General features: G+C 35.6%; 49 protein-coding genes and 1 tRNA gene (2 of these 50 running past the window's edge). 26 read left to right on the forward strand and 24 right to left on the reverse strand.

Annotated elements, in window-relative coordinates; all coding sequences use genetic code 11:
• A protein-coding gene (locus tag AC52CF_RS11040; RefSeq protein ID WP_375180829.1) for an outer membrane beta-barrel protein crosses the window boundary here: on the forward strand, positions 1 to 851 show its 3' portion. The gene continues 1,333 nt to the left of window position 1, outside the view; only the last 851 of its 2,184 coding nucleotides appear in the window; the start codon falls outside the window, past its left edge; its stop codon occupies positions 849 to 851.
• A gap of 1,199 nt (positions 852 to 2,050) precedes the next feature.
• Here AC52CF_RS11040 and AC52CF_RS11045 read toward each other — a convergent pair.
• Positions 2,051 to 3,280 carry a PQQ-dependent sugar dehydrogenase gene (locus AC52CF_RS11045; RefSeq protein WP_214589558.1) on the reverse strand — a complete coding sequence of 410 codons (1,230 nt, stop codon included), beginning with the start codon at positions 3,278 to 3,280 and terminating at the stop codon, positions 2,051 to 2,053.
• A 211-nt stretch (positions 3,281 to 3,491) separates the two neighbouring features.
• On the opposite strand from AC52CF_RS11045, the gene AC52CF_RS11050 reads away from it, so the two are divergent.
• Positions 3,492 to 3,794: a hypothetical protein gene (locus AC52CF_RS11050; RefSeq protein WP_214589557.1), complete on the forward strand. Its 303-nt coding sequence runs from the start codon at positions 3,492 to 3,494 to the stop codon at positions 3,792 to 3,794.
• Between the two features lie 73 nt (positions 3,795 to 3,867).
• On the opposite strand, the gene AC52CF_RS11055 is transcribed toward AC52CF_RS11050, so the two are convergent.
• The 6 genes from AC52CF_RS11055 to AC52CF_RS11080 are packed head-to-tail and all read right to left on the reverse strand — an operon-like array spanning position 3,868 to position 11,150.
• The gene (locus AC52CF_RS11055) at positions 3,868 to 4,230 is read right to left on the reverse strand and encodes a response regulator (protein WP_214589556.1); all 363 of its coding nucleotides are present in this window, start codon (positions 4,228 to 4,230) and stop codon (positions 3,868 to 3,870) included.
• A gap of 33 nt (positions 4,231 to 4,263) precedes the next feature.
• The gene (locus AC52CF_RS11060) at positions 4,264 to 4,836 is read right to left on the reverse strand and encodes a chemotaxis protein CheB (protein WP_496517010.1); all 573 of its coding nucleotides are present in this window, start codon (positions 4,834 to 4,836) and stop codon (positions 4,264 to 4,266) included.
• A gap of 11 nt (positions 4,837 to 4,847) precedes the next feature.
• The gene (locus tag AC52CF_RS11065; RefSeq protein ID WP_214589554.1) at positions 4,848 to 5,678 is read right to left on the reverse strand and encodes a CheR family methyltransferase; all 831 of its coding nucleotides are present in this window, start codon (positions 5,676 to 5,678) and stop codon (positions 4,848 to 4,850) included.
• The gene (locus AC52CF_RS11070) at positions 5,679 to 6,044 is read right to left on the reverse strand and encodes a response regulator (protein WP_214589553.1); all 366 of its coding nucleotides are present in this window, start codon (positions 6,042 to 6,044) and stop codon (positions 5,679 to 5,681) included.
• A gap of 15 nt (positions 6,045 to 6,059) precedes the next feature.
• A complete protein-coding gene (locus tag AC52CF_RS11075) occupies positions 6,060 to 9,671 on the reverse strand; it encodes a response regulator (protein ID WP_214589552.1) in 3,612 nt (1,203 codons plus the stop codon).
• A gap of 6 nt (positions 9,672 to 9,677) precedes the next feature.
• Positions 9,678 to 11,150, reverse strand: coding sequence for a hybrid sensor histidine kinase/response regulator (locus AC52CF_RS11080; protein ID WP_214589551.1), 1,473 nt, complete (start codon positions 11,148 to 11,150; stop codon positions 9,678 to 9,680).
• Positions 11,151 to 11,721: 571 nt separating this feature from the next.
• On the opposite strand from AC52CF_RS11080, the gene AC52CF_RS11085 reads away from it, so the two are divergent.
• Positions 11,722 to 12,153, forward strand: a complete 432-nt coding sequence (locus AC52CF_RS11085) for a hypothetical protein (RefSeq protein ID WP_214589550.1) — start codon at positions 11,722 to 11,724, stop codon at positions 12,151 to 12,153.
• Between the two features lie 90 nt (positions 12,154 to 12,243).
• On the opposite strand, the gene AC52CF_RS11090 is transcribed toward AC52CF_RS11085, so the two are convergent.
• The gene (locus AC52CF_RS11090; RefSeq protein WP_214589549.1) at positions 12,244 to 13,116 is read right to left on the reverse strand and encodes an AraC family transcriptional regulator; all 873 of its coding nucleotides are present in this window, start codon (positions 13,114 to 13,116) and stop codon (positions 12,244 to 12,246) included.
• 159 nt (positions 13,117 to 13,275) lie between these two features.
• Between AC52CF_RS11090 and AC52CF_RS11095 the strand changes: the two genes are divergently transcribed.
• On the forward strand, positions 13,276 to 13,872 hold the full coding sequence (locus AC52CF_RS11095; RefSeq protein WP_214589548.1) for a hypothetical protein: 597 nt from the start codon (positions 13,276 to 13,278) through the stop codon (positions 13,870 to 13,872).
• 242 nt (positions 13,873 to 14,114) lie between these two features.
• Positions 14,115 to 14,199 (forward strand) — tRNA-Ser (locus AC52CF_RS11100).
• 58 nt (positions 14,200 to 14,257) lie between these two features.
• Here the strand turns inward: AC52CF_RS11100 and AC52CF_RS11105 are convergent.
• Positions 14,258 to 14,914: a DUF6766 family protein gene (locus AC52CF_RS11105; RefSeq protein ID WP_496517011.1), complete on the reverse strand. Its 657-nt coding sequence runs from the start codon at positions 14,912 to 14,914 to the stop codon at positions 14,258 to 14,260.
• Between the two features lie 11 nt (positions 14,915 to 14,925).
• Positions 14,926 to 16,449, reverse strand: a complete 1,524-nt coding sequence (locus tag AC52CF_RS11110) for an FAD-dependent oxidoreductase (RefSeq protein ID WP_214589546.1) — start codon at positions 16,447 to 16,449, stop codon at positions 14,926 to 14,928.
• Positions 16,450 to 17,140: 691 nt separating this feature from the next.
• Here AC52CF_RS11110 and AC52CF_RS11115 point away from each other — a divergent pair.
• Both AC52CF_RS11115 and AC52CF_RS11120 read left to right on the forward strand, forming a co-directional pair.
• The gene (locus AC52CF_RS11115) at positions 17,141 to 17,785 is read left to right on the forward strand and encodes an IS110 family transposase (RefSeq protein ID WP_496517012.1); all 645 of its coding nucleotides are present in this window, start codon (positions 17,141 to 17,143) and stop codon (positions 17,783 to 17,785) included.
• Positions 17,786 to 17,808: 23 nt separating this feature from the next.
• A complete protein-coding gene (locus AC52CF_RS11120; RefSeq protein WP_375181501.1) occupies positions 17,809 to 18,168 on the forward strand; it encodes a transposase in 360 nt (119 codons plus the stop codon).
• A gap of 119 nt (positions 18,169 to 18,287) precedes the next feature.
• Here AC52CF_RS11120 and AC52CF_RS11125 read toward each other — a convergent pair whose 3' ends face one another.
• Positions 18,288 to 19,286 carry an SDR family oxidoreductase gene (locus tag AC52CF_RS11125; RefSeq protein ID WP_214589543.1) on the reverse strand — a complete coding sequence of 333 codons (999 nt, stop codon included), beginning with the start codon at positions 19,284 to 19,286 and terminating at the stop codon, positions 18,288 to 18,290.
• A gap of 389 nt (positions 19,287 to 19,675) precedes the next feature.
• A complete protein-coding gene (locus AC52CF_RS11130; RefSeq protein WP_214589542.1) occupies positions 19,676 to 19,891 on the reverse strand; it encodes a hypothetical protein in 216 nt (71 codons plus the stop codon).
• A gap of 624 nt (positions 19,892 to 20,515) precedes the next feature.
• Between AC52CF_RS11130 and AC52CF_RS11135 the strand changes: the two genes are divergently transcribed.
• The 15 genes from AC52CF_RS11135 (at position 20,516) to AC52CF_RS11205 (ending at position 40,218) form a co-directional block, all read left to right on the forward strand.
• Entirely contained in the window at positions 20,516 to 21,871 is a 1,356-nt protein-coding gene (locus AC52CF_RS11135) for a sigma-54-dependent transcriptional regulator (protein WP_214589541.1), read from the forward strand.
• On the forward strand, positions 21,872 to 23,011 hold the full coding sequence (locus AC52CF_RS11140) for an FIST signal transduction protein (RefSeq protein WP_214589540.1): 1,140 nt from the start codon (positions 21,872 to 21,874) through the stop codon (positions 23,009 to 23,011). It abuts the gene before it with no gap.
• Positions 23,012 to 23,013: 2 nt separating this feature from the next.
• Positions 23,014 to 25,272, forward strand: coding sequence for a response regulator (locus AC52CF_RS11145; RefSeq protein ID WP_290261590.1), 2,259 nt, complete (start codon positions 23,014 to 23,016; stop codon positions 25,270 to 25,272).
• Positions 25,273 to 25,391: 119 nt separating this feature from the next.
• Positions 25,392 to 25,832: a response regulator gene (locus tag AC52CF_RS11150; protein WP_214589538.1), complete on the forward strand. Its 441-nt coding sequence runs from the start codon at positions 25,392 to 25,394 to the stop codon at positions 25,830 to 25,832.
• A 5-nt stretch (positions 25,833 to 25,837) separates the two neighbouring features.
• Positions 25,838 to 26,569 carry a polysaccharide biosynthesis/export family protein gene (locus tag AC52CF_RS11155; RefSeq protein WP_214589537.1) on the forward strand — a complete coding sequence of 244 codons (732 nt, stop codon included), beginning with the start codon at positions 25,838 to 25,840 and terminating at the stop codon, positions 26,567 to 26,569.
• A gap of 11 nt (positions 26,570 to 26,580) precedes the next feature.
• Entirely contained in the window at positions 26,581 to 28,728 is a 2,148-nt protein-coding gene (locus AC52CF_RS11160) for a GumC family protein (protein ID WP_496517013.1), read from the forward strand.
• A complete protein-coding gene (locus AC52CF_RS11165) occupies positions 28,725 to 29,951 on the forward strand; it encodes a lipopolysaccharide biosynthesis protein (protein ID WP_496517014.1) in 1,227 nt (408 codons plus the stop codon). Before AC52CF_RS11160 ends, AC52CF_RS11165 begins: the two co-directional genes overlap by 4 nt.
• On the forward strand, positions 29,942 to 31,057 hold the full coding sequence (locus AC52CF_RS11170) for a glycosyltransferase family 4 protein (RefSeq protein ID WP_290261581.1): 1,116 nt from the start codon (positions 29,942 to 29,944) through the stop codon (positions 31,055 to 31,057). Before AC52CF_RS11165 ends, AC52CF_RS11170 begins: the two co-directional genes overlap by 10 nt.
• 2 nt (positions 31,058 to 31,059) lie before the next feature.
• A complete protein-coding gene (locus AC52CF_RS11175) occupies positions 31,060 to 32,352 on the forward strand; it encodes an O-antigen ligase family protein (protein ID WP_214589533.1) in 1,293 nt (430 codons plus the stop codon).
• 133 nt (positions 32,353 to 32,485) lie between these two features.
• The gene (locus AC52CF_RS11180; RefSeq protein WP_496517015.1) at positions 32,486 to 34,795 is read left to right on the forward strand and encodes a nucleoside/nucleotide kinase family protein; all 2,310 of its coding nucleotides are present in this window, start codon (positions 32,486 to 32,488) and stop codon (positions 34,793 to 34,795) included.
• On the forward strand, positions 34,792 to 35,532 hold the full coding sequence (locus tag AC52CF_RS11185; protein WP_214589531.1) for an acyltransferase: 741 nt from the start codon (positions 34,792 to 34,794) through the stop codon (positions 35,530 to 35,532). The genes AC52CF_RS11180 and AC52CF_RS11185 overlap by 4 nt, the downstream gene beginning before the upstream one ends.
• Positions 35,480 to 36,712 (forward strand): glycosyltransferase family 4 protein, encoded by a 1,233-nt coding sequence (locus AC52CF_RS11190; RefSeq protein ID WP_214589530.1) that lies wholly within the window; start codon positions 35,480 to 35,482, stop codon positions 36,710 to 36,712. The genes AC52CF_RS11185 and AC52CF_RS11190 overlap by 53 nt, the downstream gene beginning before the upstream one ends.
• 2 nt (positions 36,713 to 36,714) lie before the next feature.
• Positions 36,715 to 37,791, forward strand: coding sequence for a glycosyltransferase family 4 protein (locus AC52CF_RS11195; RefSeq protein ID WP_214589529.1), 1,077 nt, complete (start codon positions 36,715 to 36,717; stop codon positions 37,789 to 37,791).
• Between the two features lie 127 nt (positions 37,792 to 37,918).
• On the forward strand, positions 37,919 to 39,130 hold the full coding sequence (locus AC52CF_RS11200; protein WP_250902137.1) for a DUF1972 domain-containing protein: 1,212 nt from the start codon (positions 37,919 to 37,921) through the stop codon (positions 39,128 to 39,130).
• A gap of 20 nt (positions 39,131 to 39,150) precedes the next feature.
• Complete coding sequence (locus AC52CF_RS11205; protein ID WP_214589528.1) at positions 39,151 to 40,218, forward strand: glycosyltransferase family 4 protein; 1,068 nt, start codon at positions 39,151 to 39,153, stop codon at positions 40,216 to 40,218.
• Between the two features lie 133 nt (positions 40,219 to 40,351).
• Here the strand turns inward: AC52CF_RS11205 and AC52CF_RS11210 are convergent, their stop codons facing one another.
• The 10 genes from AC52CF_RS11210 to AC52CF_RS11255 all read right to left on the reverse strand — a co-directional run bounded on the left by AC52CF_RS11210 (position 40,352) and on the right by AC52CF_RS11255 (position 52,364).
• Entirely contained in the window at positions 40,352 to 40,762 is a 411-nt protein-coding gene (locus AC52CF_RS11210; protein ID WP_496517016.1) for a 5-fold beta-flower protein, read from the reverse strand.
• Between the two features lie 101 nt (positions 40,763 to 40,863).
• Positions 40,864 to 41,424, reverse strand: a complete 561-nt coding sequence (locus AC52CF_RS11215; protein ID WP_214589526.1) for an alpha-ketoglutarate-dependent dioxygenase AlkB — start codon at positions 41,422 to 41,424, stop codon at positions 40,864 to 40,866.
• The gene (locus AC52CF_RS11220) at positions 41,414 to 41,875 is read right to left on the reverse strand and encodes a hypothetical protein (RefSeq protein WP_214589525.1); all 462 of its coding nucleotides are present in this window, start codon (positions 41,873 to 41,875) and stop codon (positions 41,414 to 41,416) included. Before AC52CF_RS11220 ends, AC52CF_RS11215 begins: the two co-directional genes overlap by 11 nt.
• 192 nt (positions 41,876 to 42,067) lie before the next feature.
• On the reverse strand, positions 42,068 to 42,766 hold the full coding sequence (locus AC52CF_RS11225; RefSeq protein WP_214589524.1) for a hypothetical protein: 699 nt from the start codon (positions 42,764 to 42,766) through the stop codon (positions 42,068 to 42,070).
• Between the two features lie 111 nt (positions 42,767 to 42,877).
• Positions 42,878 to 43,987 carry a hypothetical protein gene (locus AC52CF_RS11230; protein ID WP_214589523.1) on the reverse strand — a complete coding sequence of 370 codons (1,110 nt, stop codon included), beginning with the start codon at positions 43,985 to 43,987 and terminating at the stop codon, positions 42,878 to 42,880.
• A gap of 155 nt (positions 43,988 to 44,142) precedes the next feature.
• Positions 44,143 to 44,373, reverse strand: coding sequence for a hypothetical protein (locus AC52CF_RS11235; protein ID WP_214589522.1), 231 nt, complete (start codon positions 44,371 to 44,373; stop codon positions 44,143 to 44,145).
• Positions 44,374 to 44,434: 61 nt separating this feature from the next.
• On the reverse strand, positions 44,435 to 45,073 hold the full coding sequence (locus AC52CF_RS11240) for a hypothetical protein (RefSeq protein WP_375182075.1): 639 nt from the start codon (positions 45,071 to 45,073) through the stop codon (positions 44,435 to 44,437).
• A gap of 45 nt (positions 45,074 to 45,118) precedes the next feature.
• Complete coding sequence (locus AC52CF_RS11245; protein WP_496517017.1) at positions 45,119 to 45,733, reverse strand: immunity protein Tsi6 family protein; 615 nt, start codon at positions 45,731 to 45,733, stop codon at positions 45,119 to 45,121.
• Positions 45,734 to 45,744: 11 nt separating this feature from the next.
• Positions 45,745 to 46,314, reverse strand: a complete 570-nt coding sequence (locus AC52CF_RS11250) for a pentapeptide repeat-containing protein (protein WP_375182074.1) — start codon at positions 46,312 to 46,314, stop codon at positions 45,745 to 45,747.
• A 113-nt stretch (positions 46,315 to 46,427) separates the two neighbouring features.
• The gene (locus AC52CF_RS11255) at positions 46,428 to 52,364 is read right to left on the reverse strand and encodes an alpha-2-macroglobulin family protein (RefSeq protein WP_496517018.1); all 5,937 of its coding nucleotides are present in this window, start codon (positions 52,362 to 52,364) and stop codon (positions 46,428 to 46,430) included.
• Positions 52,365 to 52,382: 18 nt separating this feature from the next.
• Here AC52CF_RS11255 and AC52CF_RS11260 point away from each other — a divergent pair, with 18 nt between their 5' ends.
• The 4 genes from AC52CF_RS11260 to AC52CF_RS11275 are packed head-to-tail and all read left to right on the forward strand — an operon-like array spanning position 52,383 to position 55,171.
• Positions 52,383 to 53,138: a UbiA prenyltransferase family protein gene (locus tag AC52CF_RS11260; protein ID WP_496517019.1), complete on the forward strand. Its 756-nt coding sequence runs from the start codon at positions 52,383 to 52,385 to the stop codon at positions 53,136 to 53,138.
• Between the two features lie 3 nt (positions 53,139 to 53,141).
• Positions 53,142 to 54,221 (forward strand): DNA replication/repair protein RecF, encoded by a 1,080-nt coding sequence (recF, locus tag AC52CF_RS11265; protein WP_496517020.1) that lies wholly within the window; start codon positions 53,142 to 53,144, stop codon positions 54,219 to 54,221.
• A 3-nt stretch (positions 54,222 to 54,224) separates the two neighbouring features.
• Positions 54,225 to 54,878 (forward strand): hypothetical protein, encoded by a 654-nt coding sequence (locus AC52CF_RS11270; RefSeq protein WP_496517021.1) that lies wholly within the window; start codon positions 54,225 to 54,227, stop codon positions 54,876 to 54,878.
• Complete coding sequence (locus tag AC52CF_RS11275; RefSeq protein WP_108411556.1) at positions 54,878 to 55,171, forward strand: hypothetical protein; 294 nt, start codon at positions 54,878 to 54,880, stop codon at positions 55,169 to 55,171. Before AC52CF_RS11270 ends, AC52CF_RS11275 begins: the two co-directional genes overlap by 1 nt.
• Positions 55,172 to 55,175: 4 nt before the next feature.
• Here AC52CF_RS11275 and AC52CF_RS11280 read toward each other — a convergent pair whose 3' ends face one another.
• Both AC52CF_RS11280 and mtgA read right to left on the reverse strand, forming a co-directional pair.
• On the reverse strand, positions 55,176 to 57,206 hold the full coding sequence (locus tag AC52CF_RS11280; RefSeq protein WP_375191209.1) for a transporter-like protein: 2,031 nt from the start codon (positions 57,204 to 57,206) through the stop codon (positions 55,176 to 55,178).
• Between the two features lie 13 nt (positions 57,207 to 57,219).
• Positions 57,220 to 57,671 carry the 3' portion of a monofunctional biosynthetic peptidoglycan transglycosylase gene (mtgA, locus tag AC52CF_RS11285; RefSeq protein WP_336689356.1) on the reverse strand. The gene runs 193 nt beyond the window's last position, so 452 of the gene's 645 nt are visible here — the last part of the coding sequence; the start codon falls outside the window, past its right edge; it ends in the stop codon at positions 57,220 to 57,222.

The following is a 57,671-nucleotide window of genomic DNA, read 5'->3' on the forward strand; positions in this document are numbered from 1 at the left end:
TGCCCAATATTTTATTGAAATATTCTTTTTCAGACAATTATGATTTAAGTTTAACGTATAACAAAAATATATGGCGACCGTGGTATGCGGAGTTCAATCCGTTCATGATCCCGAACAGCGACGGATTCTACAGCCGTGGAAGCATCGATCTGGAACCCAACCCAAGCGACAGGGTTTATATGAAGTTGGGCATTCATAAAAAATACTTTATCTCTGCGAGATATATGTTTACCGATCAGGATTACTGGACCAATTATGTAACGGGAACGATTAATGATATCAACGGAAATCCTCAGAATATCACCATTACCCAGCCCTCTAACTTTTTCGGGAAAGTGCATAAATATTATGTTTTTGCCAATACGAACCAGACCTTTTTCAAAAATAAATTTACGGTGAATCTTGGTTTAGGATGGTATTATATTGACAACAGCGATTTTAACAAGAAAAACGGTTTGGAAAATGCCAATAACTACATCAGCTATCTGAGTGCTTCTACCAACCTTACGTATACGAATCTGTTTAATAAAAACATCAATCTGAGCGCATGGGTAGAAGTTTCTAACCAGAACAACGGAAATTCTACGACGAACAGAGCGAATGTCTTTCATAATATTTCTGCCACAAAGATATTCCCGAAAACCCAGATGGAAGTCAGCCTTCAGCTCATGAATATTTTCCAGAGGCCAAATTACGATGCCACCACTTTTGTGCAGGGAGGAACTTTCCGAAATGCTTCAAAATGGGACTGGTACGGAGCATCTATTTCATTTGTAAAACGTTTCGGAAACCAGAAAGTAAAAGAAAATACCAAAACCGATGTTGAGAAAAACGGCGGCGGCGGAAAATAATTTTAATGTTAAATTTTAGTACGGATGATGGATAAATTTCCATTGTCCGTTTTTTTTATACATTTTCAATTTATCTTAATTTTATGTTCTATGTTGGTCTTTTTAAAAACGCTAAGTTCGCTGAGGCTGTTTTGAAATTTATGTGAATATTTTTCGAGCGCAAGGGCGTGAAACTCAGCTAATGATAATGATGATTTTTAAATCTCTGAAATTTTTATTTCACTTTAAGTTTTGGCTAAAGCCCATTGCTATTGATAATTTGTATTGATTTTGAATTGAACTCACGTTAATTTTCATCATCACACTTAACGTTCTTTTGAAAACGCTAAGTTTGCTGAGGTTTTCTTTAAAATTTATGTGAATATTTTTCGAGCGCAACGGCGTGAAACTCAGCTAATGATAATCATGGTTTTATATCTCTGAAATTTTTATTTCACTTTAAGTTTTGGCTAAAGCCATTTTATTTCGCAAAACTATTTAAATGGACTAAAGTCCATTCCTATTGATAATTTGTATTTATTTTGAATCGAACTCACGTTAATTTTCATTATCACACTTAATGTTCTTTTCTGAAAACGCTAAGTTCGCTGAGTTTTGCTTTGAAATTTATGAGAATATTTTTCGAGCGCAAAAGGCGTGAAACTCAGCTAATGATAATCATGGTTTTTAAATCGCTGAAATTTTTTTTCACTTTAAGTTTTGGCTAAAGCCAATTTATTTCTTAGAAAGATTAAAATGGGCTAAAGCCCATTCCTATTGATAATTTGTATTGGTTTTGAATTGAACTCACGTTAATTTTAGTCATCACACTTAACGTTTTTTTTTAAAAACGCTAAGTTCGCTGAGGCTGCTTTAAAATTTGTGTGAATATTTTTTCGAGCGCAACGGCGTAAACTCAGCTAATGATAATCATGATTTATAAGTCTCTGAAATTTTAATTTCACTTTAAGTTTTGGCTAAAGCCAATTTATTTCTTAGAAAGATTAAAATGGGCTAAAGCCCATTCCTACTGATAATTTGTATTGTTCTTGAATTAAATTCATGTTAATTTTAATCATCGTATTTAAAAAGTTTTGGACAAGATCAGTTTGTTAAAGTCTTTTACATTATCTTTTTTTAGTCTGAAAATGTAGTCTTTAAAAAAAGCCGGAAAAAGATATTTCATCTTTTTCCGGCGCTGATTCTTAAAATCTTTGAAATTACTGTTTACGGATTCGATAGAGTCTGCCTCCGTCCGTCACCGCATATAAATTACTATCTGTTCCCTGTGTAATATCTCTGAAACGCTGGTTTTCGTTTGAAAGAAGCCTTTCTTCGCCTATTACTTTGTTGTTTTCCATAACCAGTCTCGCAATGTGCATTCCGCTTAAGGAAGCTACGAAAAGATTATTCTGCCATTCCGGAATGGTGTTTCCTTTATAAAAAGTGATTCCGCTTGGCGAAATTACAGGATCCCAGTAATAAACAGGCTGTTCCATTCCTGCCTGCTGCTGAATTCCGGCTCCGATGGTGGCTCCGCTGTATTCAATTCCATAAGTAATGGTTGGCCAGCCATAATTTTTACCAGCTAAAACCCTATTGATTTCATCTCCACCTCTCGGTCCATGTTCACTCTGCCATAATTCTCCCGTTACAGGATGGATGGCAATTCCCTGCGGATTTCTGTGCCCGATGCTGTATAATTCCGGCAAAGCTCCGGATTGCGAAAATGAAGGATTTCCGGGAGCGGGTTGTCCGCTGGTTGTAATTCTCAGGATCTTGCCTAAAGCTGCGGTTACAGACTGTGCAAGAGGTCTTGTAGAAAGATCGGAACGTTCTCCCGTACTCACAAAGAGATTTCCTGTGTTATCAAAAGCAATTCTTCCTCCGTAATGAAGATTTCCCACATTGGCAGAAGGATTTGCCCTATAGATCACCACAGGATTTTCAATCATAGTTTCTGAGCTGAAGAGTCTTCCTTTGGCTACTGAGGTTATATTTCCGCCTGAAACATTTTCAGAGAAAACCCAGTATACCATTCTGTTGGAAGTAAACTGCGGATCTACACAAACGCCAAGCAGACCACCCTGCCCTCCGGAATTCACGGAAGGAAGTCCTGTTATAGCACTGCTTACAGTTCCGCTACTGCTTATAATCCTCATGGTTCCTGCTTTCTCGGTTACGAGAAGTCTTCCATCCGGCAGAGATGTAATTCCCCACGGCGAAGCTAATGATGAGGTAACAACTTCACTTACATAAGGTGTGGAAGTTTTTGCGCCATTCGCTCTGGTCTGTCCTGCAAAAGCCGGCTGATAATTGGTATTTGCCGAATTGGTCTCAACAGGAGGAAGTGATAGTCCGTTATTTCCGCCGCTGTCATCGATAGTGTCTGAACAGTTTGCCAGTAATAAAGACACGGCAATTAATCCATAATAGCTTGTTATTTTCATATTTCGAGATTTTGGTGTACTGAAGAATTTTATTTTCAAAAACAAATTACCTGCCGTAAATCCTATCGTCGTGGAATTCCCGCAAAATATTCAATCGGTTACACTGATAATAGAATTTCTTTAAAATTTCAATAATTGATTAAGAAAATTTTAAGACTTAAAATGAAAGTATGGCATGAATATTATTATAATTAATATAAACACGTTGAAGATGGAAAACCTGTTAGCCAATAAAGATTTAATAAACAACTATTTAAAGTTAGTCATAAAACTGCAATTCAATACAGAAATTGATTTAAAAGGAGAATATACATTTACCGAAAATCTGGTTTCCAAAAAACCTATTATAGCAACTACTTTCTCTGAAAGAGTTTTGTCCAGCCCCGATATAAAAACGGTTTTGACATCTGTAATTACAGAAATTAATATCGGCGTCTGTACCACAGAACAGATGAGAAAAGCAGTTCAGGATTATCCGGAAGCAGATTCGCGGGAAATGCAGGAAATTGTTTAAATAAAACTCCCTGTACAGCTTTTTGTACAGGGAGTTTTATTTTTTAAGAGAATTACTTTAAACTTTCCGAAGATTACTGCAGGTACTTTGCTACTTTGTCTTCTAAATCTTCAAGATTAAAAGGTTTGGCAACATAATCATCCGCCTGAGCTTCCTGCGCCAGAGCCACAATGTCGTTATTTGCCGTTACATAGATCACGGGAATGCTTTTAAATTCCTGATGATTCTTCAGAAGCCTTGTTGCTTCCACTCCACCAATTTTGGGAATCCAGTTGTCCATAAGGATAACATCCGGCTGGAACTGTTCTACTTTCTCCAAAATATCATGTGAAGTTTCCGAAATTTCGACCTGATAACCATTTTCTTCAAAAATGATGGTGATGACTTCCAAAATAGTTTTATCATCATCAAAAATCAAAATTTTCTTCTTATTCATATATACTTAACTTTAGTTAGGGGTTACATTTTTTTATAACTGATTGATGTAATCTGCCAGATTATCGGGTTTAATAATGAGGTCAAAATCAATCTCTTCTACGGCGTGTTTCCGCATATAATCCACTTCTGCGGTTTCAGGATCCTGAATCCAGACTTTTCCGTTATTTTTTTTGATGTATGCTAAACCTTCCACTCCGTCTGCATTGGCTCCGGAAAGCAGTACACCAATCATTTTTTCACCATACACTTCCGCCGCAGATTTAAAGGTGACATCAATAGAAGGGCGGGAATAATTCATTTTTTCCGAGCTGTCCAGAGACATCAGATTTTTATTTTCAAACAATAAATGATAATCTGCGGGAGCAATGTAAATTTTATTGTTCTGAATTTCTGTTTTATCCTCAATCTCAATAACTTCTACAGGCGAAAACTGCTGCAACAAGGTCTGCAGAATGTTGTTGGAATGTGCCTTTCTGTGAACCACAAGCAGAATGACAAAATCCAGCTTTTCCTTTATTTTTTTAATCATTTCGAGAATGACCTGCAAGCTTCCTGCGGAACCTCCGATAGCAATCAGTTCAATATTTGTATTATTCGTTTTCATGATAAAACAGCTTACTGATGATCTACTTTTTTCCAGATCTTCTGATCATCCACCTGATTATAATTTTTATCTAATTTAGAAAATCTAAGCGTTTCTTTTGCACCTAAAGCTAAAAAACCTAAATTTTCCAGACTGTTGTCGAAAAGACGGAAGACTCTTTCCTGAAGTCCCCGATCGAAATAGATAAGAACGTTTCTGCAAATAATCAGCTGAAAACTGTTGAAAGAGCTGTCTGAAACGAGATTATGCGTAGAAAGAATCAGCTTTTCCTGAAGGCTTTTATCAAATTTTACACTGTCATAATTCGCGGTATAATAATCTGAAAAATCTTTTTTCCCGCCCGATAAAATGTAGTTTTCGGAATACAGTTTCATCTGCTGTAAAGGAAAAACTCCGGCTCTTGCTGTTTCCAGAACGGAAGGATTAAGATCTGTACCGTAAATTAAAGATTTATGGTAAAGATTTGCTTCCTTCAGCAAAATAGCCATGGAATAGGCTTCTTCACCTGTGGAACATCCCGCCACCCAGATTCTGATGAGCGGATAAGTTCCTAACTGCGGAAGAATTTTCTCCCGTAATGCTTTAAAAAACTGAGGATCGCGGAACATTTCCGTAACGTTCACGGTAATTTCTTCGATGAATCTTTTCAGGTATTCCGGATCATTAAGTATTGTATATCTCAACTCGGCAAAGCTTGTAAATCTGTCGATCAGGCATATACGGTTCACCCTGCGCTTGAAGGAAGCGCGGCTGTATTCTGAAAAATCGTAACCATACATATCGTAGACATCTTTTATGAGATACTCTACTTCTTCATCTTTTACAATACTTGGTTCCAGCATTTACGATAATTTTTCAATAGCGTTCATTAAAAGGTCTACATCTATCGGCTTGGAAACATAATCTGCAGCTCCCGCATCCAGACATTTCTGGCGGTCTTCCGGCATTGCCTGTGCAGTAACTGCGATTACGGGAATATTGCTGATAGAAGGGGTATTTTTTATCATCTTTATGGCTTCATACCCATCCATTTCCGGCATCATCATATCCATCAGAACCACATCAAAATGGTTGTCTTTATTTAAAACTTCAATGGCTTCCTGTGCCATTGTACTGCTTTCAATCTGGTAGCCTCTGGCTTTCAGGGTGAGCTTTAAAGCAAATATATTCCGCGGATCGTCGTCCACGATCAGAATTTTTTTATTCATCAGAATTTTAGCTGTTTAACTTTCATATAACCAAACACGGAGTAAGGATAGCAGCTGATCGATATCCACCGGTTTGGAGATATAATCTGAAGCCCCTGCGGTAATGCATTTTTCACGTTCTCCGATCATGGATTTTGCTGTAATGGCAATAATCGGCAGTCTTTTGAATTTAGGCATTTTTCTGATCTCTTTGATTGCCTCGTAACCATCAAGTTCAGGCATCATCATATCCATCAAAATAACATCCACATCAGGATTTTCTTTAATCTGCTGAATCGCATGGTTTCCATCCATGGCGACAACAACTTCCACTTTATATTTTTCCAGTGCTTTGGTAAGGGAGAAAATATTTCGGACATCATCATCGGTAATGAGTATTTTTTTACCGCTTAAAACTTCCGTAAGCGATCCCATTGTTTTGCTTCTTACGTTTTCAATGGAATTATTTTTCTCTTCCACCAGATGCAGGAACAATCCTACTTCATCCAGAATTCTCTGGTAAGAATGTGCTGTTTTTACAACAATAGAATCTGCATACTGCTTGATTTTCAGTTCTTCGGATTTGGATAAATTTCTTTCGGTAAAGATGATGATCGGAAGATTCTCCAGCCCTTCATAACTTTTTATGGATTCTATAATTTCGTATTCGTTTCCTCTTGAAGCTCCGATGTCCAGAATGACGCAGTCTACATGATTGGCTGTTAAAGCTTTTACGCTGTCTTCCACATTATTTTCTACCGACAACGAAATATTGAAATTGCTGAGGAAATAAGACAATGCGCTTGCGTGTTTTGCGTTTTCTTCTACAATTAATACTTTCTGCGGACCTTTTTTAAGGGCTTCTTCAATCTTTCTGAAAACATCCGTCATCTGATCGAGTGCAACAGGTTTGCTGATGAAATCAATTGCACCTTTCATCAGACTTTCATTCTTTACATGAAGCGCAGACATCATGTGTACCGGAATGTGTTTTGTTTCCTGATTGGATTTTAAATCATCCATTACCTGCCATCCGTCTTTTACAGGAAGCTGAACATCCAGCAGAATTGCCTGCGGACGATATTCCAGTGCAGCAGCCAGACCGCGGTCTCCTCTTACTTCAATCACAGCTTTATAGTTCTGCAAATGAGCATATTTCAGCAATGCTTTGGCAAAATTGGTATCATCTTCGATAATCAAAATGGTTTTATCTCCTTCCTGAATGGTATTTCTGTCATCGTCCACATTTTCAGGAATCTGAAGTGTATTCACCGCTTCTTTTTCTTCCGTCTGTTTTTCATCAAGAATATTCTGGATTTCTTCAACATCTTCACGGATGATTTCTACCAGATTCTGATCTTTTTCAACATGAGGAACTTCAGGAACTGCTTTTACAGGAATGCTTAAACTGAACTCACTTCCTTCATCCACTTTACTTTTTAAGGTAAGCTCTCCGCCTAATAATCTGGCAATTTCACGACTGATCGATAATCCGAGACCTGTGCCGCCGAATTTTCTTCTTGTAGAACCGTCTGCCTGCTGAAATGCTTCAAAAATGATTTTCTGTTTGTCTTCTGCGATCCCGATTCCCGTATCTTTTACGGAAAAGATGATAAAATCTGCTTTTTTAGGATCTTTTTTAATATTTAAATCGATGCTTCCTTTTGTAGTAAATTTTAGCGCATTCGATAATAGGTTTCTCAAAACCTGATCGACTCTTAAACGGTCGGTTTCAATGTTTTTCTGAACGGATTCGTCGATATTGATGTTAAACTCTAGCTTTTTCTCCTGAAATACCGGATTGAAAAGGTCTTTTAAATCTTTTACCACGTCATTGATCACCACATCCTGATATTCAAGAGTCATTTTTCCTGATTCTATTTTTGCAAGATCCAGTATTTCATCAATTAACGTTAATAAGCTGCTTCCTGAGCTTTGAATAACTTTAGCGGATTCGATCTGATCTTCATTAAGATTTTCATCCGGATTTTCTGCCATCAGTCTGGAAAGAAGGAGAATTGAATTCAGCGGTGTACGAAGCTCATGAGACATATTTGCAAGGAACTCCGATTTGTATTTCGTGCTTAGCGCAAGTTCTTCTACTTTTTTCTGAATTTCTGTGTTGCGTTCTGCAATCAGATGATTTTTTTCTTCCAATAATCTTGAACGTTCTTCCAGCTCTGCATTTGCCTGCATTAATTCTTCCTGCTGAACTTTCAGCTCTTCTTCCGAAGCCTGAAGTTTTTGGGTCTGTGCTTCGAGCTCGGTATTCAGATTTTCAAGCTCGGAATGCTGCACCTGCAGTTCTTCTGACTGCGCCTGTGTTTCTTCAAGTAACTGCTGTTCTTTTTCGCGGCCTCTTGCTGCGCTTAAAGCAATTCCTATATTTCTGCTGCACTCTACGAAATAATCGACTCTGTCTTTTTCAAAGTTGGTAGTTGAACCTAATTCCAGAACTCCGATGATGAAACCGTCTGCAAAAATCGGGATCAGCATAATACCGTAAATCTGAATGGTGCTGCTTGCAAAGGTTACCACAAAATCATCTTCATGAAGATTATTGTACACCTGAGTTTTTTCGCTGATGAAAGTCTGACCTACCATTCCTTCTCCGGGCTCGAAAACTTTTTTCATGTTGTTTTCCAGACCAAAAGCTACGTTCAGCTTAAGTAATCCTTCATCATAGAGGTAGATTGAACCATTGATGCAGTTGCCGTATTCGATAAGCTGATGAAGAGATGCTTTGGCAACGTCTTTCACCGATTTGTTTCCTACGAGAGATTCATTAAGAATGGCAAGACCTTTCTGTCTCCAGTCACTTTTATTAATGGTATCGAAAGACAATTTCAGGGACTCCGTCATATTATTTAAAGAATCTACCAATTCTCCGAGATCATCTTCTGCCGTATCTACGACTCTCTGGTCATAATCTCCGTTGGCAATTCTGTTGGCAATCTGCTTAATGGCACTTACTCTTCTGGACATTTCCTGATCTTTTGCTTTCAGCATTTTTTCAAGTTTGTCTCTTCTGATGAGATCTGCTCTTAATTTGATGTAGAAAAACGCAGTAACCACAACTGCTGCGATAGAAGAAAATATAATGAAGAAAACGGTAGTTCGGGAAGATTTATTAAGATCTTTGGTTTTTATGGCAAGCTGATTTTCTTCGTACTGAGAAAATTCTTTTACAATCTGTCTGCATCGGTCCATATGCTGCTTGCTTTCCTCGATCTGTTCCTGCGTCATCATGACTCCTCTTCTTCGGTTTTCTACAAAGAGCTTCATGTTGGCAAGGTTCATCTCTACATTTTTCTCCAGCAGATCCAGAAGTCTTTTCTGATGCGGATCTGTAATTCCGAGACTTCTTGCATATTCAAAGGTTTTGGAATATTCAGAAATACTTCTTTTAAAGGGTTCCAGAAAACTTTCCTGACCGGTAAGCTGATATCCCCTGTTTCCTGTTTCCGCATCCAGAACAGCCACCAAAACATCTTTTACTGCCGTTACGACACGTCTGCTTTTACCAACACTTTCGCGGTGATCCATCTGGTTCTGTATACTGAAGTATGAAGCCAGTGAACTTGCGATCAGGATCAGGATGGAAAATCCTACCCCGAACTGAAGATTTCTTATAAATTTTTTCGGCATGGAAAATTAATTTAAAGGTAAAGTGAAATAAAACGTAGATCCTTCATCTACTTTGCTGGAAACTCCAATATTTCCGTGGTGCTGTTTGATGATTTCGGAACAGATGAAAAGACCGATCCCCATTCCCTGAAACTGGAGTGAAGATTCTTCTACACGGTAAAATTTATTAAAAACAGCTTCCTGCTTAAAATCCGGAATCCCAATTCCGAAGTCTGTAACACTTACTCTTACTTCCTGTTCTTCTTCATCTACAAAAGTGGTTACAATAACCTGATTGTTCTGTGGTGAATATTTTATGGCGTTCGTTAAAAAGTTAATGAGAACCTGCTCGATACGAATTTCATCCAGCGGAATCAAAATATCCGGTTTTACTCCGTCTCGTTTGATCTTCACTCTGCTTTCGTGAGTCTGCACTATTGTATCTATTGCGTTGCTGATAACGCCTTCCAGATTTGTAGGTTTTTTGGTGATTTTCAGCTTTCCGTTTTCGATTTTGGAAACATCAAGAAGATCTGTAATTAAAGTATTCAGTTTTTCGATCTGATCCTGTACTTTGGTAAGAAAACCGGCTTCCGCACTTTCTTTATCAAGTTTTAATTTTCTTTCCAGCAGCTGTACATATGCTTTTATACTGGTTAAAGGCGTTTTTAGTTCGTGGCTCGCAATACTCAGGAATTCATCTTTTTCTTTTTCCACCTTCTTCTGATCGTCTATATCTGTGAAGGTTCCTACCCAGTTTTTGATTGCGTTTTCTTCGTACACGGGAGTTACGCGCAAAAGATGGTAGCGAAAATCGCCCGTTTCTCTATTTTTTATCCTGACTTCAAGATCTAAGGATTTTCCTCTTTTCCTGCATCGTTCAAATTCTTCTTTAATTTTATAATCATCCGGATGCGTTTCGGGAAAGTCTTTTTCAGAATCAGAATACTCATACCATTTACCGTTTACGAAATCTACTATTCCCTGCTCATTCAGGGTAAAAGCAATCTGAGGGAGAGATTCAAGCATTAAATGAAAATGATCGATCTGCGATTTCATGGTTACCTGAGATTCTCTTCTTCCTTTTACCTCAAGCTCAAGACTCTGCTGCGTTTTTTTCATCGCAAGATTCTGCTCCTGAAGGTTGTAGAAGGTTTTTACTTTCAGCATCAGAATTTCCGGATCTACGGGTTTCGTTACATAATCTTTTCCTCCGGAAGCATAGCCGCGTGTGATAAATCTTTTCTCGGTATTTACAGCCGAAAGGAAAATAATAGGTACTTCCTTTGTTTTGCTGTATCCTGCTAAAGTTTCCGCGACTTCAAAGCCATCCATATCCGGCATTTGAACATCCAAAATAATCAGTGCGTAATCATTTTTCAAAGCTTTTATTAGAGCTTCTTCACCGGAATCGGCTGTATCCACCTGAAAATCCTTGGATTCGAGTAATTTTTTGAGTGAATAGAGATTACTTTGGTTGTCATCAACAATTAAGATCATATAAACTTAAAATCAATAATTAATTATATTTACTTCAGCTTCAAAAATACTCACAATATTTCGAAAAACAGGAATTTTTTACCTATTATCAAAACACATACCACAATAGCTGAAAAAAAATTTATCATCTGTAAATTTTTAAAAAAAAATTCTGATTTTTTTTCTTTCTTCAATTCAGTGATTTAAGAGTAAAATTTTAACCACATACCACATTTTTAGTTAAAATTTTAATTTAATAAAATTATTCACGGCACAGTGTTTGAATACAGGATAACAACACTTTTTCACTTAAATATATTTTTCAAAATTAACCCACGTTTTATTGCGTGGGTTTGTTTTATTGTTCTTATATTTGCAGTGAATTTCTCATGTTTAATTTGAGTTTTCATGGTTATTAGTTTTTATCCCCGCCGAAAGTCGGGGATTTTTTTATGTATTTTATTCAACATATTTCACTTTTTTAAAGCACTTATTTTCTGAATATTATTCTTAAATCTCATCAATTTGTTTAAAAAAGTAAAGATGATGGCACAACTTGTGATATAAGTAAGACACACTTAAAATCATAGATATGCCGATACAGATACAAGTTGCCCAATGTACAGAATGCAAAGGCTACACTTCCGCTGCCCCACTCGATTCCAAACATACTTATCATCCGGAAATCGTCGACCATTTTTTATATCATGGCGAACCTGCGTTTACTCTGGATCAGAAAACTTTTGATAAATACAGAAACTTAGAAAATACAAAAGTCATCATCATGGATCTTACTGAACATGAAAAAAATGATCATCTGAATTGTAATTGCGCAAAGAAAGCCATTCAGAAAAGGGTATATTCTCAAAAGGAAATTTACAACATTCCCACCAATCATTTTGTTCCTGAAAAACAGGAAACTGATAATGAAATCTATTTTAAGGATCTTTACCACACCTACAATAATTTTCACGGACTAAGCTCTGCCAATCATTATGGAAGTTCGGGCAGAAAATTCCGTTAACTGAAATATTCGATTTTACCCTTTCCTATTCAAGTATTTAAGAATGTAAGCTTTACAACTTACCTTAAATACTTCTTTTTTTTGATAAAATTAATCTATCAGAAAATTAAATTCTTTTCTGTATTGAGAGGGACTTTTCTGTGTATATTCTTTGAAAGTCTTATTGAAATAACTGAAATTATTAAAGCCGGATTCAAAGCAAACCTCAGTAATGCTTAAAGGCTGCTCGGCAAGAAGCTTGAGTGAATGGGTAATTCTGTATTCGTTAACAAACTGAGTAAAGGTCTTATTGGTAATTTTTTTAAAGTAACGACAAAATGAAGGCACTCTCATATTGGCAAGATCCGCAACCTGCTCCAGGGTTATCTGTTCTTTAAAATGGTCTTTTACATAATTAAAAATAAGATTAATCCTTTCATTATCTTCCACCTGAGTCTGAAGATAATATTTTCCGGCATTGAGAATTCTGTAATCTGAAGTTGAAGCCAAAGTATCCAGAATCTGCAAAAATTTCACAAGTTTTTCCAAAGAGGAAGACTCGTGCATTTCCACGATTTTTTCTCCTATTTCTTTTTTAATATTTTCAGAAAAAACAATTCCTGCCTTTGATTTTTCCAAGAGAGCAGAAATTCTCTGCATTTCGGGAAGTCCGAAGAAATGTTCTCCTAAAAAATCGGGTTTAAACTGAATAACCATTTCGTAATCGTTATTGGTGTTTTCATTCGTCATTCCGCAATGCGGCAGATTACTTCCCATAAGCACAAGATCTCCGTCTGAAAAATAGGAAATATTACTTCCAATCTGCCTTTTTCCGGAACCTCCGCATACAAAAATCAGCTCTATTTCCGGATGATAATGCCAGACATGAGATTTTATATTTTCGTTACGAAGGAATTTAAGACTTGTAAAACTGCTTCCAATATTGGGTTTTACAGCTTCAAAAGCAGGATGCGAATGTTTCATAGCCAACGGTTAAATCATACACAAAATTAACAAATATTTATTAATTAATAAAAATAAAGGTTAAAATAAAACATAAATATGAAAATTGTATGGTAGCAGCTGTCTTAAAAGAAGTCTACATTTGCAATATAAATAACTGATAATAAAACCCTTATCATTATGAAAAAATTATTACAGTCCGTTTTCTTTGCAGGATTTCTTTTTGTTTCTACAGAAGCAATGGCTAAAGACAGAGATTTTTCTCTTTCTTTTGGAACGACAACATCCAAAACTTTAAGTTTTGAATTGAGCAATGCTAAAAATCTATCGCTGATTATATATAATGATTCTTACGGGGAGGTTTTTTCGGAGAGGCTTGAGAAAGAGGATTCCGTTATTAAAACCTACAATCTTGAAGATTTGACAGAGGGAACCTATTATCTTATAGCGGAATCTGAACAAAAGATCGAAAAATATAAGATTAAAATCAGTGATGATCATACGGTAACTATTGAAAAGACTCCTTTCGCGGTTATCAGTAAACCGGAATACAGCATTTCCGGAAATATTGTTAATCTGCATATTGCCAATCTGAAAAACAAGGTAAATATTTCCGTAACCGATTATTCGGGAAATACGTATTATTCTTCCGTGAAAGAAGGAAATGCCAACGAACTGAATATGACTTTTAATTTTGATCCTAAAACTGCAGACCAATACATCATCAGTATTGAAGAAAACGGCAATACATTCAACAGAACAATCACTTTAAAATAAGAGATTCTATACATTTCCGTACTTATATCGGAATTAAAATTTTACGTACAATTAGTTTATTAAGGCAGCTTTTCTTTTTTTAAATCACGGAGAAATGGCTGCCTTAATTTTTTTTAAAATTATCTTACTGATATTAAGTAGCTTTTAATATTTCTCAGCAAAACCTGAAAATTTATTTTGTGGGAATAAAAAAATCTTTCTATATTTGCACCACTGAAAACAACGATACAATCGGTGTTTCTGGAGAGTTGGCAGAGTGGTCGATTGCGGCAGTCTTGAAAACTGTTGACTGTAACAGGTCCGGGGGTTCGAATCCCTCACTCTCCGCAAAAAAAATCCTTCAAAGTAAATTTTGAAGGATTTTTTTATTATCCCATCTGAAAATTCAGGCGTTCTCATCATGCGCGGCATCTACGGGTTTAGATTCAGGGGAGCCTTTTTCACGGAGCCAGATGGAGAGAACGACCAGTGAAAATACCGCAAGAAATTCGCTTTGCCAGTTTTGAAAAGATTCAAACCAGAATCTGGAATCCACAATATACTGTAACGCTGTTGCTGTCTCTTTATTTTTCATAATCTGTTCTTCATTATAATCTTTCAGACTTCCATAAAAATGCATCAGGAAACTCGCCAAAAACAAAACCGCAAATGCCGTCGATAAGGAATGCTTATACAATTGAAGCCAGATTCCGCCTTTTTTTACTGCCCATGGACCTTTCGGATGCACTTTAGGCTCTCTGTCAACCTCCTCTTTTTCATCTAAGGATTTAGATTCGCTGGATCCTTTCTGCCTTAAAGAGACGGTAAGAATTACATACAGCATCATTTGCAGAAATTCGCTTTCCCAATTTTCAAATGTTGCCTGAATAAAATGTCCGCTGTGGATGTACTCTGCTATTGACAAAAGAGATTTCCCATTTTCGGCGAGTTCCTTATTTTCTGTTTTCCAGCCTGTAAGAAACTGACCCAACAAACAGATTATCATAAAAATAAGCAGGACAATACTTAAACTGTTCCGGTAAAAAAAATTTCTTTTAGACATTTCAGAAAAATTTAAGAATTCTCATCAGAATCAACCCTTTGAAGTCCTTTTACGGCAGGTGCTGTTAATATTTTACCATTCACATTAAATCTGGAGCCATGACAAGGACAATCCCAACTCAACTCCGCACTGTTCCACCGTACATCGCAATGTGCATGAGTGCAGCTGCTTTTTAACAGATGTACTTTTCCATTCGATTCTTTGTAGAGCGCGTAAGAATTCCCCTCATACTTTACTACTTTAGCTTCACCTTCGGTAATTTCTCCCAAAGACTCAATCTTTTCCTTGAGAAGCTTATCTTTGATAAAATCGAATGCAGCGGCAGCAGTTTCTTTTATAAAATCTGCCATTCCCGCAACCGGTTTAATTCTTGAAGGGTTAAAAAGATCTGCATATTTATTTTCGCGTCTGAGGATGAGATCGGTTATAATTTGTGAGGACAGCGTTCCGAAAATCATACCGTTTCCTCTGAATCCCGTTGCAACGAAGACGCTCCCGTTACTTCCCGGACTTTTTCCGATGTAAGGAAAGCCATCTATCGGTTCATAATACTGACTTGACCAGCTAAAATAAACAAGATCAACTTCAAAATATTTACGAACGTAATTTTCAAGTTTTGAAAAACATTCTCCTGTATCTTCCGCATGTCCGGTTTTATGATCTTCTCCTCCAGCAATCAAAAGTGTCTCACCGCCAATTGTCTGAGTTCTGTAATAATGATAAGGATCTACAAGATCATACCCCAGTTCCGCCGGATAGTTTTTATTTTTTAAGCTGAACGCCATTGCATAGCTTCTGTAAGGTGCATTTACGAAACTCAGCACATTTTTACCGGGAGGAATGTGCGTTGCATAAACAAGATTTCTGGCTCTGATCTTTTCTTTTGAGGTCGTTACGATAATGAAATCTTCCTGTTCTTCATGATTTTCACAGAGACAGTCTTCTAAAATTTCACCTCCCAGATTTAAAAAAGCTTCACACAGCGCCTTTATATATTTTACCGGATGAAACTGAGCCTGATTTGGAATAAGTACCGCATTTACAAAAGGAATAGGAAAGGGAATTTCTCTGGTAAAATGCATCGTGTGATTTACTTTTAAAGCTCCTTCCACAATATCTTTCAACTGCTTATCCTGCTTTTCGTCGAGCGCAAAAAGGTAAGCCGATTTATGTTCAAAATCACAGTCTATATTAAACTGTTGAATATTATTTTTTATCAGTTGAATCGCATCCTGCCCTGCTTTTGCAAATATTTTTGCATTGTCGAGACCAAAATCCTTGACAGCCTGCGAAAAAGTGGTATCAAAAAAATCATTAAGATGTGCCGTTGTTCCTCCCGTTGTTCCGAAACCTATATTTGATGCCTCAAGAATGATGCATTTTTTTCCTTCCTGCTGAAGTTTCAGCGCTGTTGAAACTCCGGTAATACCGCCTCCGACAATTACTACATCATATACCGTTTCAAAATCCGGATCGGAAGAGAAACTTTTAATTTCTTCCTGCCAAATGCTTTTCCTAGCTCCGTCTCTGTTCATAATTTATTGTTTAATTAAAATCCGAAACAATTAACCCTTGTTTTCTCAGATTATTGCAGCATATAATATGTGATCATCAACTAAAAATTATCATTTTTGAATTGACAACGGACTACAAATTTGCATTTATAAATCAATCTGAGAGATCATCTATCTCAAATTTACAATTTCAACAAACTATTGATTTATGACCGCAGTCATGAAATTTCAAGAATAAATTGTTTTATCAGAAACGTCAATAAAAAAACCTTCAAATTAAGAATCTGAAGGTGGTATTTTTATAGCAAACTTTAAACTAATTTCAGAATTAACCGCAAAAGGGACAAAAGATAATGTTAAAGCGAATTTCCAGAATAATCAAAGCATTCAAAAGAATAAAAATCAAAGATTTTTAAAAACTATTGTGAGCTTTTTCATTTATAATAATCAGCTTTAAATAAACGTTTAGTTCATCTTTTGTACTCGTATGTTTGCATATCAAAACTTTACGTTTATATAGGATAACCAAAAAGCTAAGGGACAGAAGAAATATTTTGTGACAGGTAGTTGATTTGATTTTAATATACCGTGAAAAGAAAGATTCTCTGTCTCTAAGTTTCTTCAAAATCTGAACAGTACTTAGGGAATGAATAAATATCCCGGATAATTACGAGAAAAGATGATCGGGAACTGTGGCTTTATAAAAAATAATATGATGAAAAAACAGTGTGTTGGTATTGACATATCCAAGGATCATCTTGATTGCTGTATCGGATGTATAGATTCTGACCAGAATCATAAGCTGCAAAATAACAAAAGGTTTTCGAATAATGAAACCGGTTTTAAGGCACTGCTGCATTGGGTTTCAGATCTTCAGGTTACAGAAAATTTGATGTATGTAATGGAAGCTACAGGAGTTTATTATGAAAATCTGATTTATTATCTCACAGAAAACGACTGTAAAGCATCGGTTTTATTGCCCAATATGGTAAAACACTATGTCAAAAGTTTGAACATAAAGACGAAAACGGATAAGGTAGATGCTGAAGTTTTATGTAGGCTGGGCTTGGAAAGAATACTTAGATTTTGGCAAAAACCATCCGGAATCATGCGGGAGCTTAAGTTCTTAAGCAGAGAGTATCGTGAGATAAAATATAAAATAAATCAGGTCAAAAACCAGCTTCATGCAAGGTTTTACAGTTATCAATGCCCTGAAAGTACAGAACAAAGATTAAAAAGACAGATTGTATTGCTCGAAACTCAGGCACTGGAGATAGAGGCAAAAATAAGAACTTTGGTGATGACAGACCGCTCTTTTATGATAAAATACAGCGGGTATGCACGATCCCGGGAGTGAGTTTTATAACAGTTGTTTGCGTTGTGGCTGAAACAAATGCATTTGCCTTAATCTCCAATTGCAAACAGCTTACCAGCTATGCGGGTCTTGATATACAGCAGAACCAGTCTGGCAGCAGAGAGGGAAAAACAAGAATTTCGAAAAAAGGAAATAGCTTTATTCGGTATGCGCTCTATATGCCGGCATTGTGTGCCAGTAGATTTAATCCCTCGATGAAATCTTTTTACAGAAATTTATCGGAACGGAAACCTGCAAAAAAGATAGCGGTAACAGCCGTAGCGAGAAAGTTATTGTGTTTAATCTACGTTCTCTGGAAAAAAGAGGAAGAATTCAATATCAATTATGAAGAAAATAAAAATACAGACAGGGTTTCGCCTGTCTGAACGGGATAAACAATAGCTTTCCCAAAAAATAGTTTAACAAATTTAAAAAATAATTTGCATATTAACACAGTACCTTTTGCGGTTAAATAAAAGTTTAAACAGACTTAGCATTGCATTTATTAAGCATTATCAGAAGAGCCGGATTTTATTTTCACAAACATATAAGCCAGCCCTAATCCCAATCCCGCTAAAAGTGCTATTTTTGTCTTTCTGGAAGGAACCGGAAGCATTGTTTCTCCGTAAATCCGGTGAGGTTCCGAAGATGGTTCTAAAATATTACCAGAATCTGAAGGAGCATTTTTCACCTTCATCATAAGCCTCATAACTGCTGAAGCACTGTTAATTACATGCTTTGGAAATAATCCGTACACATTTTTAAGGACCATAGACGTAAAATCCGGAAACAAATCTTTTTTAGGATTTTTAGCTAATTCTACCATTTTAGCAGCCGTATCTCTCGGATCTGCTGCAAAAGGAGGAATTTTAAAATCCAGCCCTGAATATTTTGCAGAATGCATATTTCCCGTTGAACGCTGGATCTGCGGATAAATATTACAGATATGGATCTGCGGAAAATCTGAAATTTCGCCGTGAAGACATTCCATCAGTCCACGAATGCCAAATTTTGTGGACGAATAAACCGCACTGTACGGAGCAGGCATAAAACCGCCGATAGAAACATTATTAATTAAAATTCCTTCTTCCTGCTTTTTAAAGACAGGCAAAGCACTGTACGCACCATGCATATAGCCAAAAAGATTAGTCTTAATCACCTGTTCGTTGATATCCATTGGGATTTCTTCGAATTTTCCGCTCGACATTACCCCTGCATTGTTTACCCAAATATCTATTCTGCCGTTGAACTGCAATGCTTTATTGGCTAAATTCTGAACATCGCCCGCAATAGAAACATCCGTTGGAACAGCCATCGCCGAAACGCCTAAATCCCTGCACAGAGCAACTGTTTCGTCCAGAGCTTCCTTACCTCTTGCCGCAACTACAATATTGCAGCCTTCCAAAGCAAATGCTTCCGCAGCCGCTCTTCCTACCCCACTGCTTCCTCCGGTAATTACTACGGTTTTTCCTCTGAGATTTTTTTGTTCATTATTAGAATTCATTTTGTGATGGTTTTTGGTTAATTATCCATAATCAACCTATTATTATGCCATAACGAGCATAATTTTCAAGTTAAATTTAAATCTTGTGAATAATTTTAACTGGAATTCCAATTTCCACTTTAAAGTCAATCTTGTTTTAAACTAATATTTAATAATATAAATTTTCGTTAATATTCTTAATTAATCTTAAATAATGTAGCCGCTCTATTTTCTTGGCACAATATTTTAATATTCTCTAATACTCATGTTTAATTTGAGTTTTCATGGTTATTAGTTTTTATCCTCAGATTCTCTCTGAGGATTTTTTATTTTTCATCAACCAGTTTTAAAACAAAAAACAGACCTTAAAAAGATCTGTTTTAATAAATTATATGTCGCTTTAAGTATGTTTATATTGCGTAAGCTCCTTTGTTCTGAAAAACATTAATGACTTCCGTTTTATTATTAACTGTATTGCAAATAACTTCGACCGTAAAATAAGAGACTTCATAAAGTACGTATTTTACAGAATTTACTGTTCTTTCGCTCATGACACGTCCTTCATTCATCACGAAACTGCACTGTGCCTGATTTGGCAAATTTTTAAAATCGTAGTAAGAAATCATAGCTTTGTTTTTTTTAAGAGTTTCAAATAGATATACACAATTTCTTTGCCAATTTTCTTTAATAAAGTTAAATTTTTAAAATTTAAATGAAAATACCCTAAAAACAGCGATTATATTCACAATATTTAATACGTATTACTACAACATTTTACCGGAAGCTTTTTAGTAGAATTTCTCCGATCAGCTCATCAAAAGAGTTTTGTCTATATCCAAAGTTGCTGCAGTTGTATTTTTTGTCATTTTAAATATTGCAGATCTCTCTGGGAAGAACTTTATCTTTTATTATTGATTTCAACACTATTTCAATTACTTCGAACTGAAAATGTAAAGTATTCTAACAATCTGAATTTCCACCCCGAAAATGTTATTATTACTTTACAAAAAAAAGAAACAACAATTTGAAAATCAACACTTTACGATATTAAACTTTTAAAAACATTGAATATTATAAACGTGTAAATATTTATATGTAAATTTATTCATCAAATAAAATTTCTGGCTTAACTAGACAAAAATCAATACAAAACCCATTAACAAAGGATTATAGTTCAGATATTGATTAAAATATTTCATTATGTAAATAAAAAATTTTACTTTTAATCAGAATTTTTAATAAATATCATAATGGTCAGAATTTTCCTTGTGGATGATGATCCATTCTTCGGAGAAATGCTAAAATATCATCTTGAGCTTAATCCTGATTATGAAGTTTTTCTTTATAGTTCGGGCAGAGAATGTCTTTCTGAACTTTACCGGAATCCTGATATCATTTGTATTGATTTTGGACTGCCGGACATACAGGGAGATGATCTTTTTAAGCAGATTAAAGGCATATATCCAAGCCTGCCGATCATCGTAATCAGCGGTCAGGAAAATATTTCCGTTGCTATAGATTTTCTAAAACAGGGAGCAAAAGATTATATTGTAAAAAATGAACATACAAAAGAACTTTTGTGGAACTCCATCATCCGTCTTAGAGAAAATATCTCTCTAAAACAGGAGGTTGAAGAACTGAAAGATGAACTTGAAAAAAAATACAGTTTCGAGAAAACGATCATCGGACAAAGCGAATCTATTAAAAATATTTTTTCAAAAATTAATAAGGCTCTGAAATCCAACATCAATGTCTCTGTAACCGGAGAAACGGGAACCGGTAAAGAAGTAGTAGCAAGGGCAATTCATTACCATTCCTCCCGAAAAAACAAACCTTTTGTTGCGGTAAATATGGCAGCAATCCCAAAAGATCTGGTAGAAAGTGAATTTTTCGGACATGAAAAAGGCGCATTTACAGGCGCTACAGATAAATCGGTCGGAAAATTTGAACAGGCAAACGGCGGAACTATTTTTCTGGACGAAATTGCAGAACTGGATCTCAATCTTCAGAGCAAGCTTCTCCGCGCTTTACAGGAAAGAGAAATTACAAGAGTTGGCGGAACTCAAAAAATAAAATTAGATGTAAGACTCATTATTGCCACTCATAAAAACCTTGCAAATGAAGTAAAAAAAGGGAACTTCAGAGAAGATCTTTATTATCGTGTTATTGGTCTTCCGATAGAATTACCGCCACTTCGGGAAAGAGATCAGGACACTTTAATTCTTGCAAAACATTTTATTGATCTTTTTGCCAAAGAAAACAAAATAAAACCACTGAGCCTGTCTTCGGATGCCAGAAAAAAACTCATGAAATACAGTTTTCCGGGGAATATAAGAGAACTGAAATCTGTAGTGGATCTTGCCTGTGTAATGGCAGAAGGTAATGAAATAACCGCGGACGATATCAGTTTTTACAGCCTGGAAAAAGAATCCGAAGTTTTTCTTTCTGAGCAAAAGACGCTGAAACAGTACACTACAGATATTATTCTTCATTTTCTGAAAGAAAATAATAATGATGTTATTAAGACGGCCAAAATATTAGACATAGGAAAATCCACTGTTTATAACCTCATCAACAGTGTAGATCTAAAAAAAACTAAAGAATAAATGAAAGTTGCTAAACTACTTTTTGCAGGCGGAAACTGGATATCTGAAAGAAACGATGATGAACTGGACGATCATAAAGTTCAATTGATACTGGGATACGGCTGCCGAAACATCCTTGAAAACCCAGATTTTTTTGATATCATAAAAACAAAGTTCCCAAACGCGGAAATTGCCTTATGTTCTTCTTCGGGAGAAATTTTCTGCAATGAAGTATTTGATGAAACTGTAACAGTTACCGCCATTGAATTTTTCTCTGCACAGATAAAAACCCAACAGATTGATATTAATGATTTCCAAAACAGTTATGAAGCCGGAAAGGCACTAATCGGAAATCTGCCTCATGAAAACCTCAGATGGGTTTTTGTTTTGTCGGACGGAAGCAAAGTGAACGGAAGCCAGCTGGTGAAAGGCCTTAATGAAGGACGGCCGGAAGGCGTATTAATATCCGGAGGATTGGCGGGTGACAGCGACCGTTTCGAAAAAACCGTTGTAGGTCTTAATGAAGCTCCGGTGAGCAATAAAATCGTTGCCATCGGTTTTTATGGCCATACGCTGAAACTTTCTCACGCATCATTTGGCGGCTGGGAAAGCTTCGGGCTGGAAAGAACTGTTACCAAATCCCAAAACAATATCCTTGTTGAGATCGATAATAAAAATGCTCTTGACCTCTATAAAAGCTATCTGGGAAAATATGCAGAAGAACTTCCAAGTTCTGCCCTGCTCTTTCCACTATCTTTAAAAATTGACGAAGATTCGGCTCCTGTGGTAAGAACCATACTTTCCATCAATGAAAAGAATAACATGATGATTTTCGCAGGAGATCTGCCGGAAGGAAGCCATGTAAGATTTATGAAAGCCAATCTGGACCGCCTCATTGATGCAGCGAATGATGCTGCCAATGCATGTCTTCAGATGAATCCGGATCCTAAACTGGGGATTATTGTAAGCTGCGTTGGAAGAAAAATGGTTCTCGGAGAGCGAGTTGCTGAAGAAGTAGAGATTGTGAGAGATGTTTTGGGTGAAAATACCTTTCTTAACGGCTTTTATTCTTATGGAGAAATTTCCCCGGTGAAGCCTTTCGGAGACTGTGCACTTCACAATCAGACAATTACCATTACCACTGTAAATGAAATACGATAGCTATGGAAATCGATTTGCACAATTTACTCAGAAGACAGATTAAAAGACATCTGCCCGAAGATTGCCACAGCGACCCGAAATTTAAGAACTTTATTAATGCAATCAACGATTCTTATAAATCTTTTGAGCGCGATAAAGAACTTACCGATCATGCATTCAGGCAAAGCGAAAAAGAATATAAAGAATTGTTTAATGATCTGAAGAAAGAAAATGAACTCAAGCAGGAATCCATTTCGAGCCTTTATGAATCATTAAGCTTACTGGATTATTCTTTTGATACGAAAAAAAATAAAGACCTTAAAGAACTTTCCTTATATCTGGCAGAACAGCTTAAAGAGCGAAAAAGAGCGCAGGATAACATCAAACGTCAGGAAGAAAAATACCGCAACATTATTGCGAATATGAATCTCGGACTTATTGAAGTGGATAATGATGAGATTGTACGCTATGCGAACCAGAGTTTCTGCAACGTTTCAGGTTTTGAGCTGGACGAAATTATCGGTAAAAATCCTTCGCAGCTTTTTGTACAGGGGGAAGCCAATCTGGAATTTATACAGGAACAGATTGACCTTAGAGAGAAAGGAATTTCCAGCGTTTATCAGCTTCCTATAAAAAATAAAAGAGGCGAACTGAGATGGTGGGCAATCAGCGGTGCTCCCAATTATGACGATCACGGAAATCTGTTAGGCTCCATAGGTATCCACCTTGATATTACAGACCAGAAAAAGCTGGAAGAAGATCTAAAGCAGGAAAAATCTAAAGCAATTGAAGCTTCCAAGGCGAAAGAGGTATTTTTAGCCAACATGAGCCATGAAATCAGAACTCCGCTTAATGCCATCATCGGTTTTCTCCGGGAACTTAAAAGGCTTGATCTTACAACAACCCAGAATCAGTTTGTAGAAAACAGCTTCAACGCCGCGCAGCATCTTTTATCCATCATTAACAACATTCTGGATATCTCCAAAATAGAATCCGGCGAAATGTCTCTGGATAATACTGTTTTTTCGCTGAAAGAATGCATTAGTAATATCATCAGTATTCTTCAGCCCAAAGCAAGACAGAAAAAAATAATGCTTAAAGCTAAATTTTCTGATGATCTTTTTTCAGAATTCAAAGCCGATGCCCTGAAAATAAAACAGATTTTGTACAATATTATCGGAAATTCCCTAAAATTTACAAACGTAGGAGAAATACGGGTAGAATGCAATGTCATAAAAGATTTCCCCAACCATCAATCTCTTCAGATCTGTATTATTGATACCGGAATAGGAATGAGCGAAGAATATGTAAAGCAGATCTTTAAGAAATTTAATCAGGAAGACAGCTCCATTTCCAGAAAATACGGAGGAACCGGTCTCGGAATGGCAATTACCCGGGAACTTATCTACCTGATGAAAGGAGAAATTAAAATTAAAAGTAAAAAAAATGTAGGAACTGAGATCAGTATTTTTCTGGATATGGATAAAAGTAAAGAAAAAACAACATTGAAAAACATTGAAGTAAAAGAACATGTTTCCATCGAAGGAACCCGTGTTTTGCTGGTGGAAGACAACGAACTTAATCAGCTTGTTGCCGAAAATTCTCTTACGCACTTCGGATGTGAAGTTACAAAAGCAGATAATGGCAGAAGAGCCATAGATATTCTTTCGAAAAAACAGTTTGATATTATTTTAATGGACATTCAGATGCCTGAGCTCGATGGTATTGAAGCCACAAAAATCATCCGTAAAGATTTCAGGCTTACCACACCCATTATTGCCCTTACAGCAAATGCCTTTAAAACAGAAATAGACAATTGTATTGCTGCCGGAATGAACAGCTACATCACCAAACCCTTTGATGAGGATGAGCTTCTGAAAGTAATTTATAAAAATATTAAAATGCAAAATGCCCCGGAAACCAATGATTCAGGAGCAGAAAAAGCACTTTATGACCTTAAAAATATTCAGGCTTTAAGCCGGGGAAATGAAGATTTCATTCAAAAAATGCTTTCCATATTCATTACTCAGACGCAGCAGACGATTCCTTTGGTAGAACAGGCATTCGAAGAAAAAAATTATGCAGAAATATCACGTCTTATTCACAGAATAAAACCAAGTATTGAAGGAGTCGGCATCTACTCCATCAAAGAAACCGTAAAAGAACTTGAGGTAAAATCTAAAGACCAACAGACAGATTTTACAGAGCTTTACACCATGTTCTTAGAAGTGAAAAACACACTTTCCACCGCTATAGAACAACTGGAAAAGGAAATAACATAGTTTTATTCCAAAATATGGAAAATGTCTTTATTTTGGAATTTAAACAATCAAACAAGCACTGATTATCAACAACTTAAATAAAGGCATGGTAATCGCGTTATCATTATCAAATAAAAGAGATGGAAACAAATAACAAAAAATTGAAATTTTTTATTGTAGATGATGACAGATTTTGTGCTACAGTTTATGAGCAGTATTTAAAGAATAACCATTACGAAGATATTACCTCATTCAGCAGCGGAGAAGAATGTCTGGACGAGCTTTACCAGAAACCCGATATTATTTTTCTGGATCACAACATGGAAGATCTTAACGGTTTTGAGGTTTTAAAAAAGATAAAAAGATATGATCCGAACATTTACGTGATCATGGTTTCTGCGCAGGAAAATATAGACACCGCAGTAAACGCCCTGAAGTACGGAGCATTCGATTACATCGTAAAAGATGCGGATGTATGCGATAAAATGACGGATACAATAGAGAAAATATTAAAAATTAAAGAAGAAATGTCTCAGAACCAACGGAAAGGTTTTAGAAAATTCTTTACAGTTTTATTTTAAATCTTATGTTAAAAAAACTCACACTATCATTCTTTTTCCTGATGCTTCTGGTATCCTGTAAAACGTACAATGTACTTGAAGAAGAGCAGGCTACCCGAAATATGCAGGATTTCAGCTATGATCCGAATTACGAATACAGAATCCGTAAGGACGATAAAATTACGCTTTCCGTTTGGGGTGAAGATGATTTAAGTGTGGGCTCCGTGTACGGAATTTACAATTCTAATGAAGTATACGGAAAATGGCTTCTGGTAGACATCAACGGAAATATAGAAATTCCAAAATTGGGAACAACTCCAGTTGTAGGAAAATCGGTTCCGGAGCTGAAGGAAGAAATAAAAACAAAACTTAAAAAATGGCTGGTAAATCCTATTGTGGATGTAAAAGTTCTGAATAAAGAAATTGCGGTGATGGGTGAAGTGAGAAACCCTGCTGTAATTCAGGTAGATAAAGACCAGAATACTTTACTGGAGCTGGTTTCCAAAGCGGGAGGATTTGAAATGTATGCCAATTTAAAATCAATTAAAATTTTGCGGCAGGAAGGGGAAAATGTTCGTGTAACCAATATTGATCTTACCAAAATGAAAGACGTTCCCAACCAGAATATCCTTCTTCATCCGGGAGACTACATCATTGTTCCTTCCAAGAAAAGTAAAGATTTCGATAAAAGAATTTCAACCATTATTCCTTTCGCAACCGTTACTTCCGCAGCAGCCATCCTCATAGGATTATTATAAAACTTATTACCATGAACAACGAGAATGTAAGATTTCTGAAACCGCTGTTACGAGGATTTCCTATCGTCGTTCTCGCAATGATTATTGCGGTTTTGGCAGCAAAAAAGTACCTTAACTACGTAACACCCATGTACGAAAGTACTGCAAAACTGAAACTTGCAGATACACAGGAAGGTGTACCAAGTGCAAATCTCTTTAAAGATTTCGACGTTTTTGCTACCCCAAATAAGATAAGTACAGAAATTGAAGTTCTTAAATCTACATCTTTAATTGAAAAAACACTTGAAAAACTACCCTTTTCCACTGAAATTTACAGAAAAGGAAAAGTACGCTCCGTAGAACTCTTTAACGATTCTCCGATAAAAGTTGAAGGATTTTTAACAGATGAAAAAAATTACGATAAAAAATTCAGCATCCACGTAACATCAACCCAGAATTTTACGATAGCTGCTTCAGACTCCACAAAAGAAATAAAGGGAACTTTCGGAACGCCCACAGATATTAAAGGAGGGAAAATTCTCGTTACTAAAAACGACAGCTTACTTAAGTCTAAACCTTCTGCTAAAATCATCGATCATTATGAAGTTGAATTCCTGAGCAGAGAAAAACTTTTGGACAAGATAAACAAGAATCTTGATATTGTTTCGGTGGATAAAGACGTTCCCGTCATCAGAATCAATTATAAAAGCAACGTTCCGGAAAAAGCCAGTCTTCTCGTGAATACACTTGCAGAAACATATATTGAAGATTATATTGAAAATAAATACCGCGCTGCCAATACAACCGTAGATTTTCTTAAGGGAGAAATCGGGCAGGCAAACAACAAACTTAGCGATGCAGAAAACCGCATCGAAAACTACAGAGACAGAAAAAATATCATTAATATACCGCAGGAAACAGAAACCGATCTCAGAAAAATCTCTCAGCTTAAAATCCAGAAGAGCAACCTGAAAATGAATCTGGATGCGATTAAAAATCTCAACAGCTATATTTCTGAAGGAAAAGACAATTATCTTGAACTTGCCCCAAATTTTGAAGCATTCAACGACCTTCTTTCTACGGAAATGATTAAAAATATGAAGCTGCTTCAGGCTGAAAAGAAGGAACTCCTGCTTACTTATACGCCCGAACATGAAAAGGTAAAAGTAATTGATGCTAAAATTAAAGATCTTACTGATTATCAAACAGAAAGCATAAGAAATACACAGAGAAATTTACAGATTAAGTATAACGATATCGACCGCGACATCCAGATTGCAGAGCAGGCTTTTATAGGTCTGCCTGAAAAGGAAAAACTGCTGAACATCATGAACCGTGAGTTTAATCTTTACGAAAAGAATTATAATTTCCTGAACGAAAAAAGAATAGATGCAGAAATTGCAAAAGCGGCAAAAATTTCTTTTCATAAAATTATTACAAAAGGAGAGCTTCCTAAACAGCCGGTTTCACCGATGCGCTCCATCATCATCATTGTTGCAGCCATTATGAGTATGATCGGGTCTATTGCGCTGATCTACGCTGTACATTTTGCAAAAGCCAAAGTAAATGATGTGTATACCATCGAAAAAAACAGCACCATTCCTGTTGCATTTACAACCCCTTTTATTAAAAACAGGGAAAACATAATGCATCACTTTCTCGAGAACGTGCTGGAAATGGAACTGAAAGAAATTATTAAAGATAAAAATCTCATCTGTATCACTTCTTATGATAAATCGAAACAGCATTTGTTTCATTCAAAAAACATCATAAAAGCTTTGCAGGCGCAATCCAGAAAAGTACTGGTAATTGATGTAGCGGGAAATTTAGAAAATATTGAAAACATCGATTATATCGACTTTTCAGAAGAAAAAAATTTAAGATTAACTTCCACGGACATTGAGAATCTGATCCGTGAAAGAATGACAGGAAACGAAATCTGCATCATCAATAACCAGTCGATAAAACAAGGAAAACTTCCTTTATTATTCCTGAAAATGGCAGATCAGAATCTTTTTGTCTTAGACAGTCGAAGAACAGCCGAAAAAACAATTATGAACGTAGAACTTCTGAAGGATGAATACAAACTGACCAATCTGTGGTTTGTTCTGAATAAAGAAGGTTACAACCCGAGTTTAATGACCTCTATTAAACGTTTTATAAACAGAAAAAGATCGTGAAAAAGCTTACAGAAATATTTCGCAGACCCACATCTCTGGTTTTCGCAGACCAGCTGATTTTCAGCGGAACAAATTTTCTTCTGACGTTTTTACTTGCCCGAAAACTGAATATTTCAGATTTTGGTCTGTTTTCGTCTGTGCTTTTGGTGACGTATCTTTTGGTAGGCATCTGCAACGCCATTGTGGTACAGCCTTTCCAGATTCTGGCAGCAAAAGAATACAGTAAAAAGTCTCTGGGCTTCGTTTTTCAGGCAGCAGTACCTTTAATTCTTATTTTTGCTGCTCTTATTTCTGCTGTTAAATTTATACCGGTTTCGGCACTGTCATTTATTAAAGAGAATACAGTGGCAATCATTGTTTTTGCAGCAGCGTATGTTTTTCAGGACTTTATGAGAAAAGTTTTACTTACGATAGACCGCATACAACTTGTACTTTTTATCGACAGTATTTTTCTCCTTGTTTTTCCTTTAATATGGTTTGAAAACAGTCTCGATTTAGGAAAAAGCCTTCTGATTATAGGAATTGTTAATGTCATTGCTTCCATTCCCGGAGTTTGGTATGGTCTGAAAAATGCAGACTTCAGCTTCAGTAACGCTTCCCTGTTTCATTATCATTTTACAGAAGGAAAATGGCTTTTAAGCGCTTCTATAGTTCAGTGGTTTTCGGGTAATTTCTTCACTCTGGCTGCGGGAATCTATTTAGGAGTTAATGCTTTGGGAGCTTTGAGGCTGGTTCAGTCGTTTTTCGGGGTTATTAATGTTATTCTTCAGACTGTTGAAAATTATTACCTCCCGAAAACTGCGAAGCTTCATTATCAGGACAAAAAAGAAGAAAAAAAATCCCTGCTTTTCAGTATGTCGAAAGGAATGCTGGCTTTAGGAATTTTAATCATCAGTTTCTTCATCTTTTCAGAACCTCTCATTACGCTATTGGGCGGAGAACAATACAAACAGTATGGTTTTGTAATTAAACTGGTTTCGGTACTATATGTCGTGATTTTGTACAGCTACCCTACCCGGCTTTCCATAAGAGTTCTGGAGCAGAATAAAGCTTTTTTTACAGGATACTGCATTTCGTTTGTGTTTTCATTACTCAGTTTTCATTTTTTACTGAAATACGGAGCACTTTACGGCGCAGTTGCGGGACTTGTGATTAACCAGATTTTAATGATCGTGTACTGGAAAATTTTACTTAACAGAAAACAGATTTCAGTATGGGCATAGTACATTTGATATTAGGAAAAGCAAATCCTGAAAAGATGAACGGCGTAAATAAAGTCGTTTATAATATCGCGACAAAACAGGCTGAAAATAAACAGGATGTAGAAGTTTGGGGAATCTCCGAAAATACAGAGGTTAATTACCCCGAAAGAAACTTTAAAACGAAGATTTTTAAACGGAAAAAAAATCCTTTTTCCATTCCGGAAGATCTTCAGAAAGAAATAATTAACAGCAGCGAATCTACAGTCTTTCACCTTCATGGCGGATGGATTCCTGTATTTTCGTCCTTAAGCAGATTTTTGCGGAAACACAAATTCAATTATATTATTACGCCCCACGGAGCGTACAATGCTGTCGCAATGCAGAAAAGTATGATTACCAAAAAGCTTTACTTCGAGTTTTTTGAAAAAAGCGTCATCAAAAATGCTTCAAAAATTCACTGCATTGGCGAAAGCGAGATGGAGGGTTTACAGTCGATTTATACAACCCGAAAAGGTACTTTGATTCCCTATGGATTTGAAAGGATAAAGGATGAAGTCTGTTCTAATCCGTACAAAGAAACTTTAATTTTCGGTTTTATCGGAAGGCTGGATATTTACACAAAAGGTCTGGATCTGCTTGTGGAGAGTTTTGCTGAATTTTCTAAAGCGGATCCCTTTTCTGAATTGTGGATTGTGGGCGACAGCGATGAAAAAGATGAACTTCATCAAAAAATAAAAGCACTGGGAATTGAAGATAAAACAATTCTTTTCGGAAGTAAATTTGGAGAAGAAAAAAATGATCTCTTGAAAAAGATGGACATTTTTGTGCATCCTTCCAGAAACGAAGGATTGCCGGTTTCCGTAATCGAAGCTGCAAATTTCGGCAAACCCTGTATTGTAACAAAAAACACCAATATCGGCTATCTTGTTGAACAATACAATGCGGGAATCAATATCCCTTCACCTAAGACAACACTCCTTACCAAAGCATTTTTCGATATTTCCAAAATTTGGAAAGACCAGCAGAACTATGAAAAGATTTGCGCAAATGCAATACAAATGGTAGAAGAAGCTTTCGACTGGAATAGAATTCTTCATGAAATGAATACCAAACTCTACAACTGCTGAAAATGGAAACGCTACCTCTTCATCATCAGCAATTTCTTAAAAAGCTGAACAACCAGCTCTTCATCATTCTTCTGCTTATGGTGGGATGTTTTTTTACATGGAGCGAAAATGTAAACATTACACGAGCCATCAAAGTAGTCGGAAGAATGGGCGTTATGATTTCTTCTATTCTCATTTACTTTAAAATCATCCGATACGGAAGCATCAATTCTCTGGAATACAAAAACATATTTTCGCCGATTTTATACATCTGCTATTTAATCTTGGGATTCATTTCATTTTCGTGGAGTACCAATCCGGGATTCAGTGCGTTACAATGGTTTATGACCTTTCAGAGCTTTGTTTTTGCTTATTTTTTCGTAAAAAGTCTGAAGGTTTTAGACGTTTATTTTGAAGGACACAACATCAGATTATATCATCTTCTGGGAAACACCGTTTTCGTTCTTCAGCTTATTTTCGTGATCGGAATGTGGGTTGCTCCGGATATATTTTTCCGGTTAACCGACGGTGGCGAAGAAGCAAGGCTTGGAGGAACAATGATGAATCCCAATGAGCTTGGAATGCTTGCAGGAGTAGGTTCTGCATGTCTTATTTTTGATCTTTACCGTTTTAAAAAGAAAGTCTGGACCATTATAAAAATTATGGTGATTCTGTATGCCTTATTTATGACCGGATCGCGATCTTCCCTGATCGGCGTTTTGCTGATCGTATTTTTCCACATCAACCAGACCAAACAGAAAACCCTGAAGTTTGCCATTATTGCGCTTGTTGCGATGGTTGCACCTTTTGCGGTATACACCGTTATTCTGAAAGGCGGAGATCAGGAAAGGCTGGAAGAAATCATGAGTCTTACCGGAAGGCTTCCTTTCTGGCAGGCTTTAATTACAGAAGGTTTACCAAGAGAACCGCTTTTGGGCTTTGGCTTTATGAGGATCGATTACAAAGAGTTTTTCCAGAGCGCACATACCTATCCGGGAAAAATGACGCACAACACTTTTATGCAGGTTCTGATGAATCTTGGATTTATCGGGTTTACCATTGTACTTTTTCAGGTATTTTTTACTGTAAAATCGATCTTGTCTGAACAGAAAGAACAGAAACTGATGCTCATCGGGATTCTTATTCCTATCGTTATTAATTCCTTTACAGAATTCGGGATTTTTGGAGAAAGTAATTATGGGATCATGTTCTATCAGATCATTATATTTTCTATTGCATTCCGCAACAATAATCATCTTACAAGATGGCAGAAAATTATCCTGAAGAAGAAAAGACCGGATCTATTTGCTGATTAAAATTCCACAGGACAGTTCCATTTTCCAGATTCTGGAATAAAAATCAGATTAAAAATAACATAACTAACTGATTATAAGTAATTTGAATTTATGGCAGATATTTTTATACTATTTTGGTATATAAATAATCATCATGAAAACATTATTTAGAAATACAGGGTACAAACTATTTACAAAAGAGGAAAAGAACAGTAAAAAGATTTCTTTTTCTTATATAAAAAATCCTGACGGAACAGTAAGATGGTTCTGGAACTCAGATTCCGCAAAGCCGTTATTTCTAAAATTTTATAATGCGGCTACTCCGAAGGCAAAACTTTTTGAACTGTTGGTGAAAACTGTTTTTGCACTACATCTGCAGAGAATTGTTTTTAAGAAAGAAACGCTCTATTATGTAAAAAATGGTCAGCCGGTTTTTGATATCGAAAACGACTGGGCAATTTTTACGGGAACAGTAGGCCCGAACAACAAAGCGCTTCTATACAGCGGAGGATATTTTTATAAAATTGCAGAAACAGAAACAGCAAAGAAGCTCATTGCTACGGAAAACAAAAACGTGAGAAAAATTATTTCGGGCAATATATTACAGGTTCCTGAAGCTTCAATGATCAGTGAAAATATTCTTCGGTTATCGGATGTTTCAAACAAAGGAATTCGTGAAAACGCTTTTACCGGAATTCATGCGGAAGCCGTAAAAAAGATTGCAGCACACCATGAAAGAAACGTAAAAATATCGGAATGGAAGTATTTTCAAAGTGTAAAAGAACAGTTTTTAACAATTGAAGATGAAAGAATTCCGAAAAATATCATCCGAAAGATAAAAGCGATCTTAAGACATACCAATGAAGAAGAAAACATTAAAGTTGCATTTTCTCATGGAGATTTTACCTCGTGGAACTGTTATATAAAAAATGGAAAACTTGCTGTTTATGACTGGGAGCTGTCTTCTACAGAAAAGCCAAAAGCGTTTGATTTCTTTCATTTTATTATCCAGAACGGAATTTTAATTCAGAAAAAAAGCTGGAAAGAAATTTATGCAGAGATTGAAGAAAAAAATAAAATAACCTTCCGGTTCAGCGAAGCAGAACTTCAGAACTATCTGAAGTACTATCTTCTGACCAATACGCTGTCTTATCTTACCATTTATGCTGCACAGGAAGAATGGCATCTTCAGATTCACTGGCTGTTAAAAACATGGAATGAAGCTTTAAATATCATTCTAAAAAACTATTCTACCGAAAGGGAACTGGTCATCTTAGATACTTTCGATGCGCTTTATCACACAGATTATGCGGCTTTGAAATTCCACAGTGAAGAACCTGAAAAACTGAAGCTGAATTCTGATATTGATCTGATTATTTCTTCTGAAAACGCGCAGAAATTAGTCAGCTATTTATCCGGCCACAGCCTTGCAAAGAAAGTTTCAACAGTGAAGAAATCTTTCATGCAGACGGTAAGAATTGTTACCCTTCAAAATGAGATTCTTAATCTGGATCTTATCCATCAGGTAAAATGGAAGCATATGCAGATTATGGATATTTCTAAAATTATGGAAAACAGAAGGAAAAACAGATATGGCGTTTATAAAGTTTCAGAAAAAGACACTGCCCGATTTATTGATCTTTTTTACAGCCTCAACGAAGCAGAAATTCCTGAAACGTACGAGAAGTTTGTTTCAGAACATTTAAAATCAAACAAAATAACCGACAGAGAACTCACGATTAAAACACTGAAAATGAAGAATTACAATAAAGGATACAGTTATTTTAAAAATACATTTCATTATTTAAGAGATTCCTTTGCGGAAAAAGGCTTCATCATCACATTCAGCGGTGTGGACGGAGCAGGAAAATCCACAGTGATCTCGGAGGTTTCCGAACTGATTGAAAAACGTTACAGAAGACCTGTAAAAGTACTGAGACACAGACCTTCCCTGCTTCCCATCCTGAGTGTATGGACCAAAGGAAAGGAAAAAGCACATGAGGACGCGGTAAATTCTTTACCCAGACAGGGAAACAACAAAAACTCCCTTTCTTCCTTATTAAGGTTCGGATATTATTATACAGATTATATTTTAGGACAATTTGTTATTTACACAAAATATGTTTTGCGGGGAAAAATAGTTTTATACGACAGGTATTATTTCGATTTTATTGCCGATGCAAGAAGAAGCAACATTCAGCTTCCGAAATCCGTAACGGAGACAGGATATCATTTCCTGATGAAGCCGGAATTCAACTTCTTCCTGTATGCTGCGCCTGAAAAAATACTTAGTAGAAAAAAAGAACTTTCGTATCATTCGATTTGTGACCTTACTTCAGAATACAGTTCCCTTTTCTCTAAACTGGAAAGAAAGAACCAGAGAGTGAAGTATTTAGCAATCGAAAACAATGATCTTGATGTGACATTAGGAACGATCATGAACACAATAATTGCACAGAGATGAAAAAGCTTGTCGTAAAAATTATAAAACTAAGAAGTCCCTACTTTACTATAGATGATGATTTGAACTCCGGAGCGGTTCTGCAGTTTATCTGGATCCAGCTCTGGAGCATCATCAGAGGTTTCAGGATGCTTCTCTCTTTCAGAAATCCCAAAGGAATGCTTCTAGGCAGAAGAGTAAGTTTCTTTAATGTTTCTAAAATAAAATGGGGAAAATTTCTGCGTCTGGGAAATGATGTCTACGTTTCTGCCCTTGCAAAACACGGAATTGAATTTGGAGACAATGTATCGATCGGAGCTTTCAGCAGAGTAATTGTTTCCACCTCTTTTAACAATATCGGAGAAAAAATTAAAATAGGAAACAACGTAGGGATCGGGGAATTTGCTTATCTTGGCGGTTCCGGAGGTCTAGAAATCGGTGATGAATGCATTGTAGGACAATATCTGAGCTGTCACCCCGAAAATCACAACTATGAAGATCCCGAAACTTCAATCCGGCTTCAGGGTGTCAACAGAAAAGGAATAAAGATCGGGAAAAACTGCTGGATCGGAAGTAAAGTCACCATTCTGGATGGTGTGGAAATCGGAGACGGATGTATTCTGGCTGCAGGAAGTGTAATTACCAAATCTTTTCCGGACAACAGCATTATCGGCGGAGTTCCCGCTAAACTTTTAAAAACAAGAACCCATGAAAACCAATCAGACGATACTCGCAACTTGCTACGCTATCAATCCGTATAAAGGATCGGAAGATGCGATGGGATGGAATTTTGTGTATCAGATCGCCAGATTTCGTAAAGTTTTTGTCGTAACAAGAGAAAACAATAAAACACATATTGAAAAATACATGAAGGAAAATCCAGATCCGTTATATCAGAACATGAATTTCCTTTATTTTGATCTTCCTTACTGGATGCGTTTCTGGAAAAAAGGAAGTCGTGGTGCGCTTCTGTACTATTATTTATGGCAACGGGGAATTGTTTCGTTTATAAAAAAACAGAAGGTGAATTTTGACATTGCCCACAATGTGAATTTTCATAACGACTGGACACCCAGTTTTTTATGGAAATTAAAAAAGCCGTTGGTTTGGGGTCCTGTAGGACACCATCCTCTCATTCCTAAACAATATCTGAACGATTATTCCCAAAAATACTTCCTTAAAGACCGTTTAACATGGATGGTGAAAAACTTTTTCTGGAAACTTTCGCCTTCCCTGAAAAAAACCTTGAAGCATTCCAATCACATCTGGTGCATGAACAGCGGAGTTCCGGATAAGCTTAAACTTAAAGAAAATCAGTATTCGCTCTATCCTTCTGTTGCTTCGGAAGATTTTTATCAAAAAGATGAAGTAGCGGTAAAATCAGATTTTGCCGTAATCAGTGTAGGAAGATTTGTTCCGTTGAAAGGTTTTGATCTTACGATTCGTTCATTCATTCAGTTTATCAGTCGGCTTTCGGAAGAAGAAAAAGCGAAATGCAAGTTAATTTTGGTGGGAACCGGCGAACAAAAGCAGTTTTACAAAGATTTAATTCAGCAAAATAACGCTGAAAATTATATTGAAATCATTGAATGGATCGACCGCAGAGAACTGATGAAAATGTATGAAAAAGCTTCGGTTTTTCTCTTTCCGTCTCATGAAGGAGCAGGAATGGTGGTTCCGGAAGCTCTTTCTTTCGGACTTCCGGTTGTCTGCCTCCAAAATGAAGGTCCCGGAGAATTTATTACCGAAAAATGCGGTTTTACTGTTCCACAGCAGGAATATGATCAAACGGTAACGGAATTAAGCAATGTTTTAACGAAATTATTTTCAGACAAAGATCTTCAGCAAAAAATGAGCATCGAAGCCAGAAAGCATTATCTTGACCGATTCTCCTGGGAAAAAAGAGGCGATCATCTCAATACAATCTATAACCAAATCTAGCCATGAAAAGAATTGTATCTGTTCATCTTCTGAATGATTATAGCGGAAGCCCGAAAGTTCTGATGCAGCTTCTGAAATCCTGGATAAAAAACGGGATGGATGCGCATCTTTTTACTTCAGGCGGAAGAAAGGGGTTTTTGTCTGATATTCCGAAGGTTAAAAATCATCTGTTCTGGTATCGCTTTTCGTCCAACGCACTGGTAAGAATTGTTAATTTCTTTCTCAGTCAGTTTTTTCTGATGATTAAATTGCTCTTTTTCCTAAAAAAAAGTGATGTTGTTTACATCAATACAGTGCTGCCTTTCGGGGCGGCAATTGCAGGAAAGCTGAGAGGCTGTAAGATTATTTATCATATCCATGAAACTTCGGTAAAGCCGAAAATATTTAAAAATTTTCTTTTCGGAACGGCAAAAATGACTGCCGCTAAAATTGTTTTTGTTTCGGAATATCTTCTGAAACAGGAATCTTTAATTAACAATCAGGAATTGCTGTACAATGTTCTGGAAAGTGATTTTGCCGAAAAAGCAGACCGTTTCCGAAATGTGGAAAAAGAAATCCCAGTAGTTTTAATGATCTGTTCTTTAAAAATTTACAAAGGAGTTGATGAATTTCTGGAATTAGCCAGAAAAAATCCTTCTTACATATTCAAACTTGTGGTAAATGCTACGGAAAAGGAAATTCAGGAATATTTTAAAGGAAAGGAAATTCCAAAACAGCTTATTATTTATCCTACCCAAACCGATACGCATCCTTTTTATCAGGAAGCCAGCGTAATTCTTAACCTGTCTCATCCCGATCTTTGGGTGGAAACATTCGGACTTACGATTCTGGAAGGAATGCGTTACGGCTTACCTGCGATCGTTGCGCCTATAGGAGGCGTTACAGAACTGGTTGAAGATAATAAAAACGGTTTTTTAATTGATTCTAAAAACACAAATGAACTTTCTGAAAAATTAAACTACATATTGAACAACCCATCTGTCTATCAATCTTTTAGTGAAGCATCTTACGAGAAAAGCCTTTTGTTTTCTGAAGCCTATTTCGAGAGAAAATCTCTCGAAATTATTTCCAATTTATAATCCATTTTCCAGATTGTGGAAATTCAAAACATTTTCTTTGAATTTTAACTATCTAATTATCAACTAATTAAAATATTTTTTATCATTTGGAATATTAATGGTCATTACATAATAAAATAAAACAATTATGAAAACCAAAGTGGCAATTATAGGAACTGTAGGTCTGCCTGCAAAATACGGAGGCTTCGAAACCTTAACTGCTCATCTTGTAGAAGAGCTTTCCGATATGTATGATTTTACTGTATACTGTTCTTCCAAAAAATACAGCAAAGAAGAGAGAATTAAAAGCTGGAAAGGAGCAAAACTGAAATACCTTCCGCTGGACGCAAACGGAATCCAGAGCATTCCTTACGATACATGGTCTATTTTTCATGCTTTATTCCGAAGTGATGTTCTTCTGATTTTAGGCGTTGCGGGAGCATGGCTTTTACCTTTAGTAAGATTATTCACCAATAAAAGAATTATTATTTCCATTGATGGTATCGAATGGAAAAGAGATAAATGGTCTGTTCCTGCAAAATTATATCTGTGGTGGGCAGAAAAACTGGCGGTAAAATTCTCTCATATTGATATTTCCGACAACGAATCGATTCAGGATTATACTTCTGTACGGTACAAAACGATAAGCCGCGTTATTGAATACGGAGCCGATCATACAAAAATAAATCATCTCCCATCTGCTGAAAATCTTGAAAAATATCCTTTTCTGAATGAAGAATATGCGGTAAAAGTATGCAGAATTGAACCTGAAAACCATGTGCATACAATTTTAAAAGTATTCAGCACGCTTCCGGACCGCAAGTTGGTATTGGTAGGAAACTGGAAAAACAGTGAATACGGTAAAAATCTGAAAGAACAATACTCCGGATTTGAAAATATTCTCCTGCTCGATCCAATTTATGAACAGGAAACCATCGATCTTATCCGCGGAAATGCTTCGCTTTACATTCACGGACATTCTGCGGGAGGAACCAATCCTTCGCTTGTGGAAGCCATGTTTTTAGGTCTGCCGATCATCAGCAACGGTGTTTCTTACAACAGAACGACAACCGAAAATCAGGCTTTTTATTTCTCCAATGAAAATGAGCTCAGAAATATTCTGGAACAGCTAACCGGAAAGGATCTTGAGATTTGTGCCGGAACGATGAAAAAAATAGCGGAAAGAAGATACACCTGGAAAAGAATTGCAAAAAAATACAGTCAGCTTATAGAAGAAACCTTTACTATCAATGAGAAAACAAATGTAATGCCTGCCATCTCCGAACTGGACAAAACTATTCTGGAAAAGTATAATGTAGAGCATCTTAAACACATTAAACTATTCAACAACTCTAAATAAATTGCTAAAAAACGAAGGCTATGAAAAACTTTGTAGAACTGTCTATATACGGAATTCTTGCATTTATACTTTCGATGTGTGTAATTCCGCTCATGAGAATGATTGCCCAGAAAATTAAGCTTGTGGATGTTCCCAATGCAAGAAAAGTGCACCAGACTGCTATTCCGCTGATCGGAGGACTTGTGATCGGGCTTGTTGTTTTTTTGCTTTTATGGATTTCTGATGATAAAAGCTGGAAAGATATTCTTCCGATCATCATTACGTCTTACATTATGCTTTTTGTGGGAACGCTGGATGATAAAACAGACATCAGAGCGATTTATAAACTGGGAATACAGATTTGTGTGAGTGTGATTATTGCAACGTCAGGAATCCGGATTACCACTCTTTACGGACTTTTCGGAATCCATGAAATGAATGTTTATTTTCAGTATATTCTTACAGTACTGATCATTACAACGGCTGTAAATGCTTTTAATTTAATTGACGGAATTGATGGTTTGGCAGGGAGTGTTGCGGGAGTAGGTTTTGCTTTGTTTTTCGTTATTGCTTTAATTGAAGGACATTTCGGACTGGCAAGAATCGGGTTGCTTTTCGTAGGGAGTATTGCCGCTTTTTTAAGGTATAATTTCTCTCTGAAAAATAAAATTTTCTTAGGAAATTCCGGATCTCTATTTTTAGGATATTTATTAATCTGCTTAGGAATTTATATTACGAAATTCGACAGAGGTTCGGAAGAGTTTCCTTACGGTATTTTCTTTATCCTATTTGTATTTACGATTCCTGTTATTGATTCCGTGAGAGTGTATGCAGACAGAATTTCGCGGGGAAAATCGCCATTCAAGGCAGATAAATCGCACATCCATCATCATCTTTTAGAATTGGGACTGTCTCACAAAAGAATCACTTTAACTTTTGTAGTTCTGAATATTGTGACATTTATTGTTCAGTATATGTTTTTCCCGAACTACTCTATTTATACAACGCTTATTTCATTCTTTGTCTTTATTTTCATCTTTAAAATTATTAAAGTGCTGAATCTTTTCCTCACATGGAAAAAGAATATCAAAGACATGGAAAATTCATAAAACCAAATTTTGATGTAAAAATTATTATTTCGCCCTTATTTGCCCTTAATAAAAATAATATTCCTGACAGTAATTGTCAGGAGTATTTTTTTATTGTCTGTTTAAACTGATTTAAAGTCTGTTGAACCATTTATTAATTCAGCTTGAAAAAGAAAAATGCAACGGCCGCCCATTCTTTTTTAATTCCGCTTGCATAACCGATGGTGGAATGACTACCGTTTTCTACCGTTCCGTTATCTTTTATATAACCAATGGTTGAATGGCTGCTGTTCTCTACGGTTCCGTCCTTTTTTACGTAGCCTACGGTAGAACTGTTTTTGTTCTGTATGGTACCGTCACTTTTAATATAACCGATTGTAGAATGACTGCTGTTTTCGATGGTTCCGTTGCTTGTAATATAACCTACTGTGGAATGGCTGCTGTTTTCAATGGTTCCGTTGCTTTTGATGTATCCTGCTGTACTGCGGCTTCCCGATTCTATGGTTTGTGCGCTTAATAGAGGTAAGTTAAACAAAACAGCACAAACGAATAGTGTTTTTTTCATGGTTTTTAAAATTTTTAAATTCTTCGAAATATAGGAAGTTTTTATTGAACATGAAATACCACAGTAAAAAACGCACTGTAAATTAAAATACGAATTTTTACTTATGCCTTCTTTATCTTTCTGAAGGTTATTGATATCCTTCTCTTTCTTGGGATTGCTGTATTTTGCCATTGATCGTTTTTTACGGCTTTGATCCCATGTTTCCAAAGGTATCTTGCGTCTCCGCTGAGTAGAAGAATACTTCGGGGATTCAGTATTATTTCATGTTTTTCCGAATCTTTTGAAAACTGCATCACGCAGGAAGAAAGTAAGCTTACGGAAACTATTATGTCTTCAAAGCAAGGTACACAGTCTATATGGTTTGATATTCCCTGTCCCGGTTCGTATTCGTTGATGATGACCTGATCAAAAGACTGTTCTATATTAAAAGTTGCTTTAATCTTTTTTTCCAATTCAAAAAGCCAATCCGGAAGTTCACCTTTTCTTGAGTCCTGACTGATATTTTTCTTTTTGTAGTCGTAAATATAACCGTAATGCTGAACTCTTCGCTTCAGACTGCTATCCCACTCTTCTTTTTCAATCTGTGAAAGAATTGCTATTTCTTCGTCTGCACTTAAAAAATATTCCTTATAATAAAGACCTTTAATTATCTTATTCTCCATCTTCAATGGTTAAAATATATTGTAAAAAATCTGTAAAATCTTTATAAACCGGTTTGTATCCCGACTCCAATTCAATAGAAACCCAGATTGAATTTTCATTTTCCTGTGTGGCGTGATATCCGTAAAAAATTATCTCATCATGATGATCCTGATCTGCCAACAAATAAATATCCGCATCATTCAGTAACGGAGTGGTCAAAAGACTTGGATTCAGCCAGTCGTCAAAACCAAAAATCCCAATATCAAAACCGTCTCCATAAATATTGCAGCCTCCGTACTGACTTAAAAAATAAAAATAAGCATCGTCTTTTATAAATACTGCCTGCTTCATGATTCCCAGAGTTTCTTCTTCCCAGAGATTTTCTATTCTTTCTTTATTTAACGTTTCGAGCCTGTATTTTGAAGCGATTTGCTGCATGAGGTTGTCGACTTCAATAATTTTTTTAATCATAAATATTTTCAGAAATTAACCAATATGTATTAAATTTAAGTTCAAAGATTTTTCTGTTTTACTTTTATCAACATTTGCTTTTAAATACCTGTAAACTCATTAATTTTTTAATCACAAAGAAATACAATCTATTAATTTTCAATAATTTAATATATTTTCAAAATACAGGACAGATTCTTACCGCATATTTTTTCATTTAAACTCCTGAATAACAAAGGAATTTATTTTATTTTCCCTGTAACAGTCAGCAAGAAATTCATTATACCCTTCTAAATTTGTAAAAATTAATAGGTTTTGGAATTCCTTATCTTCAATAACGGACATTGCCCAATAAATTTCCTGTCCGATAAACCTGTCGACATCCTTCTGTTTTCCATCTGCAAATAAAGCATTAAGAGAACTTATTAAGCCTGCATTCAACGAATTGTATTCAAGAGGTTTCTTAAAAAAATCTGTAACAAGGCTGCAAATAAACTCATAGTATTTCTTTCTTAAAAATAAGCTTTTATCGCCGTCGTTGTTTGTAAATTCGTAAGTTTCTTCATTAATTCCTTCAATGATAAAGCTTACAATATCGTTCTCTTTTTTATAGCGAATATACCATTCCCGATATTGTTCGTTTGTTTTATTTTTTAAAAGATGCTTTATAGTCCAGTTATTCTCTATAATACAAATTGCCCAGTAGAAAGGCATTTCAGTAGTTATAATATACACGTCGTGATAATCTTCAAGTGTATTTAATAGATTTAAAAAATGTCTGTGAAACCCGTTTTCCGGCAACGGCTCTTCAAAAAAATCTGTAATTGTTGCACAGACGAGTTTGTAATATTTTCTTCTGAGAAAAACAGATTCATTACCAAATTCGTCGGTGTAAATGTATTGGTCTTCCATGGTTATTTTGATCAGAGACAGTTTTTTAAGTGTTTTACTCGAATATTTTTTATCTTATTCTATTATATCTTAATTTGTTAAAAATTCTATGAAATGTAAAAAAATAAACTATCAATAACGAGATAAGATCCTATTAAATCTGCTGTCGTTCTTATATTTTTCAATCATTGCATCATCAATCAGACTTTTATCCATTCCGAATTTTAAGGCAAGCTCAAGACTTTGGAAAAACCGCTCTTCTGATCCCATATCGAAAAGTATTTCCGCTTTTGTACCGTGATATAAACCAACTTCAGGTTCCAGATCTAATGCTTTATCGATATAATCCATACTTTTTTCTGTAAAACCTGCAGTCCGCAATTTATAAGCACGATTATTGTATGCGAGCGCTTTTTGTGTATTGGCTTCAATAGTGGTATCGTATAATGAAAAAGCATGATCTAAATTGCCTCTTTCCTGATATGAGAGTGCCAGATTCTCAATATCGTAACAGTAGTAGTTAACAACAGTATCAAGTCCTTCAATGGTATTTTCAATCAGGAAAGATAAAAATCCTTTGTTACCAACAATTTTGCTGGCTTCCTCAGTTTTCAAATAGTTTTTTATATAAACTGAATCTTCTATGTATTCGTCTTTTTCGTCAAAGATTAGCGAAATATCCAGTTCTTCAGGATTTTCGTATTCGTTAGTTTCATCATTAAAATAAAAATAATAGAATTCACTGTAAATATCTGAAATACTTTCTGAAGTAATCGCTGCATCGTGATAAAAGATCCGTATCTGTTTTCCGTTATCAGCAGTATCGAATGCAAAGTCATTCCCTGATCCGTCGGTCGCGAAATACATATATTTGTTTTTAACCTGCAGAGCGTAATATTCTTCGGAAATATTATCCAGCACATCGGATACAGATGATAATTGTATACCCAATCCAATGCTGTACTGACCGTATTTTTGGCACCACTCTATATAATCTTCAGGATAATTATGGCTTCTGAGGAGATCTATTTCGTCGGAATTAACACTTTTTTTCTCATTGATCCAGATTGGATTTTCGTAATCTGCATCATTTTTAAAAGCACTAATAAAATTGAAAAAATCATCAAAATTTTTAATTTTAGACAATTGATGTTTGTGCTTTTTTATCGCCTTTACCAAATTCTCAAGATTGGAGTTGAATTCTTCTTCGGTTTTTGCATTAAGCCCGTAATATCTTCCCATAAAACAAATATAATAAAAACAGGAAGATCGTTTAATCTTGTAGATTATTGTTTTTAAAAACTATAATATTCAGAATTTATACACTTCCGATTTTTCTGTTGTATTCAATTTTATTTCAAACATTATTACAATAAAAATTTACTCTCATTATTATTTTACCTCCAAGAATTCAAAACGTACTTTGTAAAATTCATTTCCATATCTTTTATTCGGTCTTCGAGAGCTGTAATTCCTTTTGTAAGATATTCCTTTTTTTCAGAATCAGTCAGCGTATGGATTGCATCAAAACCCGGTGCCGGAGTAGAAATCGGAACGGATAATTCAATGGTGTCGCCGTTTTTATAAATATAATAATACCAGTCTTTTTTTTCTAAAAGGTTTTTCATGATTATTTTTTATTGGTCTTAAAACATTAAAATATAATTTCCTTCATTCAGATCTAACCATCTATGATCTGATTTTTTCAGCCTCTTCAATATTGTATTCAATCCTCTTATCATCTTTTAATAAAGAACTGAAAACCTCAAAATATTCCTCAAACCTGTGTTTATCGTAATGAACGATAACCGGAAAAAGCTGACTTGCCTGATAGTATTTTTTATTTTTCAAAGCACTTTTCATCGCCTCTTCAATTTCTTTCAATAGCGGTTTGCAGTCTTTTTTCAACAGAAAATCTTTCAAACAGGATTCGAAAAACCTATCTCCGTAAATGCTTAAGAAATGTTTTACATAAGGATATAACTCCTGTTCTTCTTTTCCATTGAGTGTCGAAATGTATAATGCATCCACGATAACATCATACACATTATCTTCATTATAAATTCTGTGAGGTTCAAAGCTGTGCTTTTCATCCCATTTTTCAGAAATGAAACGATCAAGCTGATGGAATCCTTCCGGAATTGCCCAAGCAACCAAAATAAGCATTGCCTGATAAGAAATGTAGGCATTTTTATGATGAAGCAGAAGTTTCAGTTTTTCAACACGGTTTTCGTCTGTTTTACCGATCAGCTGCACTTCTGTAAGATCATAACCTTCTTCGCCATCTTCGCTGTAATAGTACAGCGTATCATATATTTCGTTTTCCAATTCTTATTAATTAAATAATTTATTTCAGTTAAAATATCCGTAATTTTAAGAGTTCCAGATCCGGATGTCTTCTAAAAAAAGCATATATCTTCCTGGTTGATATTCGCCGTAAGAAAATAAATAAATCAGATCATTTTTCTTCAGATAATATATTTCCAGTCGTTTTTCAGAAATATATTTTTCAATAATAATATTTATTCGTTTAAAGCTGTTTTCTTCCACCATCAGATCAAAACTTTCATGATCTATTTCTTTTTTCAGTTCTTTTAACGGATTGCCACAAAAATCGATCAACCTGATTTTCTGCCGATTAATTTCAAACACTTTGTTCACAGCTTCTCTTTCATCTCCATCAAAGAGAAGCTGTCTAAAACTTTCGGGTGATACATGATAATCAAATACTCCTCCGAAGATATCAATTAATAATTTTGCATATTCATCATTTTCGTAATCGAAATTTTTCACCGCCAAATGTCCTAAAGAATACCTTTTGTATAATTCGTTTTCAGAAAAAACAATAGTATTCTTTACTATTTTTTCATCAATATCCAGTAATTGATTATAGATGGAATGATACATTGGAATTTCAGGAAATAACTTAATTAGTTCCTCCGTTTTCTGTGTAGCCAGATTAAGGCTATCTCTATACACTTGTCTCATTTTTTCACTGTTCAGGCGGATGTACATTTCATTTGTTTTTTTAATTCTTCTACAGCAATAATATTTGTACAGTCATTTATCTTCACAGGATAAGCTTTGCTGAATTTCAGATCTTTAAAATCAAGATTCTGAAACTGACAGTCAGAAAAAATTAAGCCATCCACTTTTACCAACTGAAAATTTGAGCCAGAAATTATACAATTTCCAAAATAACTCCAGCCTAATTTTAAATTCTTAAAAAGACAAAACTCCACGGAAGTATCATAAAACTCTGCTTTTGTTGTTTCACTTTCTAAAAAAATACAGTTTTGGAATCTACACTGGTGAAATTCACACTTTCTGAGATACGAATTTTCAAAATTGACCGAAGAAAAAACACAGTTAAAGAAAGAACTTCCGCCCAGATTTACATTTCGGAAAACTCCGTTTATAAATTTTGTATTACAAAACACAGCTGAATTTAAATTTTCATCAAATAATTCCATATTGCTCAACTCTTCATTTTCAACGTTCATCTGCTCTCCTCCTTTATCATGTATCCAATTTTTATGAAGCTGTATTTTAATTTTTATATTTTCCAAATCTTAAAATTGAAATTTTATTCTTTTTGAAAACTTAAGATATTCTAATTATCGCGTTATCTTTTATGATTTTTTAAAATATCTTTTTTACCGTTTTATCATTTGTAAACAAATCATTCCGAAATCATCACATTACTTCCTTTCGTATGCGCATTCATCTGCGGTGCGTAATAATTCTGGATCGTGGTAATTCCGTTCGAGAATCTTCCGGATGCATTGGCAACGTAATCATACTCAAAAACATATTTTCCTTTCGGCATCTGTTCAATATAGAAATTAGTGGAAGCATCTTTGGTCGACTGATAATAGCCCAAACCATTTTTCCACTGATACCCTGAAAGGACGTCCAAAGGCTCAAATCCTGCAGCTCTCATGTCTTTGATGTGAATGAATTCCATCGGTCGATCCGTGTTTAAAATCATTCGTACCGTCACTTTATCGCCTACTTTCAATGGAGTTTCAAAAGTGATTTCCTGCAATTCTTCCCCATTCACGGTTTTGATTTTTTTGTATAATTCTTTGGTAACCGAAATATGATTTTCGGAAGATTTAATTTTATCCAGATCTTCGTAATACTGCCAGAATAAACCTCCCTGAACAATTCCTGCTCCCGGTTTTGTGACGGTAACGGTGGCTAAATTCTTATCTAAAACATCCGATTTCACGGTAGATTTTACATAACCTGTCGCTTCAGTTTGCGGCTGAAGCTCTTTTCCGCCCCAAACAATCGTTGCTTTATCACTTTCCGCAGTCGTCCATGATTTTCCTGAATTTAAAATCGTAAAAATAACTTCCGAAGTTCCTCTTGAGCTTCCCCATGAATTCACTTCTTTTTGGGTGATCAGCCAGATTTTCATGTCTTCAATGAATTGCTGATCGTTGGGTTTTAATTTGTTAAATGCTTCCAATGCTCCTGCATGATTCACCACTTTCGAGCTGAACCAGCCCCAGTCATCAAGATTCTGTTTCCAGTACACCCCCTGCGTTTTTGAATCTACGGAAGTTTCTTTCAGGTAATTTAACAATTTTTCCGAAACATCTTTTAAACCATAATCATTCATCAGTAAAGCGGCACGATGCAGTCCGAAGAAGGTAAAATCTGTAATTTTCATCGTTTTTACTTTCTGTTTTACCAAAGATTTTAAAGTGGCTCCTTTTCCTTTTAACGGATACTGTTTTTCCCAGTAATTTCGGGTGTCGAGATAGTCTAAAGTCCAGTTATTGATTACATTTTCTTTTCCCGCACTGAGCGAAGTCGAAGTGTATTTTTCAATTTCATTATCTGCGTATTTGATCAGATTGGAAACCATTTCATTCTGTTCTGAACTTTGGTAATCTTTTACGTTATCTTTCAGCCAGACATTGATTTTTCCTAAATTTTTAAGAATGTACAATGATGTGGAATACGAACTCGGATAACCTTTATACCACGAAAATCCTCCATCCGGATTCTGGAGTTTCTCTAAATCTTCCCAATCCTGCTGAATGGAGTTTTTCATTGAATTGACATCGAACAGCAAAGCCAGCTTCGACATCTGTTCTTCTTCATTCTTACTTTCCAGAACCCACGGTGTTTCTTCCAAAAGCAATTGTTTCAGTTCCTGATTTTTTTCAAGATTGGAATTCAATAATCCTTTATTCTGGTATTCTTCGAAAACGGTTTTCAGCTTCGGATTGGCTTTAAAGATTTCTGATGCCAAAACATCGGCAAACCATTTGTTAAAGATCACATCCGCTGAATTGTTCTGATCATTTTTCAGGCTCGGAAGCGCAAACATGATCTCCCAGATTGGGTTGGTCGTAAGTTCCAGTGTGTTGGAGACATTGGAAATCGTGGTGGAAGTCGCATTTTTAAGGTGTTCCAGTTCAAATGTTTTGGTTTCGCCTTCTTTTACAAAAACAGGAACCGCATCGGTTACGAGCATTCTGTTGGGTAGAACCGCAATGGCTTTCTGTTCTCCATCGGAATATTGTCCTGCTTTTGCCACCACTTTTAAAATAATGGAGGAAACATTATCCGGAACTTTTATTTTCCATGTCAAGGCTGAGTTTCCGTTTTCATTCAGATCAAAGTTCTGAGTTCCTGAATTTAAACCAAACTGAGACGAAATATCTTCATTGGTGAACGCATCCAGAATCTGCAAACCTGCCGAACCGTTTAATTTTTTGCTCGTTAAGTTCGATAGTTTGGATTGAAGATTCAGTTCATCTCCTTCTCTCAAAAATCTTGGGTAGTTTGGCGTTACCGAAAATTCTTTCTGCGTTATCACTTCTTTTTCCAGCGTTCCTGCTTTTGCGTCTTTCGTATGCGCCAAAAACATCAGCTTCCATTTTGTCAATGCTTCCGGAGAAGTGAATTCAAAGCTTACATTGCCTTCGGAATCGGTTCTCAAATCCGGGTAGAAAAATGCGGTTTCGTTTAGGTTTTGGCGCACGGGGATATTTTCCAAAGGTTTATCATCTTTATCCAGTATACCATCTCCATCGGTTCCATCATAATATTCTTTCTTTTCCTGCTCTGTAAGTTGTCTTCCTGAATTAAGAATATCAATTGCCGCATCATCCATTCTTACACTTGATAATTTCATTCTTGGAGACATTTCAGATTTAGGAGCTCTAGCTGGCTCTGAAAAAACTTTATTTTGCACAGATATTCCTGCAACGGCACCTTGTAAAGAATATATAAAGCTTCTATCGAACCAATTAAATTGAGGAACCTCTATATTATTTTCCTTGAAATATTGAATACTTTTCTGGTAATATTTTTGTCGCAGATAATCTCTTATATCGTATGATACTGTACTTATAAATGATGCATACAAAGTGTACCATTCATATCGATTAACGGCAAATTTATCTAGAGACATATCATACATATTCGCTAAAACTTCTGCGTTGATTTTCTCTTTCTCATTTCCTGAAACTTTTACAGACCATTTTTCTTTTGAATTCGGCTGAATTTTATCTCTGAAAGTAAGGGTTTCAATCGTTAAAGACTTGTCAGTATCATCTATATCCAGATTTACAGATTCTGTCTGAACGTCATTAAAGGCAACTACCTGAAACTGCACATTCAAAATTCGTACATCTTTATCTTTTGGAATAGCTGCTGTATATTCCAACATTCCGTTTTTAAAAGGCAAAACTTCAGAAACCGTTTTTCCGGAACCATTCTGTACAAAAATATTCAGAAGAGCGTTCGGAACCGAAGAATAAACCGTAAATAAAACTTTTTCTCCTCTTTTCAGTTCTTTTTTGGACTGTACAACCGTCAGGAAAGTTTTTTGATCGGGTTTAAGTGTTTTTTTGTCCCAAACACTGAAATTCTGCAACGCTTTTATCGTGTCTTTTCCTTCAATATTATACAGTTCCAACTGATAATCTCCGGCTTCCAGTTTTCCTAAATCAAGATTGGTTGTTGGTTGTTGGTTGTTAGTTGCTGGCTGTTGTATTTTCTCAAGAATTACGGTTGATTTCCAGTTTGTAGGTTCATCATTTTTATCGTAAAAATCATGCGGAAATCTGCTGATGAATTCTTCTTTTGAGAATTTTGGTAAATCCTGAACTTCCGATTTGAAATTCTGTCTGAAAATTCTGTCCGGAGAAATCAGTTTTGATAATTTTACCTGATACGATTTTTTAAGAAGCTGTTCATTGTAATTTTTTGTTTCAACATTCAGTTTTACATTTTCATCAGAAAAAACATTCTTTATTTCTTCAGCCTGAATATAGTGAGAAACGGAAGCTACTTTCAACTGGGTATCTGCAGTCTGTGTCTCGCCGTTGATATCTGTAACGGATGCATTGATTTCATAATTATCAATCTGAATTCCTTCTACATTTTCGTCTTTTTTAGGATCAATTTTAATGATAAATTCTCCTTTTTCATTGGTTTTTGCTTCTCCCAAAACTGAGTTTTCATTATCATCATCATTTTGCGGATACCATGAAAAATATCTCCCCCGGATATTTCGTTTTTTAATTTCATAATTAACGGTTGTATTGCTTAAAGCAACTCCGGAAAACATCATGGCTTTCCCTTTCAGTTCTATGGTTTTTCCGTATTTGTACTCATCTTTTACAGGATCGAACGTCACTTCAAATTTCGGTCTTTTATATTCCTCCACTCTGAAATTTTTATACCCGTCATTTCCATCTGTTCTCAGATAAAAAGTTCCGTTCAGCTTTCCTTTCGGAAGCACAAAACTTCCGTGATAAGAACCGAATTCATTGGTGGTAAATGTCTGTGAAGAAACTTCCTGTCCGTTGGTGTCGGTTAATGTAATTTTCTGTTTTAATCCGGCAACTACAGATTCTATATCTTTATCACGCTGTGTATTAATGACTTTAAAATAAACCGTCTGTCCCGGTCTGTAAATTGCCCGGTCTGTGAAAATCTGTACCTTGCTTTGTTTTGTTTCTATGTTCAGATCACTATTGTAACCCCTTTCTCCATAGACTTCCATGATCTGCACATCATTGGTTTTTGGCTGTCTGATCAGGAATGTTCTGTAATAATCATTGTTTTTTGTCGCAGGAAACTTGAAAATACCGTTATTATCTGTTTTACCGCTTATTTTGGTTAAATTATTATTGGAAACAAATTCATAAAACGTAAGATTTTCGTTAATTACGGGTTGTCCGTTTTCACTGTTCACTAATTTCAACTGATTGGATAACTGATCTCTGTCTGTTTTTGACTGATAAATAATTCTGTTATCCGAAACCAGAAAATAAAAGTCTTTTTCCGCTTCGGCTTCACTGTCGCTGATTCCGGCAACGTTGTATTCGGCAAGATAAATTCCCGGCGGAAGAGATTGTATTTCTAAGGAAGTTTTATGGTTTTTAAAATCTTTCGGATCATCCAGTTTATAAGCTTCTTTCCTAACCAGATTTTTTTTAATCTTATTAAATTTAGTAGAATACGAGTTTTTGGCGTACTGCAAAAAAGTAGTGAGATCCTCTTTTACTTCATAAATATTAATTGAAAAGGTGGAAACATTTTTATATTCTGCCACAAAATGAATTGGCTTATTGCTTTGGGTCTGCTGTTCATATTTAATATTCAGAAACGGATTCAGGATCTGGTTTTCTTTATTTTTAATATTATCAATAAAAGGAGATTTGGGATACTGCTTTTTTGCCAGATCTGCAACTGCAAGAGCATCTTTTTCTTTTTTTTGGGAAAGCAACTGTTCCATTATATCTTCCATGATCAGAACTTTATAATCGCCTTCCGTTTCGGTTTTCAAAAGGTTTTGAAGCTGAGTCAGACGATCTTTACACAGTGTGAAATTACAGTTGGCCTGCAATTTTTTATGCATGAAATACAATTTGGAATTACCTGAATTCTGTGCTATCAGATCATCATAGATCGCGTTAATCTTTATTTGATTTTCCGTAAGTTCATTTTTGGTAAAGAGACCATTATCAGAAAGAAATTCGATCTTTTTAGTCGAATACCAATCCCATAAAGTCGGGAAATAAGAAATATAATCGTTGTAAGAAAAAGCCTTCTCATATTTTATAAGAGAAATTTTTCTCATTTTATCTTTTTGCAGATCAAGTTCCTGATATTTTTTATTCAGATAATTGTTAAAATCAAGCTTGCTCCACGTCTCGATCTGGGAGAGATCCTGAGAATTGATATTGGTACGCTGTTCGATCTCCCAGGAATGTTGGTTGTAATAATCGAGGAAAAAACCATTCAGCAGAACTTCAAATAATATCCTGTCATCGTCTTTCAGTTGTTTTTCTACATCACTCAGTTTTTTGAAAAGCCGACTTACCGTATCGTTCTTTTCATCGTCCTGTGTTTGGTTTACGATACTGAATTCTGCCTTTAAAGACTGGATAAGCTGTAAAGTATTGTTATCTTTCATCGCCTGTTTCTGTATTTCTGAAATGATGGGAAGATTAGATTTATACGCTCCTTTCTGGGAATTTGCTGATATTTTTTTCCATTGCTCTTCATAATATTTCTGGGCGGAAATCCCCGAAAAATTCAGCAGGAGAAGCAAAAGCATAAAAATCTTGGAAAATCTTTTCATATATGTTATTTTTGATAAATGAATTTCTTAAAAGTACTGAAAAAATCCGTTATAGATAGTCAGTTTTACGTATCCTTAACGGGAACTCTTTTTGCAGTATTTTTCATGCTGGAGCAAAATACGTTCCGCTATCCGACGGTTTTCCTTCTTTTCATAACGTATTTCAGCGGTTATCTGTATACCAAATACCAGAAAACAAAGCATTTCTTTAAAATTTTAATTGTCAATGCTTTTGCGGGAATTATCTGTGCTTTTTTAATTATTCATAACCATAATGAAGTACGGTTGATGAAATGGTTTGTGATCGTAGTTTTAGGTTTATTGTACAACAGCTTTTTTCTCGATGCCTATATCCGTAAAATTCCTCTGCTGAAAGTATTTTATGTAGGTTTGGTCTGGGGACTGATGAATTGCTGGCTTAGCCTTCCGGAATTCAGTATTCCCATCTTTCTGATCAGTTTTTTCTTCATTACGGCTTTGGTTTTACCTTTCGACATTCGGGACATGAATGTAGATACCGTGAAAACATTTCCCACGATGATCGGCATTCAGAATACGAAATATCTGGCTTATCTGCTTATTTTTATCAGCAATATTCTATCTGTTTTTTATCTTGAATTCAATTATGCTCTTGCTTTTTTTCTTTCAAGCATCATTACGTATATTTTCATCTATTTCTCTGAAAATGAAAGAGATGATGTATACTTTTCTTTTGGCGTAGAAACTTGTTCGGCACTTCCCTTTTTATTTTTAGGAATAATGAAGTATTTTTGACGAATGATTATCAAGAAGCTTTCCCTGTACAATTTTAAGAACCACACCGAGAAAAAATTCGAATTTTCTCCGCAAATCAACTGTTTTGTAGGGAACAATGGCGTGGGAAAAACCAATATTCTGGATGCGCTTCATTATCTTTCCGTAGGCAAAAGTTTTTTGGGAAATACGGATCTCAACAATATTAAAAATGATGAAGATTTCTTCACGATAGATGCTGAAATCCAGAATGATGACAGTGAGGACAATATCAAAGTGCTTCAGCCTAAAGAAGCGAAAAAAGTCATTAAGAAAAACGATAAGAGCTACGACAGAATGGCGGATCACATCGGCTATTTACCCAGTGTGATGATTTCGCCGTACGATTCAAATTTAATTTCGGATTCGGGAGAAAGCAGAAGAAAATTTCTGGATTCTATGATCTCACAAACGGATTCCGAGTATCTTTTTGATTTAATTCAGTATCAGAAAACCATTCAGCAGAGAAATGCTTTGCTGAAATATTTTGCCAAAAACAGAGTCTGGGATAAAGATTCACTGGAAATCTATGATGATCCGATCATTAAATTCGGGACAAAAATTTTTACTAAAAGAAAAACATTTGTTGAAAAATTAAATCCGATTGTTCAGAATTTCTACAGGATTATTTCCGGAGGAAAAGAAACGGTTTCTGTGCTTTATGAGTCTCATTTGCTTGAAAATTCCTTTGAAAATCTGCTGAAGGAAAGTCTGGAAAGAGACAGAATGCTGACTTACACTTCGAAAGGAATTCACAAGGATGATCTTCTTTTTGAAATGGATTCCGTTTTAATTAAGAAAATTGGCTCTCAGGGACAGCAGAAATCCTTCTTAATTTCTTTGAAACTGGCGCAAATGAGTCTTATAAAAGAGTTAACAAAAAAAACGCCTATTCTTTTGCTGGATGATATTTTTGATAAGCTGGATGACAACCGTGTTTCTCAATTGATAGAACTGGTGAATCAGGAGAATTTCGGACAGATTTTTATTACGGATACGCATCGTGAACGTACGGAAAGTGTGGTGAAGAAGATTAATGAAGAAAGTATCATTTTTGAGATTTAAGCCATGAAAAATATACTGCTTTTATTCTTTGCTTTTTGCTATTGTTTGCATTCTGGTCAAAAGAAGAAAAATCCGAAAGACCTACTTGATGATTATGCTTCAGAAGGTGAAATCAATAAAAATTACCAGCCGGTTTCATTCGGTCAGAGAATAAAAAACTATCCTTTTAATAAAGCAAGTAAAATCAAAATTGTTTCTTATAACTTAAATTTTAAAAAGAGTTCAGGATATATACCTCCTCCACCGCCGCCAAAAACAAAAGAAGATTCTGTAAAATTGAACGAATTTTATCATCTTCCCAAGCCCATAGATTTTAGAGAGATTATAGAAAATCAATCTGAAAAAGAAATTGAAGAATCTAAAACTCTGAATTTAGAAGAAATATCAAAACTCAGTCATATTATTTTTAATACCTGTAATAAACATGTTATCACCATGTTTTCTCAGTCAGGATGCTTTTTCCCAAGAAATGCCATTGTTTTTTATGATGAAAACGACAGAATATTCGAAATAATTGAAATTTGCTTTGAGTGCGGAAATGTAGAAAGCTATCCTTCAAAATTTTTCAACTGGAAAAAAGCCTGTGAATTTATATATCCTGAATTAGAAAAATTTTTCCAAAGCAAAGGTTTGCAAACACAATACATCAGTAAATAATGAAGAAGAAAAAACGTGAATTCCAGTCCTCAGAACTTGTAAAATCTTTTGCCAAAATTCATGGTTTTGAGCATAAACTTTTAGCTTTTGAGATTAAAGATTTTCTTTCGGATTATCTTGATGAAAGCCTTTTCAACGAAATACAGAGTGTAAATATTGAAAACAAATGCGTTTTTATAAAAATAAACTCGCCGCTTTTGAAGCATGATTTCCAGATGCGTAAAAGCTTTTTCCTGAGAAAATTTCAGGATAAATTCGGTGTGGAGAAGTTTGATGATCTTCAGATATTGTAAAATTTTACTCTTCTTCAGATTTTGCCGTTTTTGTACTACTCATCAGTTCGTCTGCTCTTTTATCAAGACCGGATCGTATCGGAAGGAAAAATTTCAGCGGGTGCTTTAAAAAATACCTGAAAATTCCTTTGTACAGTTCTCCTACCTGTCCGAAATTCAGTTTTCTGGATCTGAAAGCCAGAAACATAGACAGACTGAAACTTACCAGAAAATTGAAAAACCCGATCAGGAAAACCGTTATCAGAGAAATGAAAAAGGTATAAGAATCAATTGTGAAATCTTTGCCGTACAATCCCAAAGCTAAATTTCCTGCCGCAAAAGTAATGTGGCGAATATCAAGATCCAGTCCCAGGAATAATCCTACCGGAGCTGTTGCCCCAAGAAATACACCAAACCAGAAGTTGGATACAATTCCGGGCCAGTTTTTAGCGTAATATTTGGATAATCCTTTAGCGAAATTTTTACCGAACAATCGGCTGATGGAAATATTTTTAGCAATTCTTTCCGGAATCTGATAAAATACCGAGTTGTTTCCGATATTTCCTGAAATAATCCCTGAAATAAAAAGATAAAATCCGGCAATACACGCATGAAGAATGGCTTTGGATTTAAAGGGATCTAAATCTTTCAGCAATTTATCTGATCTTTCTATGGCTAAATTTTGTGAGAAAAATACATCAAGTCCGTAAATAATCAGCAAAGCAACAGGAAAGGAAAGCAAAACATTTCCGACAAAAGCAATAAACTGGCTTCTGAATAATTTGGAAACCAAATGGGCAAACTCTGTACTGCTGCTTTTGATATTTCCTTCTTCAGCAAGCACTTTCGTCATTGTTGCCGCCGTCATGGCTGGCTGTTTTGTTGCTAAAGTGAAACCCATGAGATAAATCATCACAAACCCCATCGCATAATTCATGGAATACAAAAAGGCATGGGAAAAATCGCTTCCGGGAATGTATCCGTACAGCATTTTCAGTACGCACAATGCACCTACAATAATTCCTCCTCCACTCGCTTTGTAGAACATCGTCATGTACTCTTTCCGACTTGAAGTAATGTAATGGGTTCCTGTTTCAGCAGTGTGATTCGTGATCAGATGCGAAATCAGCCTTGTACTGTCGTTGATGAGTTCAGAAATATTATTCCTGTGAGATTTATAGCTTAAAATATTAAAAACCAACTGTTTGGAATTCAATAAAACATCTTTCTCCTCATCAATAACCAAAAGCTGAATGATTTCAAAAATTCTTTGTACCTGTTGGCGGATTTTAAGCAGCGACTGATTGATTTTCCCCGAAATTCCATATTTTGAGGAGTTTTTAAAGGCAATATTTACAAATTCCAGACATTGTTCAATATAAATTTTAATCTGCTTATAACGGCTGTTTCTGGAACTAAGCTGAAGCTGATTGTCTTTTTCGAAATCGGCAGCTAATTCTTCAAGCTCGTTCTGAAGGGCAAGGAAAGGATTATCAAATTTTCTGTATTCAGGAGCCATTCTTACCACCTCAACTTCCATTGCTGCACCTGTAACGCGCCATGAAAGGATGTTCATGGAGAACAGCATTTCTTTTTTCACTTCCGGACTGACGATAAAATCTGAAATTTCCAGCAATCTGAAAAGTTCATCTATTTCATTTTCAGGAAGATTATGAAAGAAACCCAGATCTTTTTTGGGAGTAAGACTTACATTATCAATCATATACCAGATCGTATTTTCGTTAACGACCGGTGGAAGCACTTTATTCAGAATTCTTTTTTTAAGCTCCGGAATAAAGGCATTTTCCGATAAAATATTGGCTTCTGTAAGGGATAAATTGAATGCTTTTCCTTTAAAAATATTTTGAAGGTAATATTTAAAATTCTCAAGAATTTCAGTATTTGCTCTGAAAAAGCTGAGAAGATCTGCAAAATCTGACTTTTTTACGCTTTCTAAAATTTCGGCAAACGGATCGAGCGAAAGTGTTTCATTCCTAAAAGAAAAATATTTTTTAAGAGCAGACTCAAAACTTGTGCTGGAATTAAAGAGTTTCATTGGTGCAAAGATACTATTTCAGACTCACATTCCTCATCTGTCTCATGATCCAGTTGTGCTTCTTTCTCAGATAAGGAGAGGGATTTTTAGGATCATATTTTTTAGGATTGGGTAAAACGGCTGCAATCCATGCTGCTTCAGAGGTGGTAAGATCTTTGGATGATTTTCCGAAATAATATTCTGAAGCCGCTTCTATCCCGAAAACGCCTTGTCCCATTTCTATGGAATTCAGGTATCTTTCCAGAATGATGTCTTTATTCCAGACTTTTTCGATGATGAAAGTGTACACTGCTTCCAGTCCTTTTCTGATCCAGCTTCTGCCCTGCCAAAGAAAGATATTTTTTGCCGTCTGCTGAGAAATGGTACTTCCTCCTTTTAATTTTTTCCCTTTTTCGTTGTTTTTCATCGCTTTTTCAATCGCCTGATAATCAAAACCATCATGATCGAAAAATTTCTGATCTTCGG

This window comes from Chryseobacterium sp. 2P (genome assembly GCF_059579425.1).

Coding starts and splice junctions, on each gene's coding strand:
- AC52CF_RS11070 (WP_214589553.1), bottom strand. CDS start 6,044: ATGAATAAAAAAATTCTGATCGTGGACGACGATCCGCGGAATATATTT.
- AC52CF_RS11280 (WP_375191209.1), bottom strand. CDS start 57,206: ATGAAACTCTTTAATTCCAGCACAAGTTTTGAGTCTGCTCTTAAAAAA.
- AC52CF_RS11075 (WP_214589552.1), bottom strand. CDS start 9,671: ATGCCGAAAAAATTTATAAGAAATCTTCAGTTCGGGGTAGGATTTTCC.
- AC52CF_RS11200 (WP_250902137.1), top strand. CDS start 37,919: ATGAAAACCAAAGTGGCAATTATAGGAACTGTAGGTCTGCCTGCAAAA.
- AC52CF_RS11185 (WP_214589531.1), top strand. CDS start 34,792: ATGAAAAAGCTTGTCGTAAAAATTATAAAACTAAGAAGTCCCTACTTT.
- AC52CF_RS11230 (WP_214589523.1), bottom strand. CDS start 43,987: ATGGGAAGATATTACGGGCTTAATGCAAAAACCGAAGAAGAATTCAAC.
- AC52CF_RS11140 (WP_214589540.1), top strand. CDS start 21,872: ATGAAAGTTGCTAAACTACTTTTTGCAGGCGGAAACTGGATATCTGAA.
- AC52CF_RS11045 (WP_214589558.1), bottom strand. CDS start 3,280: ATGAAAATAACAAGCTATTATGGATTAATTGCCGTGTCTTTATTACTG.
- AC52CF_RS11130 (WP_214589542.1), bottom strand. CDS start 19,891: ATGATTTCTTACTACGATTTTAAAAATTTGCCAAATCAGGCACAGTGC.
- AC52CF_RS11205 (WP_214589528.1), top strand. CDS start 39,151: ATGAAAAACTTTGTAGAACTGTCTATATACGGAATTCTTGCATTTATA.
- AC52CF_RS11105 (WP_496517011.1), bottom strand. CDS start 14,914: ATGTCTAAAAGAAATTTTTTTTACCGGAACAGTTTAAGTATTGTCCTG.
- AC52CF_RS11115 (WP_496517012.1), top strand. CDS start 17,141: ATGATGAAAAAACAGTGTGTTGGTATTGACATATCCAAGGATCATCTT.
- recF (WP_496517020.1), top strand. CDS start 53,142: ATGATTATCAAGAAGCTTTCCCTGTACAATTTTAAGAACCACACCGAG.
- AC52CF_RS11060 (WP_496517010.1), bottom strand. CDS start 4,836: ATGAAAACGAATAATACAAATATTGAACTGATTGCTATCGGAGGTTCC.
- AC52CF_RS11255 (WP_496517018.1), bottom strand. CDS start 52,364: ATGAAAAGATTTTCCAAGATTTTTATGCTTTTGCTTCTCCTGCTGAAT.
- AC52CF_RS11215 (WP_214589526.1), bottom strand. CDS start 41,424: ATGGAGAATAAGATAATTAAAGGTCTTTATTATAAGGAATATTTTTTA.
- AC52CF_RS11050 (WP_214589557.1), top strand. CDS start 3,492: ATGGAAAACCTGTTAGCCAATAAAGATTTAATAAACAACTATTTAAAG.
- AC52CF_RS11090 (WP_214589549.1), bottom strand. CDS start 13,116: ATGAAACATTCGCATCCTGCTTTTGAAGCTGTAAAACCCAATATTGGA.
- AC52CF_RS11260 (WP_496517019.1), top strand. CDS start 52,383: ATGAATTTCTTAAAAGTACTGAAAAAATCCGTTATAGATAGTCAGTTT.
- AC52CF_RS11225 (WP_214589524.1), bottom strand. CDS start 42,766: ATGGAAGACCAATACATTTACACCGACGAATTTGGTAATGAATCTGTT.
- AC52CF_RS11125 (WP_214589543.1), bottom strand. CDS start 19,286: ATGAATTCTAATAATGAACAAAAAAATCTCAGAGGAAAAACCGTAGTA.
- AC52CF_RS11275 (WP_108411556.1), top strand. CDS start 54,878: ATGAAGAAGAAAAAACGTGAATTCCAGTCCTCAGAACTTGTAAAATCT.
- AC52CF_RS11160 (WP_496517013.1), top strand. CDS start 26,581: ATGAACAACGAGAATGTAAGATTTCTGAAACCGCTGTTACGAGGATTT.
- AC52CF_RS11170 (WP_290261581.1), top strand. CDS start 29,942: ATGGGCATAGTACATTTGATATTAGGAAAAGCAAATCCTGAAAAGATG.
- AC52CF_RS11155 (WP_214589537.1), top strand. CDS start 25,838: ATGTTAAAAAAACTCACACTATCATTCTTTTTCCTGATGCTTCTGGTA.
- AC52CF_RS11195 (WP_214589529.1), top strand. CDS start 36,715: ATGAAAAGAATTGTATCTGTTCATCTTCTGAATGATTATAGCGGAAGC.
- AC52CF_RS11180 (WP_496517015.1), top strand. CDS start 32,486: ATGAAAACATTATTTAGAAATACAGGGTACAAACTATTTACAAAAGAG.
- AC52CF_RS11135 (WP_214589541.1), top strand. CDS start 20,516: ATGGTCAGAATTTTCCTTGTGGATGATGATCCATTCTTCGGAGAAATG.
- AC52CF_RS11055 (WP_214589556.1), bottom strand. CDS start 4,230: ATGAATAAGAAGAAAATTTTGATTTTTGATGATGATAAAACTATTTTG.
- AC52CF_RS11085 (WP_214589550.1), top strand. CDS start 11,722: ATGCCGATACAGATACAAGTTGCCCAATGTACAGAATGCAAAGGCTAC.
- AC52CF_RS11270 (WP_496517021.1), top strand. CDS start 54,225: ATGAAAAATATACTGCTTTTATTCTTTGCTTTTTGCTATTGTTTGCAT.
- AC52CF_RS11095 (WP_214589548.1), top strand. CDS start 13,276: ATGAAAAAATTATTACAGTCCGTTTTCTTTGCAGGATTTCTTTTTGTT.
- AC52CF_RS11145 (WP_290261590.1), top strand. CDS start 23,014: ATGGAAATCGATTTGCACAATTTACTCAGAAGACAGATTAAAAGACAT.
- AC52CF_RS11080 (WP_214589551.1), bottom strand. CDS start 11,150: ATGATCTTAATTGTTGATGACAACCAAAGTAATCTCTATTCACTCAAA.
- AC52CF_RS11065 (WP_214589554.1), bottom strand. CDS start 5,678: ATGCTGGAACCAAGTATTGTAAAAGATGAAGAAGTAGAGTATCTCATA.
- AC52CF_RS11190 (WP_214589530.1), top strand. CDS start 35,480: ATGAAAACCAATCAGACGATACTCGCAACTTGCTACGCTATCAATCCG.
- AC52CF_RS11245 (WP_496517017.1), bottom strand. CDS start 45,733: ATGAGACAAGTGTATAGAGATAGCCTTAATCTGGCTACACAGAAAACG.
- AC52CF_RS11220 (WP_214589525.1), bottom strand. CDS start 41,875: ATGATTAAAAAAATTATTGAAGTCGACAACCTCATGCAGCAAATCGCT.
- AC52CF_RS11210 (WP_496517016.1), bottom strand. CDS start 40,762: ATGAAAAAAACACTATTCGTTTGTGCTGTTTTGTTTAACTTACCTCTA.
- AC52CF_RS11235 (WP_214589522.1), bottom strand. CDS start 44,373: ATGAAAAACCTTTTAGAAAAAAAAGACTGGTATTATTATATTTATAAA.
- AC52CF_RS11175 (WP_214589533.1), top strand. CDS start 31,060: ATGGAAACGCTACCTCTTCATCATCAGCAATTTCTTAAAAAGCTGAAC.
- AC52CF_RS11150 (WP_214589538.1), top strand. CDS start 25,392: ATGGAAACAAATAACAAAAAATTGAAATTTTTTATTGTAGATGATGAC.
- AC52CF_RS11110 (WP_214589546.1), bottom strand. CDS start 16,449: ATGAACAGAGACGGAGCTAGGAAAAGCATTTGGCAGGAAGAAATTAAA.